At 62.6% G+C, this 56859-nt stretch carries 55 protein-coding genes; 22 read left to right on the top strand and 33 right to left on the bottom strand.

Annotation, left to right across the window (positions count from 1 at the left end; translation table 11 throughout):
- Positions 1 to 65: 65 nt before the first annotated feature.
- From BX592_RS29685 to BX592_RS35315, 3 genes are all read right to left on the bottom strand, one after another.
- Positions 66 to 788: a PIG-L deacetylase family protein gene (locus BX592_RS29685; protein WP_134196862.1), complete on the bottom strand. Its 723-nt coding sequence runs from the start codon at positions 786 to 788 to the stop codon at positions 66 to 68.
- Positions 789 to 988: 200 nt separating this feature from the next.
- Positions 989 to 1582, bottom strand: a complete 594-nt coding sequence (locus tag BX592_RS29680) for a nucleotidyltransferase family protein (RefSeq protein ID WP_134196861.1) — start codon at positions 1580 to 1582, stop codon at positions 989 to 991.
- 82 nt (positions 1583 to 1664) lie between these two features.
- A complete protein-coding gene (locus BX592_RS35315; protein WP_377681638.1) occupies positions 1665 to 1880 on the bottom strand; it encodes an AraC family transcriptional regulator in 216 nt (71 codons plus the stop codon).
- Here BX592_RS35315 and BX592_RS34070 point away from each other — a divergent pair.
- Positions 1838 to 1996, top strand: coding sequence for a hypothetical protein (locus BX592_RS34070; protein ID WP_166676501.1), 159 nt, complete (start codon positions 1838 to 1840; stop codon positions 1994 to 1996). The genes BX592_RS35315 and BX592_RS34070 overlap by 43 nt on opposite strands.
- Positions 1997 to 2022: 26 nt before the next feature.
- On the opposite strand, the gene BX592_RS29675 is transcribed toward BX592_RS34070, so the two are convergent.
- The 11 genes from BX592_RS29675 to BX592_RS29625 form a co-directional block, all read right to left on the bottom strand.
- The gene (locus tag BX592_RS29675) at positions 2023 to 3213 is read right to left on the bottom strand and encodes a DUF2306 domain-containing protein (RefSeq protein ID WP_134196860.1); all 1191 of its coding nucleotides are present in this window, start codon (positions 3211 to 3213) and stop codon (positions 2023 to 2025) included.
- 72 nt (positions 3214 to 3285) lie between these two features.
- On the bottom strand, positions 3286 to 3747 hold the full coding sequence (locus tag BX592_RS29670) for a CHRD domain-containing protein (protein WP_134196859.1): 462 nt from the start codon (positions 3745 to 3747) through the stop codon (positions 3286 to 3288).
- Positions 3748 to 3818: 71 nt separating this feature from the next.
- Positions 3819 to 4433 (bottom strand): hypothetical protein, encoded by a 615-nt coding sequence (locus BX592_RS29665; protein ID WP_134196858.1) that lies wholly within the window; start codon positions 4431 to 4433, stop codon positions 3819 to 3821.
- A 46-nt stretch (positions 4434 to 4479) separates the two neighbouring features.
- Entirely contained in the window at positions 4480 to 5271 is a 792-nt protein-coding gene (locus tag BX592_RS29660; protein ID WP_134196857.1) for a molybdopterin-dependent oxidoreductase, read from the bottom strand.
- Between the two features lie 2 nt (positions 5272 to 5273).
- Complete coding sequence (locus BX592_RS29655; protein ID WP_134196856.1) at positions 5274 to 5867, bottom strand: cytochrome b/b6 domain-containing protein; 594 nt, start codon at positions 5865 to 5867, stop codon at positions 5274 to 5276.
- Positions 5868 to 5999: 132 nt separating this feature from the next.
- Positions 6000 to 7391, bottom strand: coding sequence for a heavy metal sensor histidine kinase (locus BX592_RS29650; protein WP_134196855.1), 1392 nt, complete (start codon positions 7389 to 7391; stop codon positions 6000 to 6002).
- Positions 7385 to 8071 carry a heavy metal response regulator transcription factor IrlR gene (irlR, locus tag BX592_RS29645; RefSeq protein ID WP_134196854.1) on the bottom strand — a complete coding sequence of 229 codons (687 nt, stop codon included), beginning with the start codon at positions 8069 to 8071 and terminating at the stop codon, positions 7385 to 7387. Before irlR ends, BX592_RS29650 begins: the two co-directional genes overlap by 7 nt.
- The gene (locus tag BX592_RS29640; protein WP_134196853.1) at positions 8071 to 11325 is read right to left on the bottom strand and encodes an efflux RND transporter permease subunit; all 3255 of its coding nucleotides are present in this window, start codon (positions 11323 to 11325) and stop codon (positions 8071 to 8073) included. Before BX592_RS29640 ends, irlR begins: the two co-directional genes overlap by 1 nt.
- A 63-nt stretch (positions 11326 to 11388) precedes the next feature.
- Complete coding sequence (locus BX592_RS29635; RefSeq protein WP_134196852.1) at positions 11389 to 12861, bottom strand: efflux RND transporter periplasmic adaptor subunit; 1473 nt, start codon at positions 12859 to 12861, stop codon at positions 11389 to 11391.
- A 10-nt stretch (positions 12862 to 12871) separates the two neighbouring features.
- Positions 12872 to 14194, bottom strand: coding sequence for a TolC family protein (locus BX592_RS29630; RefSeq protein ID WP_134196851.1), 1323 nt, complete (start codon positions 14192 to 14194; stop codon positions 12872 to 12874).
- Positions 14195 to 14455: 261 nt separating this feature from the next.
- Positions 14456 to 15502, bottom strand: a complete 1047-nt coding sequence (locus BX592_RS29625; RefSeq protein WP_134196850.1) for a cation diffusion facilitator family transporter — start codon at positions 15500 to 15502, stop codon at positions 14456 to 14458.
- A 128-nt stretch (positions 15503 to 15630) separates the two neighbouring features.
- On the opposite strand from BX592_RS29625, the gene BX592_RS29620 reads away from it, so the two are divergent.
- Positions 15631 to 15936, top strand: a complete 306-nt coding sequence (locus tag BX592_RS29620) for an ArsR/SmtB family transcription factor (RefSeq protein WP_134196877.1) — start codon at positions 15631 to 15633, stop codon at positions 15934 to 15936.
- A 141-nt stretch (positions 15937 to 16077) separates the two neighbouring features.
- On the opposite strand, the gene BX592_RS29615 is transcribed toward BX592_RS29620, so the two are convergent.
- The 3 genes from BX592_RS29615 to BX592_RS29605 are packed head-to-tail and all read right to left on the bottom strand — an operon-like array spanning position 16078 to position 20028.
- A complete protein-coding gene (locus BX592_RS29615) occupies positions 16078 to 18309 on the bottom strand; it encodes a xanthine dehydrogenase family protein molybdopterin-binding subunit (RefSeq protein ID WP_134196849.1) in 2232 nt (743 codons plus the stop codon).
- Positions 18306 to 19307 carry an FAD binding domain-containing protein gene (locus BX592_RS29610; RefSeq protein WP_134196848.1) on the bottom strand — a complete coding sequence of 334 codons (1002 nt, stop codon included), beginning with the start codon at positions 19305 to 19307 and terminating at the stop codon, positions 18306 to 18308. The genes BX592_RS29615 and BX592_RS29610 overlap by 4 nt, the downstream gene beginning before the upstream one ends.
- Before the next feature lie 13 nt (positions 19308 to 19320).
- On the bottom strand, positions 19321 to 20028 hold the full coding sequence (locus BX592_RS29605; RefSeq protein WP_134196847.1) for a 2Fe-2S iron-sulfur cluster-binding protein: 708 nt from the start codon (positions 20026 to 20028) through the stop codon (positions 19321 to 19323).
- 714 nt (positions 20029 to 20742) lie between these two features.
- Between BX592_RS29605 and BX592_RS29600 the strand changes: the two genes are divergently transcribed.
- Positions 20743 to 21123 carry a DUF4148 domain-containing protein gene (locus BX592_RS29600; protein WP_134196846.1) on the top strand — a complete coding sequence of 127 codons (381 nt, stop codon included), beginning with the start codon at positions 20743 to 20745 and terminating at the stop codon, positions 21121 to 21123.
- Positions 21124 to 21531: 408 nt separating this feature from the next.
- Here BX592_RS29600 and BX592_RS29595 read toward each other — a convergent pair whose 3' ends face one another.
- Positions 21532 to 22218: a response regulator transcription factor gene (locus tag BX592_RS29595; RefSeq protein WP_377681639.1), complete on the bottom strand. Its 687-nt coding sequence runs from the start codon at positions 22216 to 22218 to the stop codon at positions 21532 to 21534.
- 300 nt (positions 22219 to 22518) lie between these two features.
- Here BX592_RS29595 and BX592_RS29590 point away from each other — a divergent pair, with 300 nt between their 5' ends.
- Positions 22519 to 23454 carry a LysR family transcriptional regulator gene (locus tag BX592_RS29590; RefSeq protein ID WP_134196845.1) on the top strand — a complete coding sequence of 312 codons (936 nt, stop codon included), beginning with the start codon at positions 22519 to 22521 and terminating at the stop codon, positions 23452 to 23454.
- Between the two features lie 90 nt (positions 23455 to 23544).
- Here BX592_RS29590 and BX592_RS29585 read toward each other — a convergent pair whose 3' ends face one another.
- On the bottom strand, positions 23545 to 24837 hold the full coding sequence (locus BX592_RS29585; RefSeq protein WP_134196844.1) for an aspartate carbamoyltransferase: 1293 nt from the start codon (positions 24835 to 24837) through the stop codon (positions 23545 to 23547).
- Positions 24838 to 24942: 105 nt separating this feature from the next.
- Complete coding sequence (locus BX592_RS29580) at positions 24943 to 27060, bottom strand: putative bifunctional diguanylate cyclase/phosphodiesterase (RefSeq protein WP_134196843.1); 2118 nt, start codon at positions 27058 to 27060, stop codon at positions 24943 to 24945.
- A gap of 231 nt (positions 27061 to 27291) precedes the next feature.
- Here BX592_RS29580 and BX592_RS29575 point away from each other — a divergent pair, with 231 nt between their 5' ends.
- Entirely contained in the window at positions 27292 to 27888 is a 597-nt protein-coding gene (locus BX592_RS29575; RefSeq protein WP_134196842.1) for a nitrogen fixation protein NifQ, read from the top strand.
- Between the two features lie 97 nt (positions 27889 to 27985).
- On the top strand, positions 27986 to 28417 hold the full coding sequence (locus BX592_RS29570) for a hypothetical protein (protein ID WP_134196841.1): 432 nt from the start codon (positions 27986 to 27988) through the stop codon (positions 28415 to 28417).
- A 67-nt stretch (positions 28418 to 28484) separates the two neighbouring features.
- Here the strand turns inward: BX592_RS29570 and BX592_RS29565 are convergent, their stop codons facing one another.
- Positions 28485 to 29633, bottom strand: a complete 1149-nt coding sequence (locus BX592_RS29565) for an FUSC family protein (RefSeq protein WP_134196840.1) — start codon at positions 29631 to 29633, stop codon at positions 28485 to 28487.
- Between the two features lie 28 nt (positions 29634 to 29661).
- Entirely contained in the window at positions 29662 to 30273 is a 612-nt protein-coding gene (locus BX592_RS29560) for a LysE family translocator (RefSeq protein ID WP_134196839.1), read from the bottom strand.
- 289 nt (positions 30274 to 30562) lie between these two features.
- Between BX592_RS29560 and BX592_RS29555 the strand changes: the two genes are divergently transcribed.
- Positions 30563 to 31591 carry a YncE family protein gene (locus tag BX592_RS29555; RefSeq protein WP_377681641.1) on the top strand — a complete coding sequence of 343 codons (1029 nt, stop codon included), beginning with the start codon at positions 30563 to 30565 and terminating at the stop codon, positions 31589 to 31591.
- A gap of 156 nt (positions 31592 to 31747) precedes the next feature.
- On the opposite strand, the gene BX592_RS29550 is transcribed toward BX592_RS29555, so the two are convergent.
- The 4 genes from BX592_RS29550 to BX592_RS29535 all read right to left on the bottom strand — a co-directional run bounded on the left by BX592_RS29550 (position 31748) and on the right by BX592_RS29535 (position 34273).
- Positions 31748 to 32806: an alkene reductase gene (locus BX592_RS29550; protein WP_134196838.1), complete on the bottom strand. Its 1059-nt coding sequence runs from the start codon at positions 32804 to 32806 to the stop codon at positions 31748 to 31750.
- A gap of 95 nt (positions 32807 to 32901) precedes the next feature.
- The gene (locus BX592_RS29545; RefSeq protein WP_134196837.1) at positions 32902 to 33204 is read right to left on the bottom strand and encodes an ArsR/SmtB family transcription factor; all 303 of its coding nucleotides are present in this window, start codon (positions 33202 to 33204) and stop codon (positions 32902 to 32904) included.
- A gap of 329 nt (positions 33205 to 33533) precedes the next feature.
- Positions 33534 to 33767 (bottom strand): hypothetical protein, encoded by a 234-nt coding sequence (locus BX592_RS29540; RefSeq protein ID WP_134196836.1) that lies wholly within the window; start codon positions 33765 to 33767, stop codon positions 33534 to 33536.
- Between the two features lie 44 nt (positions 33768 to 33811).
- The gene (locus BX592_RS29535; RefSeq protein WP_134196835.1) at positions 33812 to 34273 is read right to left on the bottom strand and encodes an Lrp/AsnC family transcriptional regulator; all 462 of its coding nucleotides are present in this window, start codon (positions 34271 to 34273) and stop codon (positions 33812 to 33814) included.
- 146 nt (positions 34274 to 34419) lie between these two features.
- Here BX592_RS29535 and BX592_RS29530 point away from each other — a divergent pair, with 146 nt between their 5' ends.
- Entirely contained in the window at positions 34420 to 35049 is a 630-nt protein-coding gene (locus BX592_RS29530; RefSeq protein ID WP_134196834.1) for a LysE family translocator, read from the top strand.
- Positions 35050 to 35058: 9 nt separating this feature from the next.
- Here BX592_RS29530 and BX592_RS29525 read toward each other — a convergent pair whose 3' ends face one another.
- Both BX592_RS29525 and BX592_RS29520 read right to left on the bottom strand, forming a co-directional pair.
- The gene (locus BX592_RS29525) at positions 35059 to 35232 is read right to left on the bottom strand and encodes a DUF1289 domain-containing protein (protein WP_134196833.1); all 174 of its coding nucleotides are present in this window, start codon (positions 35230 to 35232) and stop codon (positions 35059 to 35061) included.
- 239 nt (positions 35233 to 35471) lie between these two features.
- On the bottom strand, positions 35472 to 35987 hold the full coding sequence (locus BX592_RS29520) for a DUF1993 domain-containing protein (protein WP_134196832.1): 516 nt from the start codon (positions 35985 to 35987) through the stop codon (positions 35472 to 35474).
- A 294-nt stretch (positions 35988 to 36281) separates the two neighbouring features.
- Here BX592_RS29520 and BX592_RS29515 point away from each other — a divergent pair, with 294 nt between their 5' ends.
- From BX592_RS29515 to BX592_RS29495, 5 genes are all read left to right on the top strand, one after another.
- Positions 36282 to 37844 (top strand): S53 family peptidase, encoded by a 1563-nt coding sequence (locus BX592_RS29515; RefSeq protein ID WP_134196831.1) that lies wholly within the window; start codon positions 36282 to 36284, stop codon positions 37842 to 37844.
- A 130-nt stretch (positions 37845 to 37974) separates the two neighbouring features.
- Positions 37975 to 39651, top strand: a complete 1677-nt coding sequence (locus BX592_RS29510; protein WP_134196830.1) for a S10 family peptidase — start codon at positions 37975 to 37977, stop codon at positions 39649 to 39651.
- A gap of 298 nt (positions 39652 to 39949) precedes the next feature.
- The gene (locus tag BX592_RS29505) at positions 39950 to 40573 is read left to right on the top strand and encodes a hypothetical protein (protein ID WP_134196829.1); all 624 of its coding nucleotides are present in this window, start codon (positions 39950 to 39952) and stop codon (positions 40571 to 40573) included.
- A 37-nt stretch (positions 40574 to 40610) separates the two neighbouring features.
- Positions 40611 to 40988 carry a hypothetical protein gene (locus tag BX592_RS29500; protein WP_134196874.1) on the top strand — a complete coding sequence of 126 codons (378 nt, stop codon included), beginning with the start codon at positions 40611 to 40613 and terminating at the stop codon, positions 40986 to 40988.
- 171 nt (positions 40989 to 41159) lie between these two features.
- Positions 41160 to 41435, top strand: coding sequence for an RNA-binding protein (locus BX592_RS29495; protein WP_134196828.1), 276 nt, complete (start codon positions 41160 to 41162; stop codon positions 41433 to 41435).
- A gap of 91 nt (positions 41436 to 41526) precedes the next feature.
- Here the strand turns inward: BX592_RS29495 and nadE are convergent, their stop codons facing one another.
- A complete protein-coding gene (nadE, locus tag BX592_RS29490; protein WP_134196827.1) occupies positions 41527 to 42399 on the bottom strand; it encodes an ammonia-dependent NAD(+) synthetase in 873 nt (290 codons plus the stop codon).
- Positions 42400 to 42881: 482 nt separating this feature from the next.
- Here nadE and BX592_RS29485 point away from each other — a divergent pair, with 482 nt between their 5' ends.
- Positions 42882 to 43787 (top strand): L,D-transpeptidase, encoded by a 906-nt coding sequence (locus BX592_RS29485; RefSeq protein ID WP_377681640.1) that lies wholly within the window; start codon positions 42882 to 42884, stop codon positions 43785 to 43787.
- A gap of 83 nt (positions 43788 to 43870) precedes the next feature.
- Here BX592_RS29485 and BX592_RS29480 read toward each other — a convergent pair whose 3' ends face one another.
- Complete coding sequence (locus tag BX592_RS29480) at positions 43871 to 44743, bottom strand: DMT family transporter (RefSeq protein ID WP_134196826.1); 873 nt, start codon at positions 44741 to 44743, stop codon at positions 43871 to 43873.
- 126 nt (positions 44744 to 44869) lie between these two features.
- A complete protein-coding gene (locus tag BX592_RS29475) occupies positions 44870 to 46426 on the bottom strand; it encodes an ABC1 kinase family protein (RefSeq protein ID WP_134196825.1) in 1557 nt (518 codons plus the stop codon).
- A gap of 318 nt (positions 46427 to 46744) precedes the next feature.
- On the opposite strand from BX592_RS29475, the gene BX592_RS29470 reads away from it, so the two are divergent.
- Complete coding sequence (locus BX592_RS29470) at positions 46745 to 47500, top strand: DeoR/GlpR family DNA-binding transcription regulator (protein WP_134196824.1); 756 nt, start codon at positions 46745 to 46747, stop codon at positions 47498 to 47500.
- Positions 47501 to 47523: 23 nt separating this feature from the next.
- Here the strand turns inward: BX592_RS29470 and BX592_RS29465 are convergent, their stop codons facing one another.
- Complete coding sequence (locus BX592_RS29465; protein WP_134196873.1) at positions 47524 to 48633, bottom strand: 2-aminoethylphosphonate--pyruvate transaminase; 1110 nt, start codon at positions 48631 to 48633, stop codon at positions 47524 to 47526.
- A 385-nt stretch (positions 48634 to 49018) separates the two neighbouring features.
- On the opposite strand from BX592_RS29465, the gene phnS reads away from it, so the two are divergent.
- From phnS to BX592_RS29430, 7 genes are all read left to right on the top strand, one after another.
- The gene (phnS, locus tag BX592_RS29460; protein ID WP_134196823.1) at positions 49019 to 50104 is read left to right on the top strand and encodes a 2-aminoethylphosphonate ABC transporter substrate-binding protein; all 1086 of its coding nucleotides are present in this window, start codon (positions 49019 to 49021) and stop codon (positions 50102 to 50104) included.
- Between the two features lie 56 nt (positions 50105 to 50160).
- The gene (phnT, locus tag BX592_RS29455; RefSeq protein ID WP_134196822.1) at positions 50161 to 51261 is read left to right on the top strand and encodes a 2-aminoethylphosphonate ABC transport system ATP-binding subunit PhnT; all 1101 of its coding nucleotides are present in this window, start codon (positions 50161 to 50163) and stop codon (positions 51259 to 51261) included.
- A complete protein-coding gene (locus tag BX592_RS29450) occupies positions 51239 to 52177 on the top strand; it encodes a 2-aminoethylphosphonate ABC transporter permease subunit (protein ID WP_134196821.1) in 939 nt (312 codons plus the stop codon). Before phnT ends, BX592_RS29450 begins: the two co-directional genes overlap by 23 nt.
- Positions 52177 to 53040: a 2-aminoethylphosphonate ABC transport system, membrane component PhnV gene (gene phnV, locus BX592_RS29445; RefSeq protein ID WP_134196820.1), complete on the top strand. Its 864-nt coding sequence runs from the start codon at positions 52177 to 52179 to the stop codon at positions 53038 to 53040. Before BX592_RS29450 ends, phnV begins: the two co-directional genes overlap by 1 nt.
- A gap of 127 nt (positions 53041 to 53167) precedes the next feature.
- Positions 53168 to 54424 (top strand): phosphonoacetate hydrolase, encoded by a 1257-nt coding sequence (phnA, locus tag BX592_RS29440; protein ID WP_134196819.1) that lies wholly within the window; start codon positions 53168 to 53170, stop codon positions 54422 to 54424.
- The gene (gene phnY, locus BX592_RS29435) at positions 54421 to 55884 is read left to right on the top strand and encodes a phosphonoacetaldehyde dehydrogenase (protein ID WP_134196818.1); all 1464 of its coding nucleotides are present in this window, start codon (positions 54421 to 54423) and stop codon (positions 55882 to 55884) included. Before phnA ends, phnY begins: the two co-directional genes overlap by 4 nt.
- Positions 55885 to 55888: 4 nt before the next feature.
- Positions 55889 to 56449, top strand: a complete 561-nt coding sequence (locus BX592_RS29430) for a phosphonate degradation HD-domain oxygenase (protein WP_134196817.1) — start codon at positions 55889 to 55891, stop codon at positions 56447 to 56449.
- 132 nt (positions 56450 to 56581) lie between these two features.
- Here the strand turns inward: BX592_RS29430 and BX592_RS34230 are convergent.
- Positions 56582 to 56859: hypothetical protein (locus BX592_RS34230; RefSeq protein WP_208327998.1), on the bottom strand; the 278-nt coding region annotated here is incomplete at its 5' end.

Raw genomic sequence — 56859 nt, 5'->3', positions numbered from 1 at the left:
TCCCTGGTACAGATAGCGTAGGCGATCCGCTGCGAGCCTGCTTGCGCTTTGTCATGCGGCGCCGCTCACAGTCTGTTGTGACGCGCCGCCGCGCAACGGCGCGCAGTATCGAGCCGCCAGTAGCGTTCGTTTGCGAATACGTCCGCATAGCCGTGCGGGCCGAACGCGCGCAACTGGCTCGTATACGCACTGACGGCTTCGCGCTTCATCAGCGTTTGCCGCGCCACGTCGATCAGGTGGTCGACGACCGGATAGGCGGGCGTCGCGACGATGCCGCGCTTCGCGAGATCGACGAGGCGCCCCTGCACGACGCCCGGCATCGGCCGGTAGATCGCTTCCTCATAGGCGAACCACGTCAGATGCGACAGCCGCGGCAGGATTTCGCAACACGCGTCGAACACCAGCGCGTGGTCGGCGTGATAAAGCCCGAGCGGCATCAGCAGCGTATTCGCAGTCGAACCGTAGATCGTTTCTTCGAGCGCGGCGGCGAGCTTGCCGATCGACGGTGAATCGAGATACTGGCCGTCGCGAAATGGCAGCCGTACGGGTATCGCATCGAGCACCGCGAGCGCGTGGTTGTCTTCGACGGTGCGCGCATGCACGGACTCATACGCGCCCGCGAAGCCGGCCTTTGTGTCCCATTCGGTGCACATGTCGTGCTCGGGCGGTGCGGCGAACACTGTGCAGACCGCGGCATCGGGAGAGGTGGCTAGCAGCGCGCCGCAACTGAAAACGGCGTCATCGAAATGGGGGGATACGACAAAGAGACGCGGATTGGTTTCGCTCATAAAGGGTTCGTGAATGCGGGACCTGCCGGGGGCCGGGGCGAATGAGTGCGCGCTGACGCACGGTTTTGGCCTTTCACCAGCTTAGGCGCAAATGCGGGACGCTGCGTCGGATTTCATGCCCGCCGAGCGTGCTGCCGGGTTCGAGCGTGCAATACGTGTGCCTGTGCGGCTGATCGCGCAGCGCAGTGGCCGACCGGAAATTATTTCTGCAGTTTGCGCAAATCTTCAGGCGTATCGATGTCGGCGAGAATGCCGGCATCGTCGACTTCAACGCGGGTCACCGTGGGTAGCGCGAACAGCGCGCGCGCACCGGTGTCGCCGTCAAGCGCGAGTAGCGCGTCGCGATGCGCGGCGCCGAATCCGACCGGGTGGCCGCGTTGCCCGCGATAGACCGGCGCGACGATCGATGCGCCGCCATCGAGCATGCGCGCAATCGCTTCGATCGTTTCGATCGCGATGCGCGGCATATCGGCGAGGGCGACGATCCAGCTTTGCGCGTCGTCGCTTGCTTCGACGCCGGCGGCGAGGCTCGCGCCCATGCCGCGTTGCGCGTCGGTTGAGAAGACGACGTCGCAGCCGGCGTCGTTCAGAACCCGCGCAAGCGGGTCGGAGCCCGGGCGGACCACCGCGATCACGCGCGGCACTACACGCAGCAAACGGTGCGCGGACTCATGTGCGACGGACGTGCCGTCAGCGAGGCGGGCGAGGAGTTTGTTGTGGACGCCGTCCGGATCGAAGCGTGATCCGTAGCCGGCGGCGAGCAGCACGCCAGTGGCGAGCGACGCATAAGCCATGAGCGGTACCGGAAGAAGGGAATGAACACGATTGTGCGGCGCAACCGGTGTGCCACGCAAGCGGCATAAGTCGGGGTATCGGCTATGGCCGGTCCCGCAAGCGATGCGCGCGGCGAAACGCGATCGGTGACACGCCGAAGGTTTCCTCGAACAGTCGGCTGAAGTGAGTCGCGTCGCTAACCCCCAACTGAACGCAATTTGGTGATCGTGCGGCGGCTCCGAGGGTCAGCGAGTTCCACCCGTCAGCCGGCTTCGATGCGCAAGCCGTCGTACGAGGACGCCGATGCGCGGTTCCCACACCAGCCGACTCTCGTGCACTGTCTGGACGCGAGCCACGGCGCGGCTTTGACGCAACCGGCGGTGCTCGCGGAACTGCTGGTGGAAATCGCGGGTGGACGCGCCGATGCGATTTGACTGCGCAGCGTTACACGAGTGCGTGGCTAGCGCGCGCGCATTTCGGCGAGATCAGTCAGTCGCTGCGTGATGTGAGGCAGCCAGTAAGAGCGACCGAACAGAATGGTGGCGACGAGCACAAGCAGCGCAACTACGCCAATCGATAGCGACGTTATCGTGCGCGCGGTTCCGGCCTGGACGCCATCGCGTCGCCGGATAATCAGTTCCGCGACGAACAGGTTAGGCACGTAGAAGAAGAACACCATGATCCTGTCGAACGGGCCGTCGAACGTGTGCGAATGGTGGCCGAAGCCGCCCACCAGCTTGAGCCAGATTCCATAGTCGATGCGGAACAGCCACGAACCGAGGCCCAGCGCGAACAGGCGGATTGCCCACGCACGGTGTGCGTCGAAGCGACAAGCTCGTGCGTGCTGCACGGTTTTTACCGCGCACAGCACCATCAATGCGCCGTATAGAGCAAAGCCGGTGGACATGACCGGGCCGCCGACGGTACCTTCGACCGCAATGTAAATGAGCCCGCCGATGCCGGTTGCGAGGGCGGCGGCGGCATAAGAGCGGCCTACCCAGCGATGCACCGCCGGCGCTCGAGCCCGGAGCGGCGTGATCAGTTGTGTGGGCCCGAGGATCAGTACGATTGCGCCCGCGAGGAAGTGCGCGCCGATTGCGGCCGTTGCGAGCATCGAGCCAGGCTGGTAGACGCGCGGCAATACATCATTCCAGTCCTGCATTGTGTGCGTGAGTAACGCTCCTTCATAAAACACCACGATATAAGCACTGAAAATGATGGCGCTTAACCAGCAAACGATGAAAAGCAGCCGCGATGCCGTTCGACCCGGCCGCCGCGACGGAGTGGAGACGCGTGGTAGGGTCGACGGTTGTGTCATAACGTTCCTGCGTGATGAAAAGACCTGATGGGTTCGCGCGGAGGCAGCATGCGCGATCGCTTGCTTTGCGACGTCTTGTAGTTGCGTTCCGGCTTGCGTTCCATCTAACGCCCGACGAACGGATTTATTCCGGGCACGCGTGCGCTGAAGGGGGCGCTGCACCAGGTTCTTGCCGCGAAGCTCGCTTGGGCAAGTGGCGTTTAAGCAGGTCCGGCAGGGAAGCGGGGGGCGGCTTCGGCGGGGATGTTCGTCGCGGGCCGGTATCGGTTCCAGCCGCTTACCGATGGACGCGCGACGCATGAGACTGACGAAGCTGCGATGCGGCGCGGCCATGGCGATGCTGCTCGCGGCCAGTCTTTGGACTCGCCGCGAGCCTGACTTCAATGTGCCGCTTCGATAATTGCGTCAGTTGCCCTTCGGCGGTACCACCTGGCCGCGGATCTCGCCGTCCGGATGGTCTTTGGTATGCACGTTGATGTACATGTCACCCGCCTCGAACATCCTGGCGTCGTCCGGCGACAGCGTTGCCTGACCCGTGATCGGGCTCGTCGCCGACATGTTGCCCTTCTGCGAAATCCAGACCTTCACGCCGGCATTTTTTCCAGCCGGCGCGGGCCCGTGGAAATGCGCCATCGTGGCCGGGCCCGATAGTCCGCTGAAGGTGACGTTCCAGGTAACGACCCGCGTGCTTGCGTCGTACGTGAGGTCGGCTTTGCCGCTGCCTTGCGTCTGCACCGGCGGAACCTGCTGGGCGCCGGTCAACGGCACTTCAAACGAGACCGGCGCGGCTTGCGCCAAAGTGAGGGTACCCACTAAGGCCAGGCCACCGAACACCATGAGAGCGCGTTGCGAGATGGAGCGTGACATTTGGTTTTCTCCTTTTCGGTTTGCCATTGAATGGCAGTGTTCATTGTCGAAGAATGTGGCCTGCCAAACCATTACATCGGCGGAGCGACGCCATCTTTTTCGACTACCACGCGCTGTGCAACAAACGTGCCCTGCGACGCAGGCGTTGCAACGACGAACACTTTCTTGCCCGCGGTCAGGTCGGTGCGCGCGGCCGGCGTGAACGTAACGATCGGTACGTTAGTCGGTACCGTCACTTCATTGTTCCCGCCTTTGTACGACAGCTTCAGATTCCGGCCGCTGGTGCCTTGAACAATCGTGTCGACGTTCGCATTCGTCATCGTGCTGTTCGGACCGAGGTCCCATGCGTAATGACCTTCGCCGGTGCCGCGTGCGGATTCGGGGAAGACGAGCACTTCGGTGGCCGTCAACTTGCCGTCCGTGCCGGTCGTTGCGGCGGTGCCGACGAAAGAGCCTGGCTTGATGTCCGACAGCTGCAGCGCCTTGACGGCCGACACCGCAACGGCCGGCTTGAGCTCGATCGAGACCGTATCCCCGCTGCGGCGATGCACCTTCAGGACGTCGCCGTCGAGCGACACAATATCGCCGCGGATGCGCGTCGGTTTGGTCGACGGCGTTTGAGCGAGCACGACAGTGGCAAAAGTCAGCGTCGCGACGGTGACGCCAAGTTTCAAGCGGATAGACATGAATGCTCCGTAAAGGACTGTTGACCTACAAGTGGACTAATGCGCATCAGGAACCGCCGAACCAGTTGTAGCCCTGATTCTCCCAGTAACCACCGGGATATTCGTTCGTCACGCTGATCGAGACGATATGCTTCGGATTCTTGTAGCCGAGCTTGGTCGGCATACGCAGCTTCATCGGGAAGCCGTATTTCGGCGGCAGCACCTCGCCGTCGTACGACAGCGTAAGCAGCGTCTGCGCGTGCAACGCAGTCGGCATGTCGATGCTGGTCCAGTAGTTGTCCGCACAATGCAGCGACACGTACTTCGCCGTGGTGTCCGCGCCCGCACGCTTCAGGAAATCGGAGAAGCGCACGCCGCCCCAGCGGCCGATCGCACTCCATCCTTCGATGCAGATATGACGCGTGATCTGGCTTTCCTGCGGCAATGCGCGCAACTCGTCGAGTGTCCACGTACGTTTGCCGGTCGCGAGGCCGCCTACCTGGAGCCGGTAGCTGCCGGCGTCGACTTCGGGCACATCGTCGATATCGTAGAACGCGTTGAACGGAAACGGCCGCGTGATCATCGATTCCGGATAGGTCGGCGCCATCTCGTTCGGATCGAACAGCAGCGCTTGCACATTGTCGTTGAAGAACGACATTCTGCGCAGCATCGTGTTCACCGATTTGTCATTGGTCAATTCGCAGCCTGACAGCATCGCGATGCCGCCGAGCGTGAGAATCCGCTTTCCGAGCAGACGACGGGCCGGATCTTTCAGTTCATTACGCGCATCGTTGATGATCGAATCGGCGTGCGACAAAAGGAACGCATCGGGCTTCCGAGCCTTGTTTCGAAATCCCATGGCTACCGTCCGCGAATCATCAGAAACAGCGAGCGCGGCACCAGCGCAACCATCACGACGTGCACGACGAAGAACGCGACCAGCACGCTCATTGCGACGAAATGCACGACGCGCGCATTGTCGTAGCCTCCCATCAGTGTGCGTAGCAGCGGAAACTGCACCGACTTCCATATCGCCAGTCCCGACAGGATCACCAGTGCGATATCGACGATCACAACGAGATACGCGAACTTCTGCACCGCGTTGTAGCGCGCGAGATCCTGATGCCCGAGTTTGCCGCGTAGCGCGGCGGCGAGATCGGTGATAATCGATTTGAAGCTGATCGGCAGCAGCTTGCGGCGCAGACGTCCAGAAGCGATATTCAGCCCGACATAAATGACAAAATTCGCGACCAGCATCCACATGATCGCGAAATGCCATTGCAAGGCGCCGCCGAGCCAGCCACCCAATGTGATCGACGAAGGAAATTGTAAAGCTGGAAAGATCGGCGATGCGTCGTAGATCTGCCAGCCGCTTGTCACCATCAGTACGACTGCAAGCGCGTTAACCCAGTGCGTGATGCGAATCCATGCGGGTTGTATGGTTGTATGAATCAAAGCGGTCTCGTGATTGATGCGTTATGCATGATCTGACTTTGTCAGTGCGATCCGATGTCGCCATGCATGAACGTAACCAATGCGAAACTATTCCATTGAGCGATGGATAATTTTTCTTACAGAAAAGCCGGATCAGATTACGGGCGGCTGAAACGGGAATAGCAGGAAGAATGTTGTCATCACGCCGGGGCGGCTTACCACGCTGCATTGGCCGCCATGACTGTCCATGATCGATTTGACGATCGCCAGACCCAGGCCCGTGCCGGAGGCCGAGTCATGGCGTGATGGGTCGACCCGATAGAAGCGCTCGAAAACGCGGTTCACGTGCTCCGGCGCGATACCAGGGCCGCAATCTGAAACGGACACGACCGTCGTCGCGTCGGTTTCTCTGCATTCGATCTTGACCGTGCTTCCTTTGGGCGCGTGCGCAAGTGCATTGGAAATCAGGTTGCTCAATGCGCGCTGATAGAGCAGCAGATCCGCGGTGATTTGCGCGTGCCCCAACACCTTGATCGAGATTTCCGCATCGTCTGCCATCGGCTCGTAGTAGCCGGCCACGCGTGCGGCCTCCTCGGCGGCATCCAGTGTGCGAATCGCCAGAACGGCATCGGCACGCTCCGCGCGCGCGATAAACAGCATGTCTTCAATCATTCTCGACAGGCGTTGGTACTCGTCGATACTCGACTCGATCACATCCCGGTATTCCGCCGCGCCTCTCGGTCGGGACAGCGCGACCTGTGCTGCCGCCTGCAGGTTGGTGAGCGGTGTGCGCATATCGTGCGCGAGATTCGAAGAAAACTGGCTCAATCGGGTGAACGATTCGTTCAATCGTTGTTGCATCCCATTGAACGCGTGCTGCAACTCTTTCAGATCACCCGCGGCATCGAGCGTGAGCAGCGGAAGGGTCAGCCGGCTTGATGAAATTTCCTCGGCGCGCGCGATCAGTCGTCGCAGCGGGCTCAGTCCCAGCATCGCAATTCCGTAAGCGAACGCGGCCGCCAGCAACACGCCCGATACCTGGATCACCGCGATCGTATAAGCGTATGTGCGCAACAATGCCAGGTCGTCGTTTCTGTTGTATTGAACGGCCACGCGCACTTCGGCGCCATCGAGCGACGCGGTTGCGGCGAGGTAACGAAGCCCGGATTCGCGCGATGCAATGGACAGCGGCTTATGTCCTGCCCGCGCCCAGGCGCCGGATGGAAGCGGCCGGAATCCGCTTGAGCGGAAAAGGGCGTTTCCCGACCGGTCGTCAATCGCCAGGTCCATATTCTGGTGGCCGTGCAACAGGTCGGTCCATAACTCGGCGTTTCGCGGCACCTCGTCAGTTGACTTCATGACCTCCAGATGCGCGTGCAGTGCGGCGATCGTGTTGATCATCTGCTCGCGGGCGTTCGTGTCGAGCCGTCCCTGCAACGCCTGAAACAACGCAAACCCGCTGAAGGCGAGGACGATTGACGTGCACAGTGTGATAAGCGCTGTGAGTCGTGAGTGCAACGTGCGCGGCGCGAAACGGGTTAGCATCCGTTTTCCGTTTGTCTTTCTTCGAGCACGTACCCCATACCCCTGACCGTATGAATGAGTTTGGGCTCGTACGCGTCGTCGACTTTGGACCTGAGCCGACGGATTGCGGAATCGACGACGTTAGTGTCGCTATTGAAGTTCATGTCCCACACATGGGACGCGATCGTCGCACGCGGGAGGATTTCTCCCTCACGCCGCATCAGCAGCCATAGAAGCGCAAATTCCTTCGCGGTCAGGATGATCGTGTCGCCCTGTCGGGTGGCCTTGCGACGCGTCAGATCGAGTTCGAGGTCCGACACGCGCAGCGTATCGGATTCCCGTGGCCGTCCACGACGCAGAATCGATTTCACGCGCGCGGTCAGTTCGACGAAATCGAACGGCTTGGCGAGATAGTCGTCCGCGCCCAGCTCGAGCCCCTTGATGCGATCGTCGACATCATCGCGCGCGGTAAGAAACAGCACCGGCGTGGACTTCTTGCGCCGAAGGTTCTGCAGAAGCGTCCATCCGTTCTGACCCGGCAGCATCACATCGAGTATCACCAGGTCGTACTCTTCGGTTTCGGCCTGATGCTGGCCGGAAATGCCGTCCTCGACCCAGTCGACCACGTAGCCAGCCTCTTTCAGTCCTTTGCGTAGATAGGAGCCAGTCTTGAGCTCATCTTCGACAATCAGAATTCGCATTACGCATTTCCTCGATCAACGCCCAACCGTTGCGCGACCCGACGTGGGACCAGGTTACCGATACTTGTTCTAAAGCCTTGCGTGACCGGCGCCGCATGGCAGAGCCGGTAAAGCACGGGAAGGACCAGCAGCGTCAGCGCTGTCGACGACAGAATGCCGCCGATCACGACCGTCGCGAGAGGGCGCTGTACTTCGGCGCCTGTGCCGGTCGCGAATGCCATCGGCAGGAAGCCTAACGATGCGACAAGCGCGGTCATCAGAACGGGTCTCAACCGCGTTAGCGCGCCTTCACGCACGGCGGCGTCGAGTTCAGCGCCATTCTCGCGCAAACTTCTGATAAACGAAATCATTACGAGTCCGTTGAGGACCGCGACACCGGACAACGCGATAAAGCCGACGGCCGCCGTGATGGATAGCGGGATGCCGCGCAGCCACAACGACATCACGCCTCCGCTCAATGCGAACGGGATGCCCGTGAACACAAGCAGACCGTCCTTCAAATTGTTGAACATGATGAACAGCAGAACGAACACCATAAAAAGAGCGAGCGGCACGACAACACGCAGGCGGTCGGTCGCGCTTTGCAGCTGTTCGAACTGACCGCCCCACGACACCCAGTAGCCGGGCGGCACCGGCACGTCCTGCTCGATCAACTGTCTCGCGTCGGCGACGAACGAGCCGACATCCCGGCCGCGCACATTCGCAGTGACGACGACCCGGCGCTTGCCGTCCTCGCGACTGATCTGGTTGGGTCCCGGTCCGAGTGAAATCGTTGCCAGTTCTGACAGAGGCACGTACGGCGCCTGCGCGATCACGCCATTGGCCGCAGCCACAGCCACAGAAGCTGAAGCTGAAGCTGAAGCCGCCACTGGCAGCGCGATGGGCAACCGCTTGATCGCTTCGATATCCGAGCGCAGTTCATCGGGTAGCCGAACCACGATATCGAAACGGCGATCGCCCTGAAACAGCGTCCCCGCTCTTCGACCGCCAACCGCCGCGGCCACTGCGTCCTGGACGTCCATGACCGCGATGCCGTAGCGCGCCAGTTTTTCCCGATCGAGATTGATTGTCAGCACCGGTAATCCCGTTGTCTGCTCAACCTTCACCTCGGATGCGCCTGTGACCTTTTGCAGAACCGACGCGATCTTCTGTGCGGTGTCGTTAAGCGTCGTCATATCGTCACCGAAGACTTTGATCGCGACGTCACTGCGTACGCCGGAAATAAGCTCGTTAAAGCGTAACTGGATCGGCTGTGAAAATTCGTACGCGTTTCCCGGCAGTTCGGCCAGCACGGCCTCTATTTCAGTGATCAGTTTTTCGCGTGATTTGTTTGGGTCGGGCCATTGCGCAGTGGGTTTGAGCATCACGTAGCCGTCGGAAAGATTCGGCGGCATCGGGTCCGCCGCGATCTCCGCCGTGCCGGTACGGGCAAAAACCCGGTCGATCTCCGGAATGCGCTGCTTGAGGGTTCGCTCGATCGCCTTTTGCATGTCGAGCGATTGGGACAGGCTTGTCCCGGGAATCCGCAGCGCCGCGACTGCGAGGTCGCCTTCGTTGAGGCTCGGGATAAATTCGCTACCGAGACGGGTAGCCACGCCGATCGTCAGCGCAACAATGATCGCGGCGACTGCCAGTACCCGTTTCGGCTGCTGCATGAACCGGGTCAGCACCGGGTCATACGCGCGGCGCGACCATGTCATCAGACGGTTTTCCTTTTCCTCGACGCGCTCGCCGATAAAGAGCGCAACGGCAGCAGGTATAAACGTCACGGTGAGCAGCATCGCCGCCGCGAGCGCCATCACCACAGTGACGGCCATCGGATGAAACATTTTTCCTTCGACGCCGGTTAGCGCAAATATCGGCAGATAGACCACCATGATGATCAGCTGGCCGAAGATCAGCGCGCGGCGTGCTTCGCGCGATGCCTCGAAGACCTCGGAGAACCGCTCGTCGCGTGCAAGCGGACGGCCGAGCAGGGTTTGCGCATGAGACAACCGCCGCACGCAGTTTTCGACGATCACCACCGCGCCATCGACGATGATGCCGAAATCCAGTGCGCCGAGGCTCATCAGGTTCGCGCTGACCTTGGCGTTCACCATGCCGGTGAAGGTCATCAGCATCGAAAGCGGAATGACGAGCGCGGTAATGACGGCCGCGCGGATGTTGCCGAGGAAAATAAACAGGATGACGATGACCAGCACCGCCCCCTCGAGCAAATTCTTCTTTACCGTATTGACGGCTTTCTCGACGAGCACGGTTCGGTCGTAAACGGGCACCGCCTTGATGCCCGCCGGCAGCGACCGGTTGACGTCGTCCATCTTCAGCGCAACGGCGTTCGCGACTGCGCGGCTGTTTTCGCCCATCAGCATGAACACCGTGCCGAGGACGACCTCCTCGCCGTTAGACGTCGCCGCGCCGGTGCGCAGTTCCCGTCCGAGGTCGACCTGCGCGACGTCGCGCACCCGCACTGGAATGCCGCCTGCGTTCGTCAGCACGACGTTGGCCAGATCGTCGATCGAGCTGGCCTGTCCCGGCACGCGAACCAGGTACTGTTCGCCGTGTTTTTCGATGTAGCCTGCGCCGACGCTGTCGTTGTTGCGTTCGAGTGCGCGCACGATATCGGCGAGCGTCAGTCCATACGACATCAGCTTTGTCGGGTCGGGCGCAATGCGGAATTCCTTCACATAGCCGCCGATTGAATTGACTTCGGTGACGCCCGGCACGTTGCGCAGTTGAGGTTTGATCACCCAGTCCTGCAGTTCGCGCAGGTCAGCCGGTGTGTAGGACGTCCCGTCACGCTTGCGGGCCGACGCGTCGGCTTCGACGGTCCACAGGTAGATTTCGCCGAGGCCAGTCGACGTCGGGCCCATCGCCGGCGCAATGCCGTCCGGCAGCTTCTCCTTCGCCTGCTGAATGCGCTCGTTGACCAACTGACGCGCAAAGTAAATGTCGGTGCCGTCCTTGAAAATAACGGTTACCTGAGACAATCCATACCGGGAAATCGAGCGCGTCTGGTCGAGATCGGGCAGTCCCGCCATCGCCGTCTCGATCGGGTAGGTAATGCGTTGCTCAACCTCCAGTGGCGAGTAGCCCGGCGCCGCGGTGTTGATCTGAACCTGAACATTCGTGATGTCCGGTACCGCATCGATAGGCAGCTTCTGGTAGCTGAAAACGCCCACTGCCGCGATCGCGAGGGTGGCCAGCATCACGAGCCAGCGATGGGCTATCGCAAAGCGGATCAGTCGTTCAAACATTGGAGGTTCCTCTGAACGTTGGCGGTGTGCTGCGCATCGCGCGCGCTGAAACGTGCGGCTGCTTCATTCTTCCTCCGCACTGCCTTTGCCGAGTTCCGCCTTGAGCACGAAGCTGTTCGCCGCGACATACTGCTGGCCAGCGCGTAGTCCGCTTAGCACCTCCACCACGCGGTTATCCTTGCGGCCGGTTTTGACGGACTGCGCGACAAATCCCTTTGACGATCCGACAAAGACGGTCGGCACGCCGTTGATGTCCTGCACCGCATCGTCGCTGATCGCGACGGGCACCGACTGCTGGCCGGCATTGACCGACACATTCACGAACATGCCGGGACGCCAAACGCGATCGGGGTTCGGGAGCACCACCCTGGCCGGAGCGGAACGTGTCTGCTCGCCGAGTAGCGAACCGACGTACGCGATCTGTCCTCCTGAAGTCGAATCGAACGCCGTTGCGTTGACGGTCGCTTCGCGTCCGACGCGAACGTCGTTCAGATGCTGTGCGGGCACCGCGATCTCCGCCCACACGGTCGACAGATCGGAAAGGGTGAAGAGATTCGCGTCGGCGGTGATCGCTTCACCGGCGGTCGCGTGTTTTGCGACGATCGTTCCGGCGAACGGCGCGCGCAATTCGTACTGGTTCAGCGGGCCGCGATTGACGGCAGCATTGAGGGCCGACAGTTTCTGACGCGCATTTTCCGTAACGATCTGTGCCTCGCGCAGTTGCACTTGCGCTTGCAGATAATCCTGTTCGGCGGAGATCCGCTCTTGCCACAGCGTGCGTTCACGCTCGTATAGCGTTTGCGTGGCGGCGAGCCGGCGTTCGGCTGTCAGCAACTCGCTTCTGCGATCAGCCAGGTCGGTGCTGGCGATTACCGCTAGCAACTGGCCCTTCGACACGTTCTCACCGACCGACACCGCCACCCGTTCCACAATGCCGGCGACTCGCGGCACCACGTGAGCGGTCCGGTCTTCGTTGAACCGAATCTCTCCGGGCATCTGAACGGTCGATGCGATGTTGGCAGGTCCGGCCTTCTGAAGTTCGATGCCGGCTGCCTGGGTTTGTTGCGGACTCAACGTCACCGTGCCGTCGGCGCGGGAATAAGCGAAGCGCGCGGGTTTCCCATTGCGGGTTACTTCGATCGTTGCGTCGAACACGTGAGGCTTTGCAATCGGCTGTGTCGACGTGAACCGGTCGCCAGCCGCGACAAACGGGATGTTCTCAGTGGTCCCGTCGAAACGCGTCAACACCGCACGGACGGATACGCCGCTATTCACAGGTTGTCCGTTGACGGATGGATATACGATCAGCCTCGCATCATCGGCCTTTTCGGACAGCACGATTTCGACGGTTACGCCGTCGGCATTCAATATCGTTCCGCGATGCTGCGCCGGCTGCGACGAGCCCGAAGATCCGATAGACGCGCTGGCCAGCGCTGCATCTGTCGATGACCCGCGCGTCAATGCAAAGGCGGCGAGTGCGATGCACGCTCCTGCGATCGCAGCCGCTATGACGGGGACGGTTTTTTTCCACCGCATGATGTGTCCTTTATCGTTGAGTGCTGATCGGGGAGGCGAGCGACGGCAACGGCGTACCCATTAGCCGCCCAAGGTCCGCGTACGCAAGATGCGCGTCGGTTAACGCCTGCACATATCGCGACTGCTCGCTGGACAACGTGCGTTGCGCGTCCAGCACGTCGAGAAAAGCAAACTTGCCGAGCTCATAGCCGCGCGACGTTGCGTCGAGCGCGTCGCGGGCGGTCGGCAGGACCTCTGATTTGAGGCGTTCCGCTTCGTGTTTCGCCGTTTTGTAGCTCGCGTACGTCTGGGTCAATTCGAGCCTGAGCGCCGCTTTTTCATTGTCGAAATCGGCGCTCGCTTTTTCCGCGCGATGAACCGCCTCGAGCAGCGCACCCTTGTTCGTATCGAAGATCGGCAACGGAATGGAAACGCCAATCACCGCCTGGTTAAACGGCACCCCTCCGGTGACGACGTGTTTCATACCGGCACTGACCGTCACATCCGGGATCCTTTTCGCACGCTCGACGGAGATCGCGGCATGGCTTCTCATCATTTCAGCTTTCGACGCGCGGGAAAGAGGCGAATCTTCGATGCGCGCGAGTAGCAGTGAAAGCGGCTCAACGGCAGGGATCGACTCGAGATCGCCGATGACCGCATGCTCTCGAAGAGCGGCATCGCCCGTTGCCGTCGCGAGCTTTTCGGCGGCCGTGGAGACACGGGTCGTCGCATTGGCGAGTTCGATCTGTGCACCGCTCGCGGCGACCTTCGCGCGGGTCGCTTCGACCGGCGAAACCTTGCCGGCGCGCGAACGCTTGTCGGCCAGGTCGGCTGAGCGCGCCGCGATCGCCGCTGTCTCCGCGGCCACCTGTTGCTGGCGCTGCGCGGCAAGCAATCCATAAAACGCCGCGATGATTTGTGAACGAAGTGCCGCGGCGCGGCCGTCGAGCGTCGCGAGTGCGACTTCGCGTCCGTATGACGCGACATCGAGTCGTGCGCGACGCTTGCCGCCGAGCTCGATCGTCTGATTGAGCAGCGCGGTTGTCGTGCGCTCCGTGTTTCCCGAACCTTCCTGCAGAAACGACAATTCCGGATTCGGACGTGCCCCGGCCTGAATGAATGTTCCGGTCGACGCATCGGCGTCCGCGCGGGCTCCTCTGAACGCCGGGTTTGACTGTGCCGCAAGTCCCAGGATGTCTTCGAGGGTCAGCGGTGAATTCGTTCGCGTCACCGTTGACGGGTTAGGCGCGACCGATTGCCGACTATCTGTGCCGACGGCGGGCGCGAGCGACTGTGCACTGACGGAACTTGCCGCGATAGCGAGCGAGATGACGGGGATGTAGCGTGCAAGCATGATGGCGAACGGCAGTTAGCATGTCTGGAATGCTAAGTTTCCGACGCAGTGCCAACATGACGCGAAGATGAGATTTCTGTCATGTTGGGCCGAGCCGCGTTTCTGTTACGCGCCGTTGCTGTCGGCTGCGCTTTATCGGCAACGACGGAACCACGATGCCAGCGGGCGGCATGCGACGGACGACAGGCGCTCATGAGCGCCTGCGCCACAAAAGGAGAGGGGGTATTGCAGGGAGCGGCTAACGGTCAACCTGACATCTGCTCAGCAATCTCCCGCATGGCGGCGAGCGCCGCCCTCCGACGAACGGACATCGGAACATTCCTGCTGCTCGACCTGGACTGTCACATGGTCGATGTTGAAGCGCACTGCGAGGCGCCGTTGAACGGCTATAACGACATCGCGTGCGTTCGCGTCGCCTGCCGGATGGACGTGCAGGGTCACCATATGTTGCTCACCGGTGATCGACCACGCGTGAATATGATGGGCGTTGTGCACCTCCGGCACATTCTGCTCGAGGTCCACCTTGATGTCGGCGACGTGGATTCCTTCCGGCGTGCCTTCAAGCAGGATATGCGCGGACGATTTGACGATGCCCCACGCGCTCCTGAGGATCACCACAGCGACAAAGATGGACAGCAGCGGGTCGATCGGCGTCCAGCCTGTCAGCAGAATCACGATGGCCGCGATGATGGCCGCTACCGAACCGAGCATGTCGCCCAGCACATGCAGCCATGCGCCACGAAGATTGAGGTTTTCGCGATTGCCGCCGTGGAGTATCGCGAACGCGGCAATGTTGGCGACGAGCCCGGCGAACGCGACGATCAACATCGTCTTGCCCGCGACCGGAACCGGTGAGGTAAAGCGGCGCGCCGCTTCGAAAACAATCCATGCGGCGATGACAAACAGCGCGCAGCCGTTCACAAACGCAGCGAGAATTTCCAGCCGTTTGTACCCGTACGACAGTTGGGCCGTAGCGGGGCGCTTGCCATAATGAATGGCGACCCAGCTGAATGCCAACGCCGCGGCGTCGCTGACCATGTGACCCGCGTCGGCCAGCAACGCGAGCGACCCGGATATGACGCCGCCGACGACCTCGATCAGCATGAACAGGGCGATGATGACGAATGCCCATCCGATCCGATGCTGGTCAGTGACACCATGAAGATGATTGTGACCCGCGTGATCATGCTTGCCATGGGCGTGCGCGTGGCCAGGGTTCGGATGCGCATGATCGTCGTGCGAATGGGCGTGGCTGCCGCCATGCTGATGACCAGTGTCACCGTCATGATGGTCGTGCGTGTGCGCCATGGGAATTGTCCTCTACAACTAGAATTCGCTTATTATATACACATATAAACATACGTTGATGTAAATATCGGAGGACTTTTGTGTCTGCACGAGAACTCACTGAAGACCGGGTAATAGAACTGGCTGAGATGTTCCGGTTAATGGGGGACCCAAGCCGGCTAAAGATCATTGCCGCGTGTCTGGACGCGCCGATGTGCGTGTCGGACATTGCTGCCAAATATGGGATGTCTCAGCCGCTGGTCAGTCATCACTTGCGCCTGTTGCGTGCCGCTCGCGTGCTGCGTGCGGAGCGGCGTGGCAAGCAGGTTTTCTACGAGGCGGCCGATGACCATGTGAAGCGTGTGATCGGCGACATGGCGGAGCATGTGTGCGAGCAACCTGCTTCGGAAGCCGCGCCGGAAGCGATGGATATCGAGGATGATCCGCGGCGATAGGCGCGTACCGGCTTCGCAGGTTCAAAGCGCGGGGCGTTCGATGATGCGGGCCGCGGTAGTGAGAAGGCCCGCGAGACCGAACACGTCGAGGGCCGGAGCTCACCTCACTGCGGCCCTCGACGGAACGACAACGGAACACGGCTACGCATACCGTCGTTGCACCCCCGGCATCACTTTATCCAGCGTAATCGGCAAATCCCGCACGCGCACACCTGTCGCGTGATAAACCGCATTCGCGATCGCGGCCGGCACGCCCGTAATGCCGATTTCGCCAATTCCCCGTACGCCCAGCGAACTGATATACGGATCGGGCTCATCGAGCATCACCACATCGAGCGCATTGATATCCGCATTGACCGGCACGTGATACTCGGCCAGATTCGCATTCGTAATGCGGCCATAGCGCGGGTCGAGCGCCGTCTCTTCTTCGAGCGCCGCGCCAATGCCCCAGACGATGCCGCCCAACATCTGGCTGCGCGCGGTCTTCTGATTGAGCACGCGGCCGATGTCGTACACCCCGGTGACCCGCGCCACACGTATCGTGCCGAGATCCGCGTCGACATGCACTTGCGCGAACACCGCGCCGAATGAGTGAAACGAATATCGCTTTCGCTCGTCGCCGGATTTCACGCTAGACGTCGCCTCGATCGGCTGTCCGCCCGCGCGAGCGAGCACTGCGGCGGCCGGGTCGCGTTTGGCGGAATCTTTGCGGCTGACCACCCAGCCTTTCTCGACGGTGACATCGGCGACATCGGTGCCAAACACGGGCGACGCGCGGTCCGCAAGGGCTAGCTGGATCAATTTGTTGCGCACTTGCGTCGCCGCGTCGTGCACGGCCGGCGACACGCTCGCGGCCGAGCGTGAGCCACCCGAGCCGGGCGCGTTCGGCAACGTCGAATCGCCTAGCGCAAAGCGGATATTCTGCGTCTCGAAGCCCATCGCGTCGGCAGCGACCTGCGTCATCACCGTGTACGTGCCGGTGCCGATGTCCTGCGTGCCGGACGCGACAAACGCGGTGCCGTCCGGCAGGATGCGTGCAATCGCGCCCGCGTCGCTGCGATTGGCGGGATAAGTCGCGGTCGCCATGCCCATCCCGATCAATGTATTGCCTGAGCGCATCGAGCGCGGCGCCGGGCTGCGGCGCGACCAGTCGAAGCGCTCGGCGCCGATCTGGTAACACTTGCGCAGCGCTTTGCTCGACCACGGTTTGTTATCCGATGGGTCGACCTCCGCATAGTTCTTCAGTCGCAATTCGAGCGGGTCCATTTTCAACTCGACCGCGAGTTCGTCCATTGCCGATTCGAGCGCGAACGAACCCGTCGTCTCGCCCGGCGCGCGCATGAAGGTTGGCGTGCCGACGTTCAACTGCACGAGACGATGCGTGGTCACCTGGTTCGGCACCGCGTACAGCATCCGCGAAACCATGCAGCAGGTCTCGGTCCAGTCTTCGATCATCGACGTGTTCGAAATACTGTCATGGCGCATCGCCGTTAAGGTGCCGTCCCGTTTCGCCGCGAGCACGAAGTGCTGTTCGGTGCGCGGCCGGGCGCCGACCGGCCCGAACATCTGTGGCCGCTCGAGCGATAGCCGCACCGGGCGGCCGGTTTGCTTCGCCGCCATCGCGCACAGCGTGACATGCGACCACGATGAACCTTTACAGCCGAAGCCCCCGCCGATAAACGGCGAAATCACGCGCACGTTATCCGGCGGCATGCCGAATGTCTTCGCGACCGCGACCTTCGCGCCGCTCACGCCTTGCGTCGAATCGTACAGCGTCAGATGCGGGCCGTCCCACACCGCCATCGTCGCGTGCGGCTCCATCGGATTGTGGGTTTCCATCGGCGTCGTGTACACGGCGTCAACGCGTACCGCACCTTCGCGCAGGCCCGCGTCGAAATTGCCGCGCTGCGTATCGGTCTGGCGGCCTTGCGGATTATCCGGCGCGTGCATGCGCGCTTTCGCCTGCGTGAAGTCGAGCGCTGCCGCCTGGCTTTGATAGGCGATGCGCAACTGATGCGCTGCGTCGGTTGCATGTTCGAGTGTGTCCGCGACAACCACCGCGACTGGCTCGTTGTTGTAATGCACCTGATTGTCTTGCAACAGCGAAAGCCGACGGCCAGCGGGTGGCGCGAAGCCGGCCTGGCCGTTTTGAGGCAGGCGCGGCGCATTCTGGTAGGTCATCACGAGCAGCACGCCCGGCAGCGCTTGTGCGCGGCTCGTGTCGATCGACGTGATCGTGCCGTGCGCGATCGTGCTGGTGACAAGCACCGCATGCGCCAGTCTTGCCTCCGGAAATTCGGCCGCATAGCGCGCTCTTCCGGTGACTTTCAAAATGCCGTCAGTGCGATCCAGTGGATAGCCAATCATATTCATGCGAAATCTCCGCCGCGGCCCGCGGCCTGGTGCACCGCACGCACGATCGCGCGTTGCGCCAGTTCAACTTTGAACGCGTTGTCGCGCTGCGGACGCGCGTCGCTGACCGCGGCGCTCGCGGCTTCGCGCAGGTTCGCGTCGCTTAGCGGATGTCCGGTCAGCATCTGTTCCGCCGTGCTGGCTCGCCATGGCTTGTGCGCGACGCCGCCGAGCGCGATCCGCGCATGCTTGACGGTGTTGCCATCCATTTGCAGGGCGGCCGCGACCGACACCAGCGCGAATGCATAACTCGCGCGGTCGCGCACCTTCAGGTAATGCGCATGCTCGCTAAAGAGCGGCGGCGGTAGATCGACCGCGGTAATCAGCTCGGCCATTTGCAGCGTGGTGTCGATCTCTGGACGGTCGCCGGGCAAACGATGAAACTCGCCGATTGGCACCGCGCGTTCGCCGTTCGGGCCGCTCACACGCACAACTGCGTCGAGCGCCGCGAGCGCGACGTTCATATCGGACGGATTCACCGCGATACATTGCGGGCTCGCGCCGAAAATCGCGTGCGTGCGGTTCAGCCCGCCGATCGCCGCGCATCCGCTGCCGGGCAAGCGTTTGTTGCATTGCGCGAACGCGGTGTCGTAGAAGTACGGGCAGCGCGTGCGCTGCATCAGGTTGCCGCCGACGGTCGCCATATTGCGCAGTTGCGGTGACGCGCCGGCGAGAAATGCTTGCGAAAGCAACGGGTATCGTTCGCGTATCAGCGCGTGATTTGCCGCGTCGCTGTTGCGCACCAGCGCGCCAATGCGTAGCCCGCCGTCGGGCAGTGTCGCGACCGTGTCGAGCCCGCCAATGCGAGTGATGTCGATCAACCGGACAGGCCGCGAGACGCCGCCTTTCATCAGGTCGAGCAGATTGGTGCCGCCGCCGATATACATCGAGCCGGGCTGCTGCGCGGAGCGCACTGCGCCGTTCAGGTCGGCTGCGCGTTCGTAGGAGATCGAGTCCATGTGCAGCGCTCCTTTATGCGTTGCCGCCGGTGTGCGCCGCGCGAACGGCCGCGACAATATTCGCGTATGCACCGCAGCGGCAGATATTGCCGCTCATGCGCTCGCGGATTTCCTCATCAGTCAGTTGCACCGGGCGACGCCGCACGTCCGCGCTGACGGTGCTCACCGTACCCGCGCCGAACTCGGCGAGCAGCGCGGTGGCCGAACATAGCTGGCCGGGCGTGCAATAGCCGCACTGAAACGCATCGTGCTCGATAAAAGCACGCTGAATCGGGCTTAGCGTGTCGCCTTGCGCGAGACCTTCGACTGTCGTGATCGTTTCCCCGTCGTGCATGACCGCGAGCGTCAGGCATGAATTGATGCGCCGGCCGTTGGTGAGTACCGTGCACGCACCGCATTGTCCGCGATCGCAACCTTTCTTTGTGCCCATGAGCCCGGCGTATTCGCGCAACGCATCGAGCAGCGTGACGCGCGGCTCGAGTTGCAACGTGTATTCGCGGCCGTTGATCATCAGCTTGACCGGACGCGCGGGCGCAGGCGCGAATTGTGGCGCAGCAGGCGCGTCCGGTTGTGCGGCGGGCGTCTGCGCCTGCAGATGCGGCGCGACACCGACAGTCGCGGCGGCCGCGGCGGATTGCAGGAAGCGGCGCCGCGACGTATTCGCGGGAGATGGTTCAACGACGTCGTCGCCTGCATCTTCGTGTACGTGATCCTTCAACATGATGTTCTGCTTGCTCCAATGAAAGGACGTTGCGAGCGCTTCAGCGATTGAACCGGGTGACCTGACTGGGTGACCAGATTCCGCGCGTTGCACGCATTGCACGCGGCGAGCGCGCCAAAAAGAACAACAGCAATTTCGATGCCCCGCGCCCGGTGAAGGTCAAGCGCGGCGTAAGCCGATGCGGGCGGGTGACGCGTGATGCGATGTGCAACCGGCAAGGAGACCGCGACGGACGAAAGCGGATGGACGAATGCGCAAGCAAAGGACAAAACGGGTTTCAACGCAGCACGTTGCGCTCAACAGACCGGAAAGTAAATAGGTACGGCATAGTCTTGCGCATTGAAAGATAAAGTTCACATAGCGTGCATGACTTGCTTATGCTCGTTACTGAAAGCGGAAAAGACGCTTCACGCATCGCGTACAAGGGACGGGCGGTGCGCTGCAATGCGCACTTATGGACCGGCTGGGCCAATCTCCTATTGGACCGCCGCGCTTGACAGAGCTGAAAAGAATTCGAACCCGCGAGGCCATTGCTAGCCATATCGCATAACACGCACCTGACCGGCTGTGCCGCCGCAAGCCGGATGGAGCCGTGGGCGGTGATCCGATTGAGCAGTTTCATGAGCCGCCGCGCCATTCACGTCAGATGCGTGACCCCCTAAAGTTCAGTCATGCCGTCGCCGACGGATCTCATTTGAACAGAAGGGGATTGCCATGAAACGCTTGAGCCAGGCATTGGCTATCGCATCGTTCGTTGTCCTGCCGCTCGTCAGCCATGCGGCCTACAGTGCACCGCTGACGCGAGCCCAGGTGCGCGCCGACCTGATTTCGGCCGAACAGCACGGCTCGTTTCCGCTCAGCAAGGTGCACTATCCGGAGCCCGAATGGAATCCGTCCGCGGTCTATGTCGCGAACAAGGCGGCGCAAAAGAATGCGCAAGACGCGGCAAACAACGCGCGTGCGGATGCCGCGACGGTGAATGCGTATGGCGCGCAGACATCCGGTAGCTCCGCGTCCGGCTCACCGCCTGTCTCGCATGCGGGCAACGGCGTGCGAGTACGGCCGCAGGTGGACAACCTGTATCGCGGTCATTGAGCGCAGCGTGCGCGTCACGTGGGTATCTCGGTTTTGTATCGCCAAACGCAAACACCGTTGCAAGCGCGCGTGCGGTCCAGCCGGGCCGCCGCGCCGCTTCACGGTTTGAGCGGGCGCGGATACCGGGTTGTGTGTCGGCCGTCAGTTTCGCGTAGTGCTTTGTAAGCCAGCAATAGCGAGGTTGTGAAAATGCACTGTCGTCGAACCGGAATCGTAGTGCTAAACAAGATATCCATTCGAATAGATTCACTATGCTTGCGTGTGCGAGATGGTTCTAATCAATTTCATTAAGGCGATAAAGACGGGAATTGCGTCTGTCGAATAGGGAAATAAATGTCGATTAAAGCACTCGAGTCAAAGAAACCGGTTAAAGATCACGCGATGGCGCAACCCGCCGTGACGAACCGGTTACTTGTGCGTCAGCTTCTGTCGCAATGGGAGCCCAAGGCCGGCATCGATGTTGAGCGCGCCCCCTTTGAGCACGAAGTCGGCAAGCGACCGCGCATTCATCTTCTTCATCGCCTGGTTGCGGTGGATCTTCACGGTGATCTCGCTCAGACGCAGTTCGGCGGCAATCTGCTTGTTGCGCAGGCCCTTGAGAATCAGTCGCGTCACTTCGCGTTCGCGCGGCGTGAGGGTTGCATAACAGCGGCGCAGACCGGCGAACGAGTGATCCTTGGCACGCCGTTGCCGGTCGCTTTCGAGCGCGCACGCGACCGCGTCGAGCATGTCCTGGTCGCGAAACGGTTTGGTCAGGAAGTCGGCCGCGCCGGCCTTCATCGCCCGGACCGACATTGCGATATCGCCGTGCGCGGTCATGAAAATAATGGGCATCGGAACCTGTTGAGCGCTGTAACGCTCCTGAACGACAAGCCCGCTTTGACCTTTCAAACGAACGTCGATCACGAGGCAAGCCGGCCGGTCGACGATTTGCAGCGCGAGGAAGTCTTCCGCGCTCGCGAAGGTTTTCACGTTGAAGCCGACCGAATGCAGCAGCATCTCGACCGCCTCGCGCATCGATTCGTTGTCGTCGACCACGTAGACGATCGGCTCGTCTTCGACCATTCGCACTCCGTCATTCACCTCACTCTCCATCGATGTTCCTCCTGCAAGAGCCGCGATTCACCCGCTGAATCACCGTTATTGCATTGAGCATACTGCCGCCTGCCGATACTTGCTAAGTGAATTTCACTTAAATCTCTAAACGAGGTTGAGCGGCGATTTAGAGAAATGAAGGGTGTGAGACTGCACGTCAATTCTGTCGTGAATCGAGACCGTATTGTTATCGCGTCTTTGTTACGTAGAATTCCGGCTGCATCAGCACAGCAATCTGTTAACGATGCCGAAACCTGTTGATGATGAATCGATGGTTTTCGCCGATTTGTCGAGGATGAGATGGATTTGTCTGCCGTGGAGGCGTTTGTGCGTGCCGCTGAGGCCAGAAGTTTTACCGGCGCAGCCAAACAGATGGGGTTGACGGCTTCCGGCGTCAGCAAGGCGGTCAGCCGGCTCGAATCGCAAACCGGCGTCGTGCTATTGCATCGTTCGACGAGAAGTGTCGGGCTGACGGCTGAAGGCTCGGTATTTTTCGACCGATGCCGTGAGATTCTGATGGGTCTGAAGGATGCCGAAGCGGCGCTGCAACAATCGGCGCAGGTGCCGTCCGGCCGCTTGCGAATTGCCGCGCCCATTACGTTCGGCCGGTCGATTCTCGTGCCCGCGCTGGTCGAATTCAGGCGCCGGTTTCCGGACATCACCGTCGAGATCAGTTTCTCGGACGTGTTGCAGGACATTATCGAAGAAGGGTTCGATATCGCAATCCGGATTGGCGATCTGCCTTCGAGCCGGCTGATTGCACGCGAAGTGGGTGTCGCGCACTGGATCGCATGCGCGAGTCCGAACTATCTGAACGAGCGGGGCAGGCCACGGACTCCTGACGATCTGGCCGCGCACGATTGCGTCGCGTATATGGCATCGGACACGCGGCGGTGCCGCGACTGGCATTTCATGTCGGGCAGCCGCGAGTGGACCGTGCGTGTCGGCGACGCCGCGCGCCAGGTGGTCGACCACTGCGATGCGCTGGTCGATGCGGCGCTCGCGGACTCGGGCATCGTGTACGTGCATAACTACGTCGCGGCCGAGCACCTGCGTTCGGGCCGGCTCGAACGCGTGCTTGAAGGTTTTGGCACGCCGAAGCGCAGCATTCACATCATCTATCCGACGCTGCGGCAGCTTTCGCCGAAAGTGCGGTCATTCGTCGACTTCGCGGTGGACGCGATGACGGGTTACGGCGAGCTTTACCGCACAAACGAAGCGTGCGATGTCGCGTGACAAGCAAAAGCAAAAGCAAAAACACAAGCGCCGGTCGGCGCCGGCGCTCATGTTGCAGCGAGCAACGAAAGGTTGCGGTAATCTCCGCGATCAATCGATGCCGTGAAACACCGCATCGTCGGGCCCCAGATACGCGGGCGGGCGCCATGCGGCGTCGCGCATCGAATGCTGGACGAGTTTCTCGACACCGAGCAGCACCGCGAAAATCGCCATCCGCACCGGAATGCCATTATCGGTCTGACGGAAGATGGCGAGCCGCGAATCGTGGTTCAGATCGGTGCTCAGGTCGTTTGCGCCCGGCCGGCTGTCGCGCGGCAGCGGGTGCATGATCAGCGTGTCCGGCCCGCATACGCCATCGACGAGCGCCTGATTGATCTGGAAGTCCGGCGTATAGCCTTCGAACGATTCGTCGGTGAAACGCTCTTTCTGGATGCGCGTCGCGTAGACCACGTCCGCGCCGCGCAAACCGTTCGTCAGATCGTGCGTCTGTTCGATCACATGGCCGTTACGCGAAATCTGCTCGACGATATACGCGGGCATTTCAAGCATCGGCGGCGAGATCAGCGTGAACTTGATGCCGCGATAGAGGGCCAGCAGCTTCACGAGCGAATGCACGGTGCGCCCGTATTTCAGGTCGCCGACCAGCGCGATATGCGCGCCGTCGACAATCTTGCCCAGACGCGAGAACTCGCGCTGAATGGTGTACAGGTCGAGCAGCGCCTGGCTCGGGTGTTCACCGGGACCGTCGCCGCCATTGATCACCGGCACATTGGTCGCGCGCGCGAACTCGGCCACTGAGCCTTGCTCCGGGTGGCGGATCACCAGCGCATCGACGTAGCCGCTCATCACGCGACTGGTGTCGTAGATCGATTCGCCCTTGGCCATCGACGAAAACGTGAAGCCGGTCGTGTCGCAGACCGACCCGCCGAGCCGGCAGAATGCGGCGCCGAAGCTGACCCGCGTGCGCGTGCTCGCCTCGAAAAACAGATTGCCGAGCACCGCGCCTTCGAGCACGCGCGAGATTTTGCGACGCCGTGCGATCGGCTGCATGATGTCCGCGACACGAAACAGCGCCTCGACCGAATCGCGCGAGAACTGGTCGACCGACAGCAATTGCGGTTTGCCTTCAAAGAGAATCTGGCTTGAGAGCGATTGCGAATCTACGCTTTGCGTATATTTTTCAGTCGCCTCACCATTGACGACGATCTCCGATACGAAGCGCTCGACGATTTCCGGCATCGCGCGCGACTCTTGCGAATCATCGGGTAGCAGCCACGTGTCGAGCGCGCGGCGCGATACGCCAATGCGGCTGGCGAAGCCGTCGCGCGTCAGGTTCATGCGACGCATCGCATCGCGCAAAAAGGCTTGTTGCGGAACGCTCATTCGGGTCACCTTGGTCGATGATTGTCGTCGGGAATATACGCGGTGCGTATATTAGTCGGCTGACGCCCGAAGTCAAGCGAAAATAATCGGAACAGTGGGCGAAACTCAGTTCAGCAACGCCGATTTGCCCGTGGTGGTCCGCATCTGCTGGTGCATCAGCGCGCCGAACGCGTCCGCGGTGAGCGGCCGGCCAAGCAGGAACCCCTGCATCTCGTCGCACTGCATGTCTTTCAGCTTGTCGTACTGCGACTCCGTTTCGACACCTTCGGCGACCACATCCATTTCGAGCGAGTGCGCGAGCGCGATGATCGCCGACACGATCGCTTTGCCTTCATGGCCGTTGTCGTCGAGGCCATTCGTAAAGAAACGGTCGATTTTCAGCTGCTTCACGCGAAAGCGCTGCAGATACGCGAGGCTCGAATAGCCGGTGCCGAAATCGTCGATCGAGATTTCGAAGCCGGCCTTCTGGAACTGATGGATGGTCGCGATCGTTTTCGGCGCGTCCTGCATCGCGACGCTTTCGGTGATTTCAAACATCAGTTGCCGGCACGCGACCTGTTCGGCTTTCGTGATGTCGAGAATGGTCGCGACAAGTTCGGGCTGCGTCAGCTGGCGCGGCGACAGATTGACCGCGACTTTCATCGGCGGCAGCCCGGCGGTTTGCCAACGCCGGATCTGGCGGCAGGTCTCGCGCACGACCCAATAGCCGATCTGCACGATCTGGCCCGAACGTTCGGCGATCGGGATAAAGTCGATCGGCGCGAGCTCGCCGAACTCCGGGTGATTAAGCCGCAGCAGCGCTTCGGCGCCGGCGACTTCGCCGGTGTCGCCGCGGAATTTCGGCTGGAAATGTAGCGAGAAATAGCTTTTGCCGAGGCCTTCGTGCAGCGCGCGCTGGATTTTCAGGGTGCGCAGCGCCGCCTCGTTCATGCGCGCTTCGAAGAAGCGGTAGATGCCGCGTCCTTCGCGTTTGGCTTCGTACATCGCGGCGTCCGCGTGCTTGAGCAGCGCATCGACGCTGTCGCCGTCTTGCGGGAAGAGCGCGATGCCGATGCTCGGCATCACCTGCAGCGGCTGGCCTTCGGCGACGATGCCCTCGCGCATCCGCGCGAGCAGCCCGTCGGCCATATGCGCGGCATCCTGCGTCGACGCGAGGTCTTCGGCGAGGATCACGAACTCGTCGCCACCCAGCCGGGCGACCGTGTCCGACGCGCGCACGCACTGCAGCAATTGCTGCGCGAACGCCTTCAGCACTTCGTCGCCGAATGCGTGGCCTAGCGAATCGTTGATCGTCTTGAACCCGTCGAGGTCCATAAAGAGGATCGCGAACGGTCTGTTGCGCGCCCGCGACACGTCGATTGCGCGTCCAATGCGCTCGGTCAGCGAGCTCCGGTTCAACAGGCCGGTCAGCGTGTCATACGTCGCGAGGTGCACGATCTGGTTGTTCAGTGTCGTCACCGAGCCGGCGAGCAGCGTGTTGCGCGCATCGAAGCGCGACAGCAGCAGCGTGACAAGCAGAATTGCGAACGTGAAGAGGATCACCGTGGTCGCAAGCCATTGCGCGTTCTCGCCGGCGGCGACGCTCGCGTTCGCGCCTTGCACGGCGCCGCAGATCGCGCCAGGCACAAAGTCGGCGGCGGCCATGCCGGTGTAGTGCATGCCGGTGATCGCAAGGCCCATCACCGCTGCCGCACCGATCCTTTTCACGATGATGCGGCGCAGGCTCGAATCGCGCAGCGTGTGCGCGATCCACAGCGCGGCAATCGAAGCGGCGATCGCGATCACGAGCGATGCGGCGAAGAGGGCCGGGCGATACTGGATGCCCGGCTCCATGCGCATCGCCGCCATGCCGGTGTAGTGCATGCCGGCGATGCCGAAGCCCATCAGCACGCCGCCCGCGAACAGACGCCGGCGCGATAGCGTGCGCCGTGTGACTACGGCGAGGGCGAAATACGACACGACGAACGCGATCGCGAGCGATATGCCGGTGATCTTCAGGTCGTAGCCGAGCGGGATCGGCAGCGAAAACGCGAGCATGCCGATAAAGTGCATCGACCAGATGCCGACGCCCATCGCCGCCGCGCCTCCGGCGAGCCACGCGCGGCGCTGGCGCGCTCCGGCCAGCAGCGCGATGCGACCCGCGAGATCCAGTGCCGTATACGACGCGAGGGTCGCGACGGCGATCGAGAGCACGACCAGTGCAGGGTTGTACGAGCTCGGCATGGCGGTTTCCGCGGTAAATCACTCCTTTACTAGTTATCGACGCAGATTCGCAATTATTTAATCTGCATTGAATCGCATACGTCAGTGTTTGCCCGAACCCACGGCGTTGCTTACGCAATTTTAAGACAGTAGTCGCTGTAACGGCATTTTCGGCGTATTGTGCTGACGAGTTCCGGCGTGCGACGTCCGGGCCGATTCCGGGTATATCGGGGTATTCGGGGTATTCAAACCATGACCTTGCCGAACGATGACGCGCTTACGCCGCGCGACGCGTGCGTACAAAGCCTGCTCGACTATGCGGTGAGCCGTACCCGGCCCGACACGGTTACGTTCGCGCGTCTGATCGGCGCGAAACTCGCGAGCGGCGAACTCACGCATCTTGGCTTGCCGCGCGACACATTGGGCGCGCTCGGTATCCGCCATTTTCCCGAGGCTGTGCATATCGGCGCATTGCCGCTCGAGGCCTTTCCCGAACATCCTGCTGCCACGCAGCATCAACCGTTCGTCGACGATCTGCGCAAACTGCTGCTGCGCCACGAGCGGCCGCCGATCGCGAATGCGATCGACGCATGGTGCCTCGCGACGATCATCGCGAACGCTTGCCTGCGGCCCGACCACCTGTGGAAAGACCTCGGCCTCGACGGCCGCGACGACGTCACGGAGATTCTTACGCGCCACTATCCGAAGCTCGTTGCGCGCAATGTCGATGGCCTGCGCTGGAAGCGGTTTCTCGCGCAGCAGGTGGCGCTCGACAAAGGGCGCACGCCCGGGCCGGCGCCGGGCTGTCCCGGCTGTGAAGACTTCGACTTCTGCTTCCGGAAAACCTGATGCGGCGGGCGTGAAAACGGGGCGGCAACGGTCACGCGATTCCGGTATAAAGACCGCTGCTTCATTCCCTCGCCATTCACGTTACCAGGAGAAGTCGATGTACCCAGTTCGAAAGCTGATCGCGACGTTCGGCCTACTGGCCGCGCTGGTTGCGCTCGCGTGCGCTGCGCCCGCGTTCGCGCAAACCGCGCCGGGCAGCGCGCCGGTTGCGACGCCGGCCGGCGATGGCACGTTCCTGCTGACCGTATTCCTGAAGCACGATCAGTCGAAGACGCTGCCCGAGATCAACAAGGAACTTGCGAAGCAGGGGTTCTACAAGGCGTTTCCCCCGCCGGGCATCGAGGTGGTCTCGTGGTACGTGATGATGGGCATTGGCCAGGTCGTTACGTTGCGCGTGCCGGCTAACCGGCTGCGCGAAGTGAACCGCGTGCTCGAGGAAACCGCATGGGGCGGATATCGCACGGAGTTCTATCCAACGTACGACTACAAGGCGGCCGCGGAAGAGGCGCGCGCGAAGGAAGGTAAGTAGTCTCGCCACGATCTCACGCAACGAACGCGGGACAACCGCGCGCCGTGAGCCGCCGTCGCCGTCGCCGTTAAGGACTCGCTTCGTCCGGCGACGGCAGAAACGGCAGGTTCCAGGTGGCGAACATTGTCGCGGCCAGCGTGACGATGCCGATCAGGATGCCCTCGAGGCGCATCAGCGCGGGTAGCGGGTTCGCCGACCAATGGTGGTCCTGCACGAACACCATGATGAACGCGATCGTGAACTGCCGGCCGACGTAGCTTGCGCCCTGGCTGCCGCTTTGCACATGGCAGCCGACCCACACGCCGCACGACAACGCGAAAAGGCATGCGATCACGTGGCCGTTCATCAACGGCAGTAGCGCGACGCCGAGTGCGCCCGCGATCAGGCAGCCGGTCAGGCGCTGCACCATTTTTTGCACGACCGGCCGCTGATCGCGGCTCATCAGCGAAGCGGTCGGCAACACCATCACTGCAATGGTCGTGACCAGCGCTTGCGCAAAGCCCGGCAACCTGAGCGTATACGTGAGCGACGCGATGATCGCGATCGATAGGCCCGTCTGAAGACCCAGCAGCATCCGCGCGGCATGCAGCGGGCGCAACGGCGGCGTGGGCGTCGCGGGCGGCGGTGGCGGCACATGGGCATCGGGGCGCCTGCGTCGATACCACTCGATCACCAGATGGAACGTGCCGGCGACCACGACGCACGACAGCACGCCGACCAGCACCTCCGCGACGCGCAGCACCGCGAACGACGCGGTCTTCTCAACCGACATCAGGGTGTGCGCCTCGTAGGTGACCAGCATCGACGTGATGCCGCCCAGCACCCATGCGTAAGAAGCGACCGCGCCATTGCCGCAATACACGCAGATACCGCCGATCACACCCAGCATCGGAATGAACAGCCACGGCCGGTCGCCAATCAGCGGGCCGATGACGACCCCGACCAGCGCGCCGAGCAGCGTGCCGAGCACGCGATACGTCGCGCGCTCGGCGCTGCTGTGAAAACTCGTCTGCATCACCGCAAAGCCGCTGATCGCGGCCCACCAGGTGTTGGTCAGTTGCAGCATGTGCGCGAGCGCGACGGACAGCACGACCGATAGCACCGCTTCGGCGCCGAACAGCGCGCGCTCCGGCGACGGCTTCCACGCGGCCAACTCGCGCCCGAGTGCGAAGATCGCCGAGCGGGATAGTTGTGCGAACGAGTTGAGGGGATTCATCGGGCGGCGGTCCGAGGGCGTCCGCCGGTTAGCGCGTGGCAATGGCCGCGGCGGCGCCCGCCATCATCGTCGCGCTCGTGCGGTTCGCGATACGCACCGCGCGACGGCTGGTCAGCAATTTGCGCGCGCGGGCGGCGACGAGCGCCCAGCCAAGGTCGACTGTCGCGAGTACGAGCAACATGGTTAGCGTCAGCTCGAGCCACGCGAGCGTGCCGACACGCGACAGGTCGATCAGCGTCGGCAGCAGCGCGAGATAGAAGACCATGATTTTCGGATTGCCGAGCGTGACCGCGAGGCCTGCGGCGAACATGCGCCACGGTGAACGATGGGCGGGCAGGGTGCCGGCGTGCACGTCGGCAGGCGCGCGCCACATTTTCCCCGCGAGGTAGATCAGATAGGCGACGCCGGCGAATTTCAGCGCGATGAAGACGGCGGCGAACGTATGCGCGAGCGCGACCAGACCGGCGACCGCGAAACCGAGCCACAGCGCTTCGCCAACCCACATCGCCGCGAGAAACGGCAGCACGTCGCGCAGCCCGTTGGTCATCACGCGCGCAATCAGCGCGGCGATGCTCGGGCCGGGAGAGCCGGCTGCGACGACCAGCGCCAGTGCAAACACGAGCAAACCTGACAAAGCCATGGAGTGTCTCCGGTCGATCGATGCGAATGCATCGGACAGCGGCTCTCGCGGCGCGGCCGCGGGACGGTCCATTATAGCGGCGCGCGGTTGGCGCGACGCCTCGGCCGCAAGCCGCCGCGCGGGCGTCGTGCGGATGTTGTGCAGACGTTGTGCGGATGTCGAGCAGCCACTGCACACGCGTGGGCGATGAAAGCTTGCGCAAGCCTTCGTCAGCCAAAGATCATATGTGTAACGAGGCTGGCATCCGGATTTGCGCTCGCGCATAGTGACGCGTTTGTCATCCGCTCGAATTCACCCCTTGAAGATTTTCACTACCTGTATCGGCGCTTTCGGTGTCGCGTTTTTCGCGAGCGCGGCGCATGCAATTTCTCAACCGCCGCAGCCACCGCAGCCGGGCGCGAACAAGGTGATCGTGCTCGACTCCGCCGAGGCGGACCTATCGCTGATCGACGAGAAGTCGTTTCAGGTCGTCGGTACCGAGAGCACCGGGAAGGAACCGCACCACCTGATGATCACGCCAGACCAGAAGTCGCTGATCATCGCGAACTCGGTGTCGAACAGCCTGATGTTTGTCGACCCTGCGAATGCAGCGGTCCAACGCGTGCTGCAAGGGATCGACGATCCCTATCAACTGGGGTTTTCGCCGGACCATCGCTGGTTTGTGACGGCGGCGCTGCGGCTGGATCGGGTCGACATCTATCGTTTCGACGGACGTGATTTTTCGGTCGCGAAGCGCATCGCGCTCGCGAAAACGCCGAGCCATCTGACGTTCTCATCGGACGGGCGCACCGTGTACGTGACGTTGCAGGATTCGGGTGAACTCGCGGCGATCGACCTGGCCACGCAGTCGGTCGACTGGAAGATACCGGTCGGTCGCGATCCGGCGGGACTCTGGATGACGCCGGGCGACCGCGCGCTGCTGGTGGGTATGACCGGCGAGGACGACGTGGTCGTGGTGGACCCGCATACGCATCAGGTGGTGAAGCGGATCCACACGGGGCGCGGCGCGCACAACTTCCGCAATCTCGATGACGGCCGTCATGTGGCGGTGACCAATCGGGTGGCCAACACGATCAGCATTCTCGACTACACGACGCTGCAAAACACCGGCGAAATCGACAACCTGATGCCGGGGCCCGACGATATGGAACTGTCCGCGGACCGGCGGTTCCTGTGGGTAACGTTCCGCTTTTCGCGGCACGTCGGCGTGATCGATCTGCCCACGCGCAAGCTGGTCTCGACGATTGCGGTGGGGCGCTCGCCGCATGGGATCTACTTCCAGAATCGCGCCCCGGTGTATTCGCCGAATCCGGATTGACGTTCGTAACGCTCGTAAAGGAAAACGCGCCCGGGATGCTGTCCGGGCGCGTTTTCTTTTGATGCGGCTCGCGATAAGCGAAGCGCTACTTGATGAGATTGTTGGGGGCCGCCAGGCAGGTCGCCTGGCTGGACACCAACCTGGCGACTAAGCCATTCAGGCCGCTTCCAGCGACGGGTAGTCCGTATAACCCTTCGCGCCTTCCGCGTAGAACGTCGATGCATCCGGCTCGTTGAGCGGCGCGTTCAGTTCGAAGCGGCGCACCAGATCCGGATTCGCGATGAAGAGCTTGCCCCACGCGACCGCATCCGCTTCGCCGGCATCCAGCACATGCTGCGCGGTTTCCTTCGTGAACTTCTCGTTCGCGATGTACGGGCCGCCGAACGCTTCCTTCAGTTGCGGTCCGATGCGGCCGTCGCCGAGCGCTTCGCGCGCCGCGATAAACGCGATCTTGCGCTTGCCGAGCTCGCGCGCGACATAGCCGAAGGTCGCGAGCGGGTTCGAGTCGCCCATCGTGTGCGAGTCGCCGCGCGGTGCGAGGTGCATGCCGACACGATTCGCGCCCCACACATCGATACATGCGTCGGCGACTTCGAGCATCAGCCGTGCACGCTTTTCGAGCGAACCGCCATATGCGTCGGTGCGCTGATTGGTGGTGTCCTGCAAGAACTGGTCGAGCAGATAGCCATTGGCACCGTGCACTTGCACGCCATCGAAGCCGGCTGCCTTCGCGTTTTCCGCGCCCCTGCGGTATGCCGCGACGATGCCCGGAATTTCGGAGATATCGAGCGCGCGCGGCGTAACGAACTCACGCTGCGGGCGCAGCAGGCTCACGTGGCCCTGCGGCGCAATCGCGCTCGGCGCGACCGGCAGGTCGCCGTTCAGGAAGAACGGGTCCGACACGCGGCCCACGTGCCACAACTGCAGGAACATCGTGCCGCCGGCCTTGTGCACCGCGTCGGTGACGAGCTTCCAGCCTTCAACCTGCTCGTCGGACCAGATGCCCGGCGTGTCGGCATAGCCGACGCCTTGCGGCGTAACCGAGGTCGCTTCGGACAGGATCATGCCGGCGGATGCGCGTTCCGTGTAGTAGTGCGCCATCAGTGCGTTCGGCACGCGGATATTGCCCGCGCGTTGGCGCGTGAGCGGCGCCATGATGATGCGGTTCTTTAGCGTGAGATCGCCAATCTTAAGCGGATCGAAAAGTGTCGGCATGCGTTTCACCTTGTCTTGTGGGTGGTGCCCGTGGGCTAGAGATTCAGCGGGAGTCGAGCTTGAACAAGCTGGCGTTGCGGTGCGTGGGTGTGAAGTCAGAGGTCCGCGTTCATCTGCTCGATAAACGCCTTGATGACTTCCTCGTTGCGTTTGAAGAAGTGCCACTGGCCCACGCGCTTCGACGTCACGAGCCCCGCGCGCTGAAGGGCGGCGAGGTGCGCGGAAACAGTCGATTGCGAGAGGCCGCAACATTCATCGATTTTCCCCGCGCACACGCCGTACTCGTGAGGCAGCTCCTGGTCCGGGAAATGCCGGACCGGGTCGCGCAGCTTCGCGAGAATCTCGCGCCGCACCGGGTTGGCGAGCGCTTTGTGTATCGCGTCGATATCGATGTTCATTGGAACTGCTTCGGTTCAACAAGGTCGTCGTCAGCGTGTAACCGGGATAACGGACCACTGGTTTTCAGTACTACCGCATTTGCATCGTCAGTTGCCGAATCATATATCGTTTTTTTGCGATATGTTTGAAAGCCATTCCGGGACAAGGGGAACGCTTGAATTGAAGGCGGGTAGCACCATGGGGTCACCGCCTCGGATGCAACTAACGGTCTGTCCCATCCCGAACCGTCCTGGCGCGCGGAACCGCGAGGATCGCGTTAGTTCTGTTCGGTGTGAGCGCCGCGCGCGAAATACACACCCCGCTTTGCAGTGGTGCCAAGCCTATCTGCTCAGCGGTTACCGTCAAGCAGATCGCCGAGCATGTTGTCGAAGGCGGCTTGCGCGTCTTCGAGTTCCTGCAGCGCGGCGTCGAAAGTGTGCAGCGCGATCTGCGACGGGCGGCCGCTGCCGGCCGGCGGGAACTGTGTCTGCAATGCGGCGAAGGCGGTTTGTACCTGCTTCGTCGCGCTCAGCACGCGTTCCATCGCGCGTGCCTCTTCGTCTCTTGCCTGCTCCGGGTTCATGCATGCTCCATGGTTCGATGCGCGGCAACATGCCGCGGCGCTCACTATAGCGGCAAAGCGCCCGGCGACTTCACTTCACGTAGCGACAGCGCGGACTCCACGGCGCTGACACCCGGCAATCCGCGCAACTGGTCGCGCATGAAGGTGCCGTAGTCGTCCAGATCGTGCGCGACCACTTGCAATACGTAGTCCGCGGTGCCCGACACGTTGTGGCACGACAGGATGCGCGGAATCGCCAGGATTTCGCGCTCGAAGCGATTAGCCAGGTTCTTGTCGTGCACCGCGAAGCGCACGTAGACAAACGCAAAGACGCCCAAGCCCAGCGCCCGGCGCGACAACTCCGCCCGATAGCGCTCGATGTAGCCGTCGCTTTCGAGGCGCTTGAGCCGGCGCGCACACGGCGTCTCGCTCAGGCCGACCGTTTCGGCAAGCCTGGCGTTGGACATGCGGCCGTCCGTTTGCAGCGCGGCAAGTAGCGCGCGGTCGATTTTGTCGAGTTCATTCATCGGGTTGAAGTAAGGATCTAGTCGATCAACTGATTTTAGGGCAAAGCTCCAAAATAAGTAGGACGAAGATCGAAAAACGCCAGAACCCACTCGCGAATTGCATGCAACATGATGGCCTTGAAGACAAAGAAAGAATCGAGGCCGACATGATTTCCGCTCATCTGCTGGTTTTGTTCATCGCGGCGCTGGCGGTCGTCTGCGCGTTGCCGGGACCCGATATGGCGCTCGTGATGCAAACCACGATCGCGCGCGGCACGCGGCACGGCGTTGCCGCCGCCTGCGGCCTCGCGACTTCCCGCGCGCTGCATGTCACGCTGTCCGCGTGTGGTGTGGCCGCGCTGCTACGCAACGCGCCATGGCTTTTTGAAATCGTGCGGTATGGGGGCGCCGTTTATCTGGCGTGGGTTGCCGTGCAAATCTTCCGCTCGCCGGTGTTTGCGCTGCATGATGCGAACGCGCACGTTGCCGCACATCAGTCACTGCGCAACGCGTTCGTGAAGGGCTTGTTCACGAATCTGCTCAATCCGAAGGCGTTGCTGTTCTGTTCGGTATTGCTGCCCCAGTTCGTGCATCCCGACGCGGGGCCGATCTGGGCGCAGATGGTCGTGTTGGGTGTGGTGCTGGTGGCGGTCTGCAGCGCTTTCGACGCCGTGTACACGTTCGGCGCCGCGCGCATCGCGAACTGGCTGCGCGCGCATCCGCTTGCACAAACGGTGCAGCGCTGGACGTTCTCCGCGGCATTGATTGCCTTTGCCGCGCGCCTGTCGCTTGACTGAGCGCCTGCGTTATTTCTTCAGCATCGTCGCCCGCTCGGACTTTTCGTCGATGATCTTCCGGCGGTGCTTGTCTTTCATCTTCTTCCAGCTCTTGCATTCATCGCGGGTGCGAAGACAGCCGACGCAGTAGCCCGTCTTGCCGTCGAACTTGCAGACGTCGATGCACGGTGATTTGACGCTCATGGAACGGGTCGCGAAACAGGGTGGAAGGGGTGGATCGCCAATCGGACTGTGACTGTCGCATGGCATCGATGCGCCGCGCAAAGTGATTGTCTCAATAGAGACGATAGACCTGTGGACTGCGCATCATCCATTCCCGCCATGAAGACCCTGTTGCTCGCTATCGCGACGACACGCGGCGTGGCCGGGCTGCGTTTTCCGCGCAACCCGGCCGGCCGCCTGCCGGCTGATCCTTCGACCGGTCAGCCGTTGTTCTGCTTACCGAGGAAATCCATCTTGCCGAGTTCGACGCCGTTGTGACGCAGGATGTTGTACGCGGTCGTCAAATGGAAATAGAAGTTCGGCAGCACGAACGCGAGCAGGTAGTCGATGCCGGAAAACTCGACAGGACCGCTGCGCATCTTGAGCGAGATCTGCCGTGTCTCGCTGCCGTCGATCTGCTCCGGCTTAAATTCTTTCAGATACGCGATGGTTTTCTGAATGCGCGCGGCGAGTTCGTCGAACGAGACTTCGACGTCGTCGTACTTGGGCGCCTCGACGCCGGCGAGGCGTGCGGCGCAGCCCTTTGCGCCATCGGTGGCGATATGCACCTGGCGCGCGAGCGGCAGCATATCGGGAAAGAGCCGTGCGCCCGGCAGCACCGACGGGTCGATCTGCTTTTCCGCCGCGTGGGCCTGGCCCTTGCCCAGAATGGTCTGAAGGTTCGTCAGGCCGCGGATCAGCGCCGGCACCGATGCCTGATACATCGAAATGGTCATGAAATCTTCTCCGTGAATCGTTCTGGCGTGCCACACCGTAGCGCTTGCTGTGACCACGGCGCGCGCTCGATGGATGCATCGCGCAGCATCATAACTCCTGCGACCGACTCCGCGCATAGCCATTCGGCCGACTGTTCCTCGGCCAGGAACTGTGTTGGAATCGTTTTGTCGGACAGAACGGCGTAGAACCCTGCATCGAGAACGGCATCGTGCCGTGTCGCGTACAACAGCGGCGCGTGTGCCAGCCATCTACAACGCGCGGTCACGAGCCGCGCATAAGACGGGAGGGACACGATGGGCAAGCATCCATTGCCGGGCAGCGAGCGGGCAGTCACGGAAGGGTCGACATGTGTCGGGCGCTGCGATCCGGCCGAAACCATCGAGGCCGTGGTGATGCTGCGGCGCCAGGACGAACAGCAGTTCGAACAGCTGGTGCGCGGCATCGAGTCGGGCTCGCCCGGCGCCACGCCCATTTCACGCGATGAACTGGAAAGGCGCTTCGGAGCGTCGCCCGCCGACATTGCGACTCTGAAGGCGTTCGCGTCGCAGCACGGGCTGAACGTAGTGCGCGAGGATCGGGCTGCGCGCACGGTTGTGCTGAGCGGCACTATCGCGCAGTTCCAGGGCGCGTTCGACGTCGAACTTCAGCATTACGAGCATCATTCGATCGGCCGTTACCGCGGGCGCACCGGCGCAATCAGCGTACCCGACGATCTCGCCGGTGTGGTGACCGCGGTGCTCGGGCTCGACAACCGTCCACAGGCGCGTCCGCACTTTCGCATCCGTCCGCCGTTCCGGCCCGCGCGGGCGGAACCCGCGGTGTCGTTCACGCCGTTGCAGCTCGCGTCGCTGTACCGTTTTCCGCAGGGCGACGGCGGTGGAGAATGCATCGGCATTGTCGAGCTGGGCGGCGGCTACCGGACATCCGACCTGAACGCGTATTTTTCCAGCCTCGGTGTGAAGGCGCCGAAGGTCGTGCCGATCGGCGTCAACCAGGCCAGCAACGACCCGACTGGCGACCCGAACGGCCCGGACGGCGAAGTGACGCTCGATATCGAAATCGCCGGCGCGATCGCACCGGGCGCGACGCTTGCCGTGTACTTCGCGCCGAACAGCGACGCGGGCTTTGTCGATGCGGTGAGCCGCGCGGTGCACGACCCTACGTATAAGCCGTCGGTTATCTCGATCAGTTGGGGCGCGCCGGAATCCACATGGACCGGGCAATCGATGCGGGCGTTCAACGACGTGCTGCAATCGGCGGTCGCGATCGGCATCACCGTCTGCGCGGCAGCGGGCGACAGCGGCTCGGGCGACGGCGTCGGCGACGGGCGCGACCACGTCGATTTTCCTGCGTCGAGTCCTTACGTGCTCGCGTGCGGCGGCACGAGCGTCGAAGTGTCCGGACAGTCGATTGCGCGCGAAGTCGTGTGGAACGACGGCGCCAATGGCGGAGCGACGGGCGGCGGCGTCAGCGGCACGTTTGCGTTGCCCGCGTGGCAGGACGGCTTGTCCGCTGCCGGCTCGCATGGCGGCAACACGCCGCTTGCGCGGCGCGGCGTGCCGGATGTCGCGGCCGATGCGTCGCCTGCCACCGGCTACGACGTGCTGATCGGCGGACAGAACACGGTGGTCGGCGGCACCAGCGCGGTCGCGCCGTTGTGGGCTGCGCTGATTGCCCGTATCAATGCGGCGAAGGGGCAGCGCGCGGGGTTCGTGAACGCGAAGCTATATAAGGCGGCACGCGTATGCAATGACATCACGCAGGGCAATAACGGCAGCTATGCGGCTGTGTCGGGGTGGGACGCATGTACCGGTCTCGGCAGCCCCGATGGCGCGAAGGTGGCGGCCGCGCTTTAGGTGGGAAATTCACATCGTCGGGCGATGCGGTTGACGTACGCACACAGTGCGTTTGCGGCACGCGCGCGACCGGTCGATGAAAACGGCCACGTGGCCTGGTTTTGACGGTCACGCATTCTATGGAGCGATCATGACAAACAACGAATCGGCTTCTGGCGGTCTGCAATCGTCTCACAACCCCGGTCCGTCATCTGACGGCGCGCGTTCGAGCGCGCCGCATCGCGCGGGTGACCAGCCGTTCTTCGACCCTGTTGCATACGGCAACGGTCCTGACGATTCAGTCAGCGACTCGAGTGAAAACGCGGCCATCACGCGGCATTCGATCGAGATCGGCGGCAAGAAGATTCACTACACGGCGACGGCCGGCCACCTGGTGACGGTCGACCCGAGCAGTTCGCAGCCGAACGCGAAAATGTTCTACGTCGCGTTCACGCAGGACGGGCAGAAAGAGGAAGCGCGCCCGCTCACGTTCTTCTATAACGGCGGGCCGGGATCGTCGTCCGTATTCGTGCTGCTCGGCTCGTTCGCGCCGCGCCGTATCAAAACGTCGATGCCGGACTTCACACCGCCGGCGCCGTATCAGATGGAAGATAACCCCGACAGTTTGCTCGACAAAAGCGACCTCGTCTTTATCAACCCGGTCGGCACCGGCTACTCGGCTGCAATCGCACCGCATAAGAATCGCGATTTCTGGGGCGTCGACCAGGACGCGGATTCGATCAAGCAGTTCATCAAGCGATTCCTAACGAAGAACAATCGCTGGAACTCACCCAAGTTCCTGTTCGGCGAGTCGTACGGTACCGCGCGCAGCTGCGTGCTCGCGTATCGGCTGCATGAGGACGGCGTCGATCTGAACGGCGTCACGCTGCAATCGTCGATTCTCGACTACACGCAATCGGGCAATCCGGTTGGCGCGCTGCCCACCGCGGCGGCGGATGCGTGGTTTCACAAGAAGCTCGGTGTCGCGCCGACGCCAATCGATCTCGGCGCGTTTGTCGAAGAGGTCGCCCAGTTCGCTCGCACCGATTACCTCGCGGTGCTGCGCAAGTTCCCGGCCTCTGACGATGCGATCGTCGAAAAACTCAGCGAATACACCGGCATCGACAGGACGACGCTGCTCGCCTGGAGCCTCGACATCGCGGCCTACGATAGCCGCGGCAACTCGCTGTTCCTGACGACGCTGCTGAAATCGAAAGGCCTCGCGCTCGGCGCATACGACGGCCGCGTCACCGCGATCGAAACCGGTATTGCCGGACAGATTGACCCGAACTCCGGTGGCAACGACCCGACGATGACGGCTGTATCGGGCGTGTATACGACCATGTGGAACACGTACCTGAACGAGCAATTGAAGTTCACGTCGAATTCGGCGTTCACCGATCTGAACGATCAGGCGTTCCAGAACTGGGACTTCGGTCATATCGATCCGACCGGCGCACAGAAAGGAGTCGACCAGCACGGTAACGTCGTGCTCTATACCGCTGGCGACCTCGCGGCCGTGATGGCGCTGAATGTGGACCTTAAAGTGCTATCCGCAAACGGTTTCTACGATTTCGTCACGCCGTTCTATCAGACGATCATCGACTTGCAGCGCATGCCGCTCGTCAGCCACCAGGTGCGCGAGAATTTGTCCGCGCGGTTCTATCCATCGGGGCACATGGTGTATCTCGACGGCGGGTCGCGTACCGCGCTCAAGCACGATCTCGCGGCTATGTACGATTCCGCGGTGAATAACACGGCGGCGCTCGGTCGCATCCGCGCATTGCAGGCACGCAAACTGGAGAAGGAGGCGAAGCCTGCGCAATAGGCATTGCGATGCCGTGATCAGCGGACGGTTTGTGCTCACGGCATCGTTGATTGCGCTGTGCGTCAAGGTGCCGCGTCGCGTTGAGTCAAGCGGACCTCTGCGGCTTGCGGCATTGCCGCGCGTGAACGCACGCAGCGGTTTTCGCGCCCGATTGAAAGGTTGCGAACGCAATCTTTTTGCGGTTCGAATGCGTGTTTTTCAGACCATCGATGCGGGAGAATTCGCAGTGCCGACGCCGAGTATGTTTTAATTGGTCTGCGAATTGACCCTTCCGTGCCGTTCGATGGCGCGCTAACCCATGAACGAAGGCAAGTCAGACAGGCGCGAAAACGCGCACCGTATCAGTCATATCGAGTCAACCCCTCATCGCCGCACCGCGAGCGCGTCCTGGCGCGCGTGGCCGACGCGAACCGCGCGCAACGCGGCGATAGCGGCGTTATGCATCTGGACCACGTCATATTGGAACGCGGCCCTCGCGCAACACAAATCGATGCTTGACGAGCGCGTCACGCAGCAGTCGGTGGCGGACACGATCTGCAAGCCGGGCTACGCGGATACCGTGTCACCGCCGCTCGACGAGATGCTGGCGCACAAGAATCAGTTACTCGCCGAGCGCGGCATCGATGCCGATGACAGCACCGACTACGCGCTCGACCGGCGTGTGCCGATCGTGCTCGGCGGCTCGCCGGATGCGCTCGAAAACTTCGATTTGTTGCCGTGGGGCGGGCATCGCGGCGAACGCCGCAAGGAATTGCTGACCGCGAAGTTGAAGCGCTGTGTCTGCGCCGGAAAAATGAGCCTGAGCGCGGCGCAGGCGGCGATCGCGGGCGACTGGCCCGCGCAATACGCGCACTTGCGCCGCGCGTCGTGCGAAGACGATCAACCCGGCAGGGCGACCGATTCCGACGACGACGGTTCGTGACGCGCAAATCCGGATCTGGAGAATACCCATGACGAAGCTGAAGCTCAGTTTGATGGCCGCTGCTGCGGTGTCCGGCTTCCTGATGATGAACAGCGCATCCGCATCGGCGGGCGCGCCGCTGAAATGCCGCACGGGCGACGCGCTGCAGATTCGCGGCGACGCGCCGGCGGCGATCAGCTACGATGTGTACAGCCAGTTGTACCCGCTGTCCGCGAAGCGGCTTGCGTTGTTCCAGGAAGCGGGCACCGTCAGGCATCTGCCGGATGGCCTCGACGTTTGCGAGATCGCGGACGACGGCGTGGCCGATCCGTCCGCGGTGCTGGTACGCGGCCCGCGTGACAAGATGGCGTGGTGGGTCAGCGCGGATCACGTCGAGGCGAGTGCGGCAAAACCGGCAAACGCCGCGAACGACTGACCTCCGCGGCGCGCCGCACGGGCCTGTGACGCGAGCGGGGCCGGTTCTTGCGCATACGGGACAATGCCGCGGGAGTGTGCGGCACTTCAACGGAGTGTGCGATATGACGACGTCTGACCTGCACGTGGCAGCGACGCGCTCGCTGCATAGGTTTCGTTGCGCGGGGTACCTATGAACCTGATCGTCTGGAATATCCCGCAGACCTGTTCCGAACAGGAAGTCCGCGAGTTTTTGCAGCACGAACTCGGCCATTACGCGAAGAATGTCATCGTGCACGAGCAGGGCACGTCGAACGCGTATGCGCATGTCGAGCTAAATGCGGACGTGCCTTATGTCGGCGACGTCATCGCGCAGCAGGTGCATGGCAAGTTGTTGGGCGGCGTTGCGTTACAGGCGAGCGTGATGCCTTTCGACGAAAAACCTGCGCCGCCGCCGCAACGTCTGTAAGCGGCCGGCGCACCGGCGCTGTCGGTCTCGGCGCGTCGCAGCGGTTGCGCCAGCCTTCGCTCCCCTGTGTGAATGCCCGCAGTCGCGACACTCACGATCGACGTACCGGCGCTTGCCAATCGAACGGCGTGTAAGGCAGCGCGCGTTTATGCGCGCTCGCCCCGTAAAAGCGCATCACCGTTTGATAGACCGCGTCGCTGACCGGTTTGCCTTCGAGAAAGTCGTCGATATCGTCGTAGCGGATTCCGTATGCGTCCTCGTCCGGACGTTGCGGGCGCAACATCTCGAGGTCGGCGGTCGGCACTTTGTGGGCAAGTGCATCCGGTGCGCCGAGTGCTTGCGCGAGCGCGCGCACCCGTCGTTTGTTCAGGCCCGCGAGCGGCAGCACATCCGCCCCGCCGTCGCCAAACTTCGTGAAAAAGCCCATCACTGACTCGGCCGCGTGATCGGTGCCGATCACCACGCCGCGTCGCGCGCTTGCCACCGCATATTGCGCGATCATGCGGCTGCGCGCCTTGATATTGCCGTGCACGAAGTCCTGTTGCTCGTGATTCGTGAAGCGCAAACCGCTTGCGTCGAGCGATGCGAGCATTGCGTCCGCGGCAGGCTTCACGTCGACCGTCAGCAGTTCGTCCGCGCGAATGAACGAAAGTGACTGCTGCGCGTCTGCTTCGTCCTGCTGCGCGCCGTATGGCAGGCGCATCGCGACGAAGCGCGCATCGTGATGCGCGGCGCGCAGACGCTCGACCGCCAACTGTGCGAGACGGCCCGCGGTGGTCGAATCAACGCCACCGCTGATGCCGAGCACATAGGTCGCGAGTCCGTTCGCGCGCAGATAGTGCGCGAGAAATTCGACGCGTTGTTCGATTTCCCGCGCGGCGTCGAACGACGCGGCGACATGCAATTCGGCCGCAATGCGCTGCTGTCGCGCGACGCGGTTTTCGTCTTGCGGGTGGGTGGTCATCGGCGAGCTCCTCGAGATGGGACGCTGCAAGGTGGCGGGATGCGTGTTCGCAGAGAGTCTGGTTTAATGTCGACAGCCTGTCGTCGATTATGTTCAGCTTAAGCCTTAATTTTCCTGACGCATTGCCGGTACATTAGCGCGACGCTCCGTCGCGATATCGGTCGAATTGGGCTGATGTTTTGCCCATTTGATGCTGGATATTCGTGTTCTGATTCCCGACGATCGACGTCGTCTTCGTCTTCGTCTTCGTCTTCGTCTTCGTCTTCGTCGAAGGACCTGCGTGGGCTTAACCTTGCGCGGGCCTTTTCCGCGCGCGGGAAGAGCCGGCGCGGTCAACGGTATGCGGGTTTGCACACATAGCGATGAACAACAATAAGCTTGACCGGACGGCGAAATATCCGCCGGATTCCGGGGGCGGCAATAACGAATGCGATTCAACTAAAGCCATGCGCTGTTTCGGTCATATTGGGCGCGTTTGTCTCGTGATAGGTATCGCCGCTTTAATCGGCTGGTGCGCTTGCGGCACGCGTGCATTCGCGGCTGGTACTTCGCATACGTCGTCGGCATGGTCCGCGCTGGTGTCCCAGGTGACCGCGCGTGACGCGGTCGGCGGCGCCGATCCGCGTCAGGCGCTGTTGATGCGCGACGTGTTTGCGCACGCGGTCACGCGCCGCCTCAAGGTGCCGCTCGCCGAACAGCGCGCGTATGGCGTGCGACTGCAGGCGATGCTCGACAGCAATGAACTCGGCGACCTGTCGGGCGAGTATGTCGCGCTCGTCGACCGCAATCAGAACGTGCAGGCGCTGTTTATCTATTTCCGCGCGGTACCGGCCGACAGCTGGCAACTGATCGGTGCATCGCCGGTTGCAACTGGCCGGCCCGGGCAGTTCGATCATTTCATCACGCCCCTGGGCGTGTTCGAGCACACGCCGGACAATATGGACTTCCGCGCGGAAGGCACGATGAACCAGAACGGCATTCGTGGCTACGGCCGGCACGATATGCGGATCTTCGATCTCGGCTGGGCGCAGGCTGAGCGCGGCTGGGGCAAGGGTGGCCTATCGGAAATGCGCTTCCAGATGCATGCGACCGACCCGGACCGGCTTGAGCCGCTGCTTGGCATTCGACATTCGAAGGGCTGTGTGCGGATTCCCGCGACGCTCAACGTGTTTCTCGATCACTTCGGCATTCTCGATGCCGAATACGAAAACCTCGTCGACTCGGGCCGGGCGCTATGGGTGCTGCATTCGGACCGGCAGGTAACGCCATGGTCGGGGCGCTATATCGTCGTCGTCGATTCGGAGCGCAACGCGCGGCCGGCGTGGTCGCCGTCGCCGAGCAGTGCGGTGCGCGCGAAGGTGCCGGCCGGCGCGGACACGGCAGACTGAACGTAGCCCGTATCACCGCAGCCGGTGTCACGCGGCGTGTTGACGCGATACGGTGTCGTCACTTATCGCCGACTATGAGTCGGTCACGATCTCGCCAGCAGCACGCCGATCAGCGCGACGACGAAGCCGGCGATCTGAGTCGGCAATAGCGTTTCGCCAAAGCCCAGATAACCTTCGAGCGCGGCGAGCGGCGGCACGAGGAACAGCAGTGCGGTCGCGCGCGACGCATCGCCGCGTCTGACCAGCCATACGAGCAGCGTGAGGCCGACGCCGGACAGCATCACGATGCCCCACGCGAGCGACACCCATAGCGTAGGCGACGGTATCCAGCGATGTTCGCCCAGCATCAGCGCAAGCAGCCCGGCGACCAGCGCCGCGCCGAAGTTTTGCACGGCGCTCGAGCTTCGCAGGTCGGCGCTCGCGAGCGACGTCTTCTGGAACAGCGTGCCCGCGGTAATCGACACGACCGCGACGATCGCGACCGTGACGACGAGCCACGCCGGTGCGTGTCCGTGCGCGGCCGGCAGGCTGGCCGCCGCGAGTTTCGGTTCGAGCACCAGTGCGACGCCGGCCAGCCCCAGCGCCATGCCGGCCCAGCCGCGCGTCGACAGCCGCTCGCCGAACAGCGGCGCCGCGACGGCTGCGGTCAGCAGCGGCTGCAGCGCGCCGAGCAGCGCCATCACGCCGGCGGACAGCCCTTGCGCGACGGCCCAGTAACCGGCGCCGAGATAGACGCCCTGCAGCAGCGCGCCGGCCAGCAGGTGCTTGCCGAGTGCGCGGCCGGTCGGCCAGACCGCGCGACCGATCAGCGCGACGCAGGCGAACAGCAGCGCGGTGCCTGAAAAGCGCGCGAGCAGATAGAGGTTGGGATCGGCGTACGGCGCGATCGCGCGCGCGACGACGAACCCGGTCGACCACAAGACGACGAAAACGACGGCACCGATTGAAGCGAGCATGATGCGCACGGCAGCGGAAATTGGACTGCGCGCAGTATCGCGAGCGGCATGTCGGTTGTCTTGTTCGAAGCTGCACTATCGCGTCTGTCACGTCTGTCGCGCCGGCGGTGGCCGCGCGCGCGGTGCTCAGACCATCAGCAGAATCGCAAGCGCACCGAGCAGCGCGCCGCAGATCGTGCAGGCCCACAGCAACGTGCGCGTGCGGCGGTATTCACGCGTGACCTCGCCGACCAGTTGCGCATGCTGTCGCGCCGTGGCGACGCTGTGCCGATGCTGCAGATAGCGAATCGCAAGTTGCGGCACGCGCGGCATCAGGTGTGCGAGATGGGGCAGTTCCTGCGCGAGGTGCTTCGCCCAGCCGCGATGATCGAACTCGCGCCGTGCGAGGTCCGCGAGCATACGGCGTGCGATGCCCCAGCTGTCGACGCCGGGATGGAGCGCATTCGCCAGCGCCTCGGCCTGTTCGAACGCACGTTGCGCGGCGACGAGGCGCGGTGGCACGCAGCCGTCGAATGGCGCCACCGCGTGCAGCAGATGGTGGAATAGCGGACCGGCCTTCCGTTCGTCGGACGCGCCCACGAAGTGCGCTTCGGCGCGCGTGCGCAACTCCGCTTCGATCTTTTCGGTGCGTGCGTGTTGCGGAACATGCCCAGCATTGCGATGCAGGTCGGCAAGCCGCCCATATTCCTGACCGAACAGCGCGGTCGCGCCATGCACGAAGAACGAGCGTTCCTGCGTGGACAGGTTCGACATCACCGCGAAGTCGCCGAGGACGAGCTTGCCATGCGTTTGGTCATCGATGCTGACCCGGATGCGGCGCGCGTCGAGTGCGGCATGGAAGAAGCCATGCTCGAACGCTTCATGTGTGATGACCTCGACGATGCGCGCCGCCAGTGCCGGCACGCTGACGCGATGCGCGGCAAGACCCGCGAAGTCAGTCGCGCGCACGGTATCGATGTGCTCGATGACCAGCACAGCATCGCCGCACAGGTCCCAGATAACCGCGGGCACCGCGACGCGCGAATCGTCGGCGAACAGATGCGCGGTCTGACTCTGGTTGGCCGCTTCGGTCCGCAGATCGAGGCGTCGCATGATCTCCTGCGTGAACGTCTCCGCGAGTTCGCGCACGCGTAGCTGTCGGGCTGCGCGCGACAGCTTTTCGAGCCAGCGTGCGGCCCAACGCAGCAACGCTGCTTCGTCCGCGATCTGCGTGCGCTGCTTGACGCGCAGCAGCTTGATCTCGACATCGCGATGACCGTCGATCGGCCGTGCAAGCCGCGCGAGATGCACCTGGTGGGCGAAGCCGCTTTCGACCGCAGCGAGGTCGATCGATTCGAACAGCGTCGGCAGCGGCCTGCCGAACGCGGCGGCCAGCGCATGGCCGGCGGCTTCCGGCGGCAACGGTTCGAGCAGATGGCTGACCGAATCGAGCGCGTCGTGCAGCGTGCCTGCGGCGAGTTCGGGGCGCGTCGACAGCGTTTGCGCAAACCCTCCGGCCAGCGGACCGAGCAGCGGCAGCATGCCGTGCAGCCCTGAGCGGCCGCGCTCGGACGCATGCACGCGCTGGATCAGCGTGATGATCCAGTGCACCTTGTTGTCCGCAGGTGCGGCGAGCCACACGAGGCGTGCGCCGAAACGCAGCGCGTAAAACAGCACAAGCAGGCGGCGAAACAGAGAGGGCATCGGCTGAACGGTCGGCAGCGCGCACGGTCGGTGCGCGGCATTGGGCGCCAAGCTTAGCAGGGATGCGGCGCCACGCACACTGGCAGGCCGATTACACTGCGCCTGTTGCGCTGCCGTCAGCGTGCGAATACCGCTCGCGGCGTGGCGCGCAGCGTTTGTCCGGCGCACCGTTTGAGGGCGCGTAATACAATACGCCGGGCTCCTGAATTCGCGCGGGCCGTTGGTGGCGCGGCTACCAGCGCGTATAGACGCGGGAAAAACGGAACAAACCGAAGAAAACCGGAAAAAAGCGGACAGAAACGGAAAGACGATCGATCGATGCTCGCGGAACAACGTTACCAATACATCCTGCTGCAGGTTTCGAAGAACGGCGCACTGTCTGTGGCGGAGCTTGTGCGCGACCTGAACGTATCGCGCGAGACGATCCGGCGCGATCTGAACACATTGGCCGAACGCGGGTTGATTGTCACGACGCACGGCGGGGCGCTATCGAGCGAACGGCGCGAACCCGATCTCGATGTGCGCGAGGCCGCCAATGCCGCCGCGAAGCGCGCGATCGGCGAGCGCACCGCGGAGCTGGTGCCGGACGGCGCGTCGCTCGTGCTCGATTCGGGCAGCACAACCAACGCGGTGGCGCGCGCGCTGATGATCCGCCACCGGCTGTCGGTCTACACGAACGACTGGCGCATTGCGCTGGTGCTCGGGCGGCGCAACGAGAATCGCGTGACGCTGCTGGGCGGCGAGTTGTCCGATATCGAAGACGCCGCGTTCGGCCTCGATACGATCCACCAGCTTGCGCAGTATCACGCTGACTTCGCGATCGTCGGCGCGGGCGGCATTACACCGGATGCTTATCTGTCCGACTACTCGCGCATGGCAGCCGAAGTCCGCGCGAAGATGATCGAGGCGGGCAATATTGTGATCGTGGTTGCGGACAATTCGAAATTCGGCCGCATGACGCCGGTTCGTATCGGCGGTTTCGAGCGTGTGCGTTACGTCGTGACCGAAGCCGCACCGGAGCGCGCGCTTTCGAAGGCGATCACCGCGCGCGGAGCGGAGATTCTGATCGCCTGATTACCGATGAGCGCCGGCGGTGGTTATTGCACCCGCAGATTCAGCCGCTCGAGGGTCCTGCCGATTGCCGCGACCGCGTTGTGCATCTCGTTTGCGTCGATCGCGCCGATGCATCCGACGCGGAATGTTTCCACCTGCGTGAGCTTGCCCGGATACAGCACGTATCCCGCGTCGCGCACGGCCGCGAAGAAGTCCGCGAAATTCCACTTCGGATCGCTGGGCGCGTGAAACGTGACGATCACGGGCGCCTGCACGTCGGCGCGCAAAAATGTTCTGAAGCCAAGCGCCTGCATCCCGTCGATCAGCGCCGCGCAGTTGCGTGCGTAGCGCGCGCCGCGTGCACGCTGTCCGCCTTCCGCCGCGAAGCGGTCGAGTGCGCAGCGCAGCGCCGCGACGACGTGCGTCGGCGGCGTGAAGCGCCATTGCGTCGTCTTCTTCATATACGCGTACTGGTCGTACAGATCGAGCGCGAGCGACGGCGAGCGGCCCGCGGACGCGTCGAGCACGCTGCGTTTAACGATCACAAAGCCCATCCCTGGCACGCCTTCGAGACACTTGCCGCTGGCGGACACCAGCGCGTCGATACCGCCTGCGCGAAGGTCGATCGGCAGTGCGCCGAACGAGCTCATCGCATCGACGATCAGGCTTTTGCCGTGCCGCTTGCAGAGCGCGGCGATTTCATCGAGCGGATTGAGCAATCCCGCACTGGTTTCCAGATGCACCTGCGCGACGTGCGTGATGCGTGGCTCGCGTACGAACGCCTGTTCGAGCGCGCCCGCGGTGACGGGCTCGTCTTCACGCAGCGGCAGCTCGACGCAGTCGATACGTAGCCGCTGCAGGATCCGCACGATGCGCGCGCAATATGCGCCGTTGTTCGGCACCAGCACGCAGCCGTCGCGCGGCACCAGCGTGCCGAGCGCGGCTTCGACCGCGAACGTGCCGCTGCCTTGCAACGGCACGCACACGTAGTGGTCGTCGCCATGCACGATGCCGACCAGGTCGGTGCACAGGCTTTGCGTGATCCGGTTGAAGGCGGCGTCCCATGAGCCCCAGTCGCGCAGCATCGCTTCGCGGGTCGCAGGCGACGTCGTCAGTGGTCCTGGCGTCAGCAGGATCGGGTCGTTTCCGAGAATCACAGAGGCTCCTTTTATCCACCGTGCGCGCGTCGATGTTGCGCGAGATTTTGGCGTGCGATTATGCGCATTGCCATGTTGGAGTTTATTGGCAATTTGTGTCAAGTTGTGTAGTTTTTGAAGATCGTCACGGAATTGTCACGGAAACCTGTGATTCTTCCGATGCCTGCCGCGAGACGGTAGGCGGCGGATTCGTCAGATCATGAGCCGCCCTCGCCGGGCTGCGGTCGGCCAGGTTGTCATCCTCTCGAGTTGGCAATCTGTGCGATGTCAGGCGAGCCAAACACAAGCGGTGCGGCCTCTTGCAGCGCGCCAATCAGAACAGGTTCGGGCAACCCGATGCGCCGGGTTCGGCCGCGGGTTTTGCGCCCTTGGAGAAAACGACATGAGATCGACGAATCAACCTCGCGCTACCGCCATTGTCCGCAAGCTGCTGCCGGCGCTCGTTGCCGCGGCCGCGTTCGGAGGCGCGATGTCCGCGCACGCGGCAGACGCAGTCGTGCTGTACACGGCCGACGGCCTCGAAAACCTCTACAGGGACGTGCTGCCGGCCTTCGAGAAGAAGGAAGGCGTGAAGGTCAATATCGTGACGGCGGGCAGCGGTGAAGTGGTGAACCGCGCGACCGTCGAAAAGGATTCGCCGAAGGCCGACGTGCTGGTCACGCTGCCGCCGTTTATCCAGCAAGCCGCGCAAACGGGCCTGCTGCAGAACTACCAGAGCGTCAATTACAAGAACGTGCCGGCCATCGCAAAGGCATCGGATGGCGCGTGGGCGACGTTCGTCAACAACTATTTCTCGTTCGCGATCAATCCCGAGGTCGTGAAGAACCAGCCGAAGACGTTCGCTGATCTGCTGCATCCCGACTACAGCGGCAAGATCGCGTACTCGAACCCGGCGACCGCCGGCGATGGGATGGCGGTGATCATCCTGACGACGTCTCTGATGGGTGAAGACAAGGCGTTCGATTTCCTGAAGAAACTCGAGGAGAGCGCGAAGTTCCACACGAAGGGCACGGGTTACCTCGACGTGTTGCTGTCGCGTAACGAAATTTCGGTCGCGAACGGCGACCTGCAGATGGACCTCGACGACGCCGCAAACGGCGGCCTTTCGCTGAAGCCGATCTTCCTCGCAGCCGACGCCGGTGCGCAGCCGACCACGTTCCAGTTGCCGTACGCAATCGGCCTGATCAAGAACGGTCCGAACCAGGCAGGCGGCAAGAAGCTGATCGACTATCTGATGTCGAGCGAAGTGCAGTCGAAGGTGCCGGACATCTTCGGTATCCCGGCGCGCTCGGATGTCGCGTTGACCGGCAAGAACGGCGCTGCGGTGAAGCAGGCGATTTCCGGCGTGAAGCTGATCCCGGTCGACTGGAACCACGTGATGGCGAAGAAGGCTGACTGGACCGCGCGCTGGAAGAACGACGTGATCGGCAATTCGGGCAAGCAGCTTGAAGTCGTGAAGCCGAAATAAGCGCCTTTCGCTCTGCTGCCGACGCTTTGCGTCACTAAACGCTGGAGACAAACCCGGTGAATTCTGTGAGTGTTGCTCATCCCGGCGCGCTGGACGGTGCGCCCGCATCACCGGGTATCGCACACGCCGCGGCACAGGGCGGCGTGCAGATCGAGCACCTGACCGTGCGCTTCGGCTCGCGTACGGTGCTCGACGACCTTTCGCTGACTATTGAACGTGGCGAATTGCTGACCGTGCTTGGACGTAGCGGCTGTGGCAAGACCACGCTGCTGCGTTTTATCGCCGGGTTTATCGAGGCGGACGGTCTGGCGGGCGCGCTGACGGTGGCGGGGCACGATCTCACGCATGTACCGCCGCACAAGCGCAACCTCGGGTTGCTGTTCCAGAGCTATGCGCTGTTTCCGCATCTGTCGGTATTCGATAACGTCGCGTTCGGGTTGAGGGCGCGGCGCGTGACATCGAAGGAAATTGCGCGGCGCGTCGCCGATGCGTTGAAGCTCGTGCAACTCGGCGATTCGGGGCACGTGATGCCCGCGCAATTGTCGGGCGGCATGCAGCAGCGTGTCGCGTTGGCGCGCGCGCTTGTGATCGAACCGGACGTACTGCTGCTCGACGAGCCGTTGTCCGCGCTCGATGCGAATCTGCGCGCTTCGGTGCGCTCCGAACTGAAGGCGCTGCATGAGCGGCTGCCGAATCTGACGATTGTCTGCGTGACGCACGATCAGGACGATGCGCTGGTGCTGTCCGATCGTACGCTGCTGATGCGCGAAGGCCGCATCGCGCAGCTTGGCACGCCGCAGCAGTTGTACGACACGCCGAACGATGCGTTCGTCGCGCGTTATCTCGGCGCGGCGAATCTGCTGCCGCCGAATGTTGCGTTCGCGCTCGGCGATGCGCGTCATACGGAGCGCGAGCGCGTCGCATGTTTGCGGCCGGAATCGCTGCGCATCGTGCCGCTTGGGCAAGGGCAGTTGCATGGCACGATCGCTTCGGTCGAATGGTATGGCGCTGTGCTGTCTGTGTCGGTCGCGCTCGACGCGATGCCGGGCGAGCCTGTGCTCGTTACGATGCAGCGCGTGGGCAGCATGACGCCGGAAAAGGGCGCACGCGTGTCGTTGCATTACGAGGCAGACGATGTCGTCCTTATCAAGCCCTGACGCGCTCGGCGCGGCGGCCAACGGCGGCGACGCCGATGCTCGCCGGGCAGCGAGCGCCGCGTTGCATGCCGCGCAGAGGCGTCGCCGTGCGCGCGCGTCGCAGTGGCATATGCTGTTTCTTGCGGTTTTCGTGCTTGGCCCGCTCGTGATCTATCCGCTCGTGCGGCTCGTGCTGCTGAGTCTGTCCGGCGCGCACGGCATCAGCGTGCATGCGTATACCGCGTTCTTCGGCAATCCGGAAACCAGCGGTGTGATCGGCACGACGCTGTGGATTCTGTTCCTGAGCGCGGGGCTCGCATCGCTGCTCGGCGTCGCGCTGGCGTCGCTGCTGTTCTTCAGGCCGTTTCCCGGTGCGCGGCTAGTCACGCGGTTTCTCGAACTTTTCGTCGCGTTTCCGTCGTTTCTGGTCGCGTTCACGTTGATCTTTCTGTATGGCTCGCAAGGGTCGGTCAGTATCGGGTTGCAGCGGCTGTTTCATTTGCAGGCGCCGCCGCTCGATTTCCTGTTCGGTATCGGCGGTGTCGTGCTCGCGGAAGTGGTGTTCTATGCGCCGTTCGTCGTGCGGCCGACGCTCGCGTCATTCGCAATGCTCGATATGCGGCTGATCGAAGCGGCGCGCAGTCTTGGCGCGAACGGCTGGATGGTCGCCTGGCGCGTGATTCTTCCACTCGCGTGGCCCGGCATCGCGGCCGGCACGATTTTGTGCTTTCTGCTCACGCTCAATGAGTTCGGCATTCTGCTTGTGCTCGGCAGCGCGCATCTGATTACGCTGCCGGTCGCGATCTACAGTTCCGCAACGGTGGATCTCGATCTGCCGACAGCGGCGGCGGGCGCGGTCGTGATGCTCGCGATGTCGTTGTCGCTGTATGCGCTGTATCGGCAGGTGAACCGGCGCACGGCAGGAGGGCGACGGTAATGGCCACACCGCAAGATCAGGTCGTGCTGCCCGCTATCCGTCATCGTGCGCGGCCGGTGCAGCGCGGTCTCGTCGTGCGCATCGCAGGCGGTGCGTGCCTCGCATTGGCTGCGCTGTTGTGCTTCTGGTTATTCGTTTTGCCGGTGATCGTCGTCGGGTTGTCGAGCGTCGCCGCGCATTGGTCCGGTACGATCCTGCCCGATGGCTACAGCATGCGCTGGTTCGAGCGGCTGGGTTCGAGCGACTTCGACGCGGTGACCACCAGTCTTGAAGTCGGTTTTGGTGTCGCGGTGTTGGGCACCGCGCTCGGACTGTGGCTGGCACTCGCGCTTGAAGGGCGCGACCGGCGTGGATTGGGCGCCATCGTCGATACGATCGCGATGATGCCCAATGGGGTGCCTAGCGTCGTGCTCGGGCTTGCGGTGCTGATTGCGTATCACAAGCGGCCGATCGATCTGTCGAGTTCAGCGGCTATTGTGGTGTTCGTGCAGCTCGCGCTGGTTTTGCCCTTCTGCTATCGGTGCGCTGCCGCGGCGCTGCGGCCGGAATTGACGGTGTTGCGCGAGGCGGCCGCAAGCCTTGGTGCGCCGCCGTCGATGGTGCTGCGCACGGTTGTGTTGCCGCAACTGGTACCGGCGATTCGTGCGAGCCTCGCGCTAGGTTTTGCGCTTTCGCTCGGCGAACTCGGCGCGACGCTGACGGTTTATCCGCCGGGCTTTGCGACGGTGCCGATTGTCGTCGTCGGCCAGGTGGAACGCGGGTATTACCTGCCGGCGTCGGCGCTTGCGCTGATTCTTCTGCTGGTCTCGCTTGCTGCGCTGCTGCTGATCGCCGCGCGCGTGCCGAGGCGGCGCGCGGACTGAAGTCCGCGTTCATTCCCAAACTTTTTGCGTGGTTTTCCGAGATGGATTTTGACGGCCATGTTTGTGGCAAAAAATGTCAAAATGACCGAAAATATGGAAATCGCGCTCGCATTAATGGAAGCATGCAATGACTAGCCAAGCTCTCGGATCTATTGAGGTCAATGGCCGCACCTACCGGTTGCCGGCAACGCCAACCGTCGTTATATGCGTCGACGGCTGCGAATATGACTATCTCGAAGCGGCGGCCGCGGCGGGCGTCGCGCCGTACATCGCGCGGCTGCTTGCGGGCGGCGCTGCGTTCAAGGGCGATTGCGTGATCCCTTCGTTCACCAACCCGAACAACCTGTCGATCGTATGCGGTGTGCCGCCGGCCGTGCACGGCATCTGCGGCAATTACTTCTGGGACCCGGACGCAAATGGCGGCGCGGGCGCGGAAGTGATGATGAACGACCCCGCCTATTTGCGCGCCGGAACCTTGCTCGCTGCCGCGGCGCAGGCGGGCGCGGCGGTCGCGGTCGTGACCGCGAAGGACAAATTGCGCCGGTTGCTCGGCTGGCAGATGAAAGGTATTTGCTTTTCCGCGGAGAAAGCGGATGCGGCGACGCTCGAAGAAAACGGTATCGAGCACGTGCCGGAACTGGTCGGTCTGCCGGTGCCGGATGTCTATAGCGCGGGGCTGTCCGAGTTCGTGTTTGCCGCCGGCGTGCGGCTTGCGCAAACTCGCAAGCTCGATCTGATGTATTTGTCGACCACCGACTATATCCAGCACAAATGCGCGCCCGGCACCGCGGGCGCAAACGACTTCTACGCGATGATGGACCGTTATCTCGCGCAACTGCATGAACTCGGCTGGGCGGTCGCGTTGACCGCCGATCACGGGATGAATGCGAAGCACGATCCGATCACGGGCGAGCCGAATGTGATCTATCTGCAGGATGTGCTCGACGATTGGCTCGGCGCACGCGCGGCCCGTGTGATTCTGCCGATTACCGATCCTTATGTGGTGCACCACGGCGCGCTCGGTTCGTTCGCGACGATATATCTGCCGTCTTCGGCTGATATCGAAGCGGTGATCGGGCGGCTTGCCGAACTGCCGGGCGTTGAAGTCGTGCTCGACAATCGTGCGGCGTGCGAGCGTTTTCAGTTGCCGAACGATCGCGTCGGCGACATCGTTGTGATCAGCAAGCGCGACATCGTGTTGGGGACGCGGCACGCCGAGCACGATCTGTCCGGGCTGACGGTGCCGTTGCGCTCGCATGGCGGATTGTCCGAGCAGCAGGTGCCGCTGGTGTTCAACCGGCGTGTCGTCGATTGGCCGGCTGACCGGCGCCTGCGCAACTTCGACGTGTTCGATGTCGCGCTCAACCATCTGGTGACGCCATGAACGCGCTAGTGGTTGATCGTACGGCCGATCATCTCGCGTTTCGCAGCGAGGCGTTGCGTCTCGCGGGCGCGCGCGCGCAGCGCGAACGCACACTCGATGTGATCGATCCGTATAGCGGGCTGCGCGTGGGTTGCGTGCCGCTCGCGTCGGTCGACGATGTGCGGGCCGCGTTCGAGTATGCGCATGCGTATCCGGCGACACTCACGCGCTACGAGCGCTCGCAGATTCTCGAACGTGCGGCGGCGTTGCTGCGCGAGCGCGCGGATGCTGCATCGGATCTGATCTCGCTCGAGTCCGGATTGTCGAAGCAGGACTCGCTGTACGAGATCGGCCGTGTTGCAGATGTATTCAAGTTTGCGTCGATCGAGGCGCTGCGCGATGACGGCCAGAGTTTTTCGTGCGATCTGACGCCGCATGGCAAGCGTCGTCGCGTGTTTACGCAGCGCGAGCCGCTTGCCGGTGTGATCGTTGCGATCACACCTTTTAATCACCCGATGAACCAGGTCGCGCACAAGGTCGCGCCTTCGATCGCGACGAATAATCGCGTGCTGCTGAAGCCGTCGGAGAAGGTGCCGCTGTCTGCGTACTATCTCGCGGATCTGTTGTATGAAGCGGGGTTGCCCGAGCCGATGCTGCAGGTACTGACCGGCGATCCGCGCGAAATCGCCGATGAACTGATCACGCATCCGCTTGCGGAGCTTGTGACGTTTACCGGTGGCGTGGCGATCGGCAAGCATATTGCGGCGCGCGCCGGTTATCGGCGGGTTGTGCTCGAACTGGGCGGCAACGATCCGCTGATCGTGCTTGAAGATGCCGATCTCGAGCGCGCGGCCGAGTTGGCCGTGCAGGGCTCGTATAAGAACTCAGGGCAGCGGTGTACCGCGGTCAAAAGAATGCTCGTGCAGCGTAGCGTGGTCGCGCGCTTTACGGAACTGGTCGTCGAAAAGACGCGTGCGTGGTCGTATGGCGATCCGTTCAATCCGTCAAACCAGATGGGCACGGTGATCGACGAGGCCGCGGCGCGCATGTTCGAAGCGCGCGTCAATGAGGCGGTCGCGCAGGGCGCGCGGCTACTGACCGGCAATCAACGCGATCGCGCGTTATACGCGCCGACGGTGGTCGACCGCGTCGAGCCATCGATGACGCTGATTCGTGAGGAAACGTTTGGTCCGGTTTCGCCGATCGTCGCGTTCGATACGCTTGACGATGCGATCCGTCTCAGCAACGGCACGCCGTATGGGTTGTCTTGCGGCGTCTGCACGAACCGGCAGGACGCGATCCTGCGCTTTATCAACGAATTGCGGGTGGGCACGGTGAACGTGTGGGAAGTGCCCGGATATCGCGTCGAGCTGACGCCGTTTGGCGGCATCAAGGATTCAGGGCTCGGCTACAAGGAAGGCGTGCAGGAGGCGATGAAGAGCTTCACCAATCTCAAGACGTTTTCGTTACCGTGGGAGTGACATCTTGGCTTTGAGTCTAAGCGACATCCGTGCGCTTTTCGAAGAGTACGGCAGTCTGAATTATGGCGGTGAGCAGGTGAGCCAACTCGAGCATGCGTTGCAGTGCGGCGCGCTGGCTGAACAGGAAAACGCCGGCGATGAACTCGTAGCGGCGGCGTTTCTGCATGACATTGGGCATTTGCTGAACCGTCGCGGTCCTACGCCGACCGCGCGCGGTATCGATGATCTGCATCAGTTCTTTGCGTTGCCGTTCTTGCGGCCCGTGCTATCCGACGCGGTGCTCGAGCCGATCCGCCTGCATGTCGACGCGAAGCGCTGCCTGTGCGCGATCGACGATACGTACTTCAGCAAGCTATCGCCGGATTCCGTGCGCAGTTTGAATCTGCAAGGCGGCATCTTTAGCCATGACGAAGCGCAGGCGTTTTTGCGCAAGCCTTATGCGCAAGAGGGGCTGCGCTTGCGTCGATGGGATGATCTTGCGAAAGTCGCAGGCGCGGTGACGCCGGATGTCGGCCACTTTTTGAGTGTGGTCGAACGTGTGATGGAGAAGCATGCGGTGACTTGAGTGTGTCTGCGTTGCTGTTGTCTCGCTTGCTGTTGTGTCGCGGAAGATTGGCGCATTGCATGTGGGCGTGTGAGGTTCTTCACACGCCCACATGCTTTTCAAAATACCGCTTGCGTCGCGTGATGCGAGTGACTAGAATCTCGGTCTTTCGCGCTTCAAGCGGCCCGGATGTGAGGGGTGATGGAGTGAAGTGCGGAAGGCGGGAGTGCCAGCAATGGCGCGGGTTTGCGCGACACGCAGCAGGTTGGAAGAAGTTAAAAACCTGTTGACGATGTGAGTGGAAGTCTGCATAATCTCGCTTCTCTGCTGCAACGCGCAGCGGACACGCAGAAAGACGGTGGTAGGGTGGTCAGGGTCTTTCAGTCGTGAAGTGATCTTTAACAATACACAGCCGATAAGTGTGGGCGCTT

Source organism: Paraburkholderia rhizosphaerae (assembly GCF_004366595.1).
Classification (GTDB): Bacteria; Pseudomonadota; Gammaproteobacteria; order Burkholderiales; family Burkholderiaceae; genus Paraburkholderia; species Paraburkholderia rhizosphaerae.
Note: the sequence above shows the minus strand (reverse complement) of the source record. Positions and strands in the feature narration are given on the sequence as shown.

Bases quoted from the DNA above. Each gene is read 5' to 3' on its own strand.
- BX592_RS29685 (WP_134196862.1), bottom strand. From the start codon at position 788: ATGAGCGAAACCAATCCGCGTCTCTTTGTCGTATCCCCCCATTTCGAT.
- BX592_RS29680 (WP_134196861.1), bottom strand. From the start codon at position 1,582: ATGGCTTATGCGTCGCTCGCCACTGGCGTGCTGCTCGCCGCCGGCTAC.
- BX592_RS34070 (WP_166676501.1), top strand. From the start codon at position 1,838: ATGCGCAAGCCGTCGTACGAGGACGCCGATGCGCGGTTCCCACACCAG.
- BX592_RS29675 (WP_134196860.1), bottom strand. From the start codon at position 3,213: ATGGCCGCGCCGCATCGCAGCTTCGTCAGTCTCATGCGTCGCGCGTCC.
- BX592_RS29670 (WP_134196859.1), bottom strand. From the start codon at position 3,747: ATGTCACGCTCCATCTCGCAACGCGCTCTCATGGTGTTCGGTGGCCTG.
- BX592_RS29665 (WP_134196858.1), bottom strand. From the start codon at position 4,433: ATGTCTATCCGCTTGAAACTTGGCGTCACCGTCGCGACGCTGACTTTT.
- BX592_RS29660 (WP_134196857.1), bottom strand. From the start codon at position 5,271: ATGGGATTTCGAAACAAGGCTCGGAAGCCCGATGCGTTCCTTTTGTCG.
- BX592_RS29650 (WP_134196855.1), bottom strand. From the start codon at position 7,391: ATGCTAACCCGTTTCGCGCCGCGCACGTTGCACTCACGACTCACAGCG.
- irlR (WP_134196854.1), bottom strand. From the start codon at position 8,071: ATGCGAATTCTGATTGTCGAAGATGAGCTCAAGACTGGCTCCTATCTA.
- BX592_RS29640 (WP_134196853.1), bottom strand. From the start codon at position 11,325: ATGTTTGAACGACTGATCCGCTTTGCGATAGCCCATCGCTGGCTCGTG.
- BX592_RS29635 (WP_134196852.1), bottom strand. From the start codon at position 12,861: ATGCGGTGGAAAAAAACCGTCCCCGTCATAGCGGCTGCGATCGCAGGA.
- BX592_RS29630 (WP_134196851.1), bottom strand. From the start codon at position 14,194: ATGCTTGCACGCTACATCCCCGTCATCTCGCTCGCTATCGCGGCAAGT.
- BX592_RS29625 (WP_134196850.1), bottom strand. From the start codon at position 15,502: ATGGCGCACACGCACGACCATCATGACGGTGACACTGGTCATCAGCAT.
- BX592_RS29620 (WP_134196877.1), top strand. From the start codon at position 15,631: ATGTTCCGGTTAATGGGGGACCCAAGCCGGCTAAAGATCATTGCCGCG.
- BX592_RS29615 (WP_134196849.1), bottom strand. From the start codon at position 18,309: ATGAATATGATTGGCTATCCACTGGATCGCACTGACGGCATTTTGAAA.
- BX592_RS29610 (WP_134196848.1), bottom strand. From the start codon at position 19,307: ATGGACTCGATCTCCTACGAACGCGCAGCCGACCTGAACGGCGCAGTG.
- BX592_RS29605 (WP_134196847.1), bottom strand. From the start codon at position 20,028: ATGTTGAAGGATCACGTACACGAAGATGCAGGCGACGACGTCGTTGAA.
- BX592_RS29600 (WP_134196846.1), top strand. From the start codon at position 20,743: ATGAAACGCTTGAGCCAGGCATTGGCTATCGCATCGTTCGTTGTCCTG.
- BX592_RS29595 (WP_377681639.1), bottom strand. From the start codon at position 22,218: ATGGAGAGTGAGGTGAATGACGGAGTGCGAATGGTCGAAGACGAGCCG.
- BX592_RS29590 (WP_134196845.1), top strand. From the start codon at position 22,519: ATGGATTTGTCTGCCGTGGAGGCGTTTGTGCGTGCCGCTGAGGCCAGA.
- BX592_RS29585 (WP_134196844.1), bottom strand. From the start codon at position 24,837: ATGAGCGTTCCGCAACAAGCCTTTTTGCGCGATGCGATGCGTCGCATG.
- BX592_RS29580 (WP_134196843.1), bottom strand. From the start codon at position 27,060: ATGCCGAGCTCGTACAACCCTGCACTGGTCGTGCTCTCGATCGCCGTC.
- BX592_RS29575 (WP_134196842.1), top strand. From the start codon at position 27,292: ATGACCTTGCCGAACGATGACGCGCTTACGCCGCGCGACGCGTGCGTA.
- BX592_RS29570 (WP_134196841.1), top strand. From the start codon at position 27,986: ATGTACCCAGTTCGAAAGCTGATCGCGACGTTCGGCCTACTGGCCGCG.
- BX592_RS29565 (WP_134196840.1), bottom strand. From the start codon at position 29,633: ATGAATCCCCTCAACTCGTTCGCACAACTATCCCGCTCGGCGATCTTC.
- BX592_RS29560 (WP_134196839.1), bottom strand. From the start codon at position 30,273: ATGGCTTTGTCAGGTTTGCTCGTGTTTGCACTGGCGCTGGTCGTCGCA.
- BX592_RS29550 (WP_134196838.1), bottom strand. From the start codon at position 32,806: ATGCCGACACTTTTCGATCCGCTTAAGATTGGCGATCTCACGCTAAAG.
- BX592_RS29545 (WP_134196837.1), bottom strand. From the start codon at position 33,204: ATGAACATCGATATCGACGCGATACACAAAGCGCTCGCCAACCCGGTG.
- BX592_RS29540 (WP_134196836.1), bottom strand. From the start codon at position 33,767: ATGAACCCGGAGCAGGCAAGAGACGAAGAGGCACGCGCGATGGAACGC.
- BX592_RS29535 (WP_134196835.1), bottom strand. From the start codon at position 34,273: ATGAATGAACTCGACAAAATCGACCGCGCGCTACTTGCCGCGCTGCAA.
- BX592_RS29530 (WP_134196834.1), top strand. From the start codon at position 34,420: ATGATTTCCGCTCATCTGCTGGTTTTGTTCATCGCGGCGCTGGCGGTC.
- BX592_RS29525 (WP_134196833.1), bottom strand. From the start codon at position 35,232: ATGAGCGTCAAATCACCGTGCATCGACGTCTGCAAGTTCGACGGCAAG.
- BX592_RS29520 (WP_134196832.1), bottom strand. From the start codon at position 35,987: ATGACCATTTCGATGTATCAGGCATCGGTGCCGGCGCTGATCCGCGGC.
- BX592_RS29515 (WP_134196831.1), top strand. From the start codon at position 36,282: ATGGGCAAGCATCCATTGCCGGGCAGCGAGCGGGCAGTCACGGAAGGG.
- BX592_RS29510 (WP_134196830.1), top strand. From the start codon at position 37,975: ATGACAAACAACGAATCGGCTTCTGGCGGTCTGCAATCGTCTCACAAC.
- BX592_RS29505 (WP_134196829.1), top strand. From the start codon at position 39,950: ATGAACGAAGGCAAGTCAGACAGGCGCGAAAACGCGCACCGTATCAGT.
- BX592_RS29495 (WP_134196828.1), top strand. From the start codon at position 41,160: ATGAACCTGATCGTCTGGAATATCCCGCAGACCTGTTCCGAACAGGAA.
- nadE (WP_134196827.1), bottom strand. From the start codon at position 42,399: ATGACCACCCACCCGCAAGACGAAAACCGCGTCGCGCGACAGCAGCGC.
- BX592_RS29480 (WP_134196826.1), bottom strand. From the start codon at position 44,743: ATGCTCGCTTCAATCGGTGCCGTCGTTTTCGTCGTCTTGTGGTCGACC.
- BX592_RS29475 (WP_134196825.1), bottom strand. From the start codon at position 46,426: ATGCCCTCTCTGTTTCGCCGCCTGCTTGTGCTGTTTTACGCGCTGCGT.
- BX592_RS29470 (WP_134196824.1), top strand. From the start codon at position 46,745: ATGCTCGCGGAACAACGTTACCAATACATCCTGCTGCAGGTTTCGAAG.
- phnS (WP_134196823.1), top strand. From the start codon at position 49,019: ATGAGATCGACGAATCAACCTCGCGCTACCGCCATTGTCCGCAAGCTG.
- BX592_RS29450 (WP_134196821.1), top strand. From the start codon at position 51,239: ATGTCGTCCTTATCAAGCCCTGACGCGCTCGGCGCGGCGGCCAACGGC.
- phnV (WP_134196820.1), top strand. From the start codon at position 52,177: ATGGCCACACCGCAAGATCAGGTCGTGCTGCCCGCTATCCGTCATCGT.
- phnA (WP_134196819.1), top strand. From the start codon at position 53,168: ATGACTAGCCAAGCTCTCGGATCTATTGAGGTCAATGGCCGCACCTAC.
- phnY (WP_134196818.1), top strand. From the start codon at position 54,421: ATGAACGCGCTAGTGGTTGATCGTACGGCCGATCATCTCGCGTTTCGC.